Here is a 54698-nt window from a genome sequence, read left to right as displayed (position 1 = left end):
AACTTCTTTGCCAAGATTAAGCAGTATCGTGCGATTGCCACTCGCTATGATAAGTTAGCCAGTCATTTCCTTAGTGCCATTCACTTAGTTTCTTGTGTCGTTTGGCTTAATTGATGACACGCCCTAGGTAATTGCTTAACGGTCAATGCATTTGACTGGTTCAAATTGGCAGATTGGCAACCCGTTAAGAGTAATGCTCCTGACAGCAATGTACTGATCAATAATAAGTGATTTTTCATCATAGATGACAGATGTAGTGTAAGCGTTTGATGTACTGTTTTCATTTTTTATCCTTAATAGACATATGCGTAAATGCGATCAGATAATGCGACGTCGTCTCTATTTTTCATTATCATCTTTAGCATCGCCAATACGGCTCTCATCGATTGATTCTGCACCATAACGATTGTCGTATTCGTCACTACTATAATCAGTCTCTAAGCTGCCATCCTCATAATCGTAGCGCGCATAGCGTGCCGTTTGTAGCCTGTCTTTTTTCTGGCGCTGCGCTGCTATCCATGCATTACCATCGATAGGCGCTACCGCATTTGAGCCAAACGATTCTGCCAGCAATGGCGTTAGGGCATGTCTTTTAAAGCTAGATTTATCATAACGTACTTGGTTGAGCATGGTCGTCGTAGAGCCAAGTAAATCACCACCGATATTGACGCGCTGCTGCTTGGCAAGCAGGCGATCTGATCCATCTAAATAATAGTAATTAATCTGATTAAAAGAGATAGGGCCAATGGCTTCGATAAGCTGCACTAACGAACCCACATCCGCGCTTTGATAGCCTTTGTTGTACAGCTGAACTTTGGCAAGCGCGGCTTTTAGGATGGCTCCATCAGGATATTTGTCTGGGTTGGCATCTACATACTCTTGCAACGATTTCGTCACATATTTCAGAGTCTTACCAATCATTTCACCACTTTGCTGACTGCCAAAATAAACTTTTACTGCTTGAGTCGCACCAACTTCTTTAGCAAACGCATCACCACTGATGTCTACGGCGCTAAAATGCTCAGGTGCCAATTCTGCCATACTGCTCTGTATGGCATTGAGCACCGCATCATAGAGCACTGCTGGCGGCAACTGCGCCGTGATACTTTCAGGCAAACCAAAACTGACCGTATGTGAGGCCATCTGCGAGGGTAATGGGGTGTTCTCGGGATTGGCGAGCGCAACGATTGGCATGATTGCCGATGGGTCGAGCGTGACACTGCTGTTGTTAAAATCAAATGCCACTGGTATCTGTATAGATGAGCTGATCGTTGGCGTGGTATAGTCGTAGCTATAGACGCTTTGTAATTGTCGCTGTTTTGGGTTGTACTGACTGACGCTATTGAACGTCAAGTGCTGGTATTGATAGGCGTTGGATGCAGCGATTTGCTCAGGAGTGCGGCTGAACATCGTCAGTATGTTACCAATCAAGCCAGTAGAAGACCTTGATAGCTCCTCGCTATTGGTCGGCTCTGTCTTGGCTTGCTGTTTTGCCATTTGCATGGCTTCATATTTTGCCGCCATTGTCTTCGGGTTCAACCCCGACATGCCGGAGAGCACGCCTCCAGTCTCGCCGCCGTACTCATCATATTCATCAGTAGAATAGTCATCACTGGCATAATCGTCGCTATCACGGTCTTCTGCATCGTAGTCGTGCTCTTCATCAGCACTTGCTGGCTCATTTTCACCTGCTTCAGCCAGTATGGCCGCAATCGCTTTTTCCTCTTGCTCAGCTTTTTTTTCTTCGTCAATGTAGTCGCTAGGATAATCCGACTCTAAAGCGTCTTCTGTCCCATCATAATTGTGGTCATCACTGTCTGGCTCATCATCGCTACTATCGTACATTCCCTCAGGCTGATATGCATAGGTCTCTATAATCGTTCTAAGTAAGCTACTTGAGCCTGCATCAATACTATCGGCATCGATAAATGGTACTGCTTGATAATTGGCTTGCGCGACGGCCACGTGCTGTGTTGCCAAATGCTGGCGAACCGCTGCCAATAAATGCGCCTTGGCTTGGTGTTCAATATTAGGATATTTTTCTTGATCAAACAGTTGCGCGTAACGCTCAGCTTGGGCATCTTGACTAGCAGTAAAAGCGCGGCCTTGACGTTGGCTCTGAGCAGGGTTTGCAGTGCTAAAATCCATAAGGGTACTGGAGGCTGCCACATCCGCTGAGGCAGTCGGATTTGATTGACAACCTGTAAGCAAAAGCGATGCACTACCAACCAGCAAAGCAATAGAGGTTAATTTGCCTGTTTGGGATACATGACCATTATTATTTTTATTGTTGATGATAGACGAATAATTACTCGCTATCTCAGAGTGGCACTGTCGATTACGGTTATTAACATGGTTTGATGACATAGGAATCTCTTTGTATAAATAGCCAGTTGTTAACGGATATACATTAGTACTGTACTTTATATCACAAGACGTTACAATTTAGTAATATTAAGACCTATTTTTAAAGAAAATCTTCACTGGTTAGTGAGCTTCTCTGCACAATTCATATGCCACTAATTATGTATATCTCGATAGAAAACTGCTCACATTGCACATCATATAAAAACTCAAATCATAAAGATGATAAACAACTTTCTACTATTTGATATTTTCGTTACTATTTAAGCGTATTTATTTGATACCCTCTTTTTTTCTACTCGCCCAAAAAGGACTTTGTGATGTCACCATCATTATCTCACCAGCATCGAATGACTCAGCAAAAAAACCCAAAGACTAATAATAAGTTAAAATCTAGTGCTTTACTGATTACGAGTGCGCTACTACTGTCTGTCTCAGCCCATGCGCTAGAGCCAACCGTTTCAGCCAACAGCCCCGCGGTCAATAACACATCGATTAATACCAACGAGATAAACCTAGCCATCATGACGGACAATCCAACTGTCCTATCTGAAACCAAACGCATCACACGGGCAAAAACCAGTACTCTCAAAACCACGTCAAACAATACCAATAGCGACCAAGCTATCTACTCTGAAGATGCCATACATCATCCAGTATGGGCAAAAAATGGCATGGTCGCCACCCAAGAAGCGCTTGCTTCTGACATCGGTTTGCAGATTTTGAAAGACGGTGGTAACGCGGTAGATGCTGGGGTTGCGGTTGGCTTTGCCTTAGCAGTGACCTTACCACGTGCTGGTAATATCGGTGGTGGCGGTTTTATGATGATTTATGATGCCAAGCAAGACGAAACGGTTGCACTCGATTATCGTGAAAAAGCACCAAGTAGCGCCTCTCGCGATATGTATCTCGACGATGAGGGCAACGCAGTCAGTGACTTATCTCGTTATCATGGCTTAGCCGTTGGGGTGCCGGGGACAGTCGCAGGACTACTAAAAGCATTAGAAGAGCATGGCACCATGAGCCGCGAGCAAGTCATGGCACCAGCGATCGCATTGGCAGAAGACGGTATAGAGGTTACCGCTGGCTTGTCCGAATCGCTCACTGCTTTGAGTGATCGCTTGCAAAAATGGCCAAGCACCAAAAAGGTATTTTTCAAGCCTGATGGCAGCGCTTATCAACCGGGTGAGCGGTTAAAGCAGCCTGAGCTTGCCCGCTCGCTAAAGCGAATCGCGGTACAAGGCGCAGACGGATTTTATAAAGGGAAAACCGCGCGTGACATCGTAAAAGCCGTCAATGAAGCAGGCGGTAGCATGAGCTTGCAGGATTTAGCCGATTACGAAGCCATCGCCCGCGTGCCTGTCAAAGGTGATTACCGTGGTTATGAGATTGTCTCTATGCCACCGCCCTCCTCTGGTGGTATTCACATTATCGAAATATTAAATATCTTAGAAGGCTATCCACTGGGGGACTATGGTCAAAACAGCGCACAAACCATTCACTTGATGGCGGAAGCAATGCAACTGGCTTATGCAGATCGTGCTGAGTACCTAGGGGATTCTGACTTTATCGACGTACCTGCTAGCGGCCTAACGTCACAAGCCTATGCGGATAACCTGCGCACCTTGATTGATCCAAATAAAGCCACGCCAGCCGCGACCATCAAAGCAAACAACCCGCTCCCTTATGAGAGCGATCAAACCACGCATTTCTCTATTGTGGATAAAGACGGCAATGCCATCGCCAACACCTATACGTTGAACTTCTCTTATGGCACTGGTCTCGTGGCTGACGGCACAGGTATTTTGTTAAATAACGAAATGGATGATTTCTCTGCCAAGCCGGGTGTACCCAATGGTTACGGATTGATTGGTGGTGACGCCAATGCTGTTGAAGCCAATAAGCGTCCGCTCTCCTCGATGAGTCCAACGCTGGTATTTAAAGACAACAAACCGTATATCGTTACGGGCAGCCCAGGGGGCAGTCGCATTATTACCACGGTCACCCAGATTATCTCTAACGTCATCGACCATGATATGAATATCGCTGAGGCAACTCACGCACCGCGTATTCATGACCAATGGCTCCCTGATGAGATTCGGATTGAAAAAGCGCTCAATGTAGATACAGTCAAAAAGCTTGAATCTATGGGGCACACGGTCAGTCCAAAGTCCGCCATGGGCTCCACGCAGTCGATTATGCTCACACCAAACGGCCTGTATGGATCTTCTGATCCCCGTATTGTGGATGCAGCGGTGGTTGGATACTGATTCAATAATACCCACATCTAATTATCCTAAAGAGTCGCTATCAAACATAGCGACTCTTCTTATGTATGCAGTGTGATAAAACCCTCTTGATATATATCAGTATAATTTGATTCTTTCGAAGAACTCATTATCCAACAACATTTTGGGTCTGGCATTAACCTCTTTCAGACCTACCTTATGTTGCATCATCAATTCAATCAAGTTCAGTTGATCAATTAAAATAAGGCTATGTGAGTCAGTCGAATTAGCATAATCTTGCGCAGGTTTGGTAAAGCTTGTGGTAGTAATAAAAATCCCATGATGATTGGTTTTTTGTGGTGGATAAGCCCCTATAAAATTCCTTAAGTCACCATTCGATATATTGTTGCCATTACTATAAAGCTTCGCCTGTATATAGTAATTGTGCACCTCGCCATCTGGAAAATCCTGAATGATAAGTCCATCAATACCATTATCGTTCGACCGTCCTGTGTGACGAGAGGTTAGATTACTCTCAGGACTTTCTATTTCCAAGGATCTCTCAATTAGCTTTAAGCAAAACCACTCAAACTGCAACGGTGATAAGCTTTCAAGTTGAGCCATAATCATATCAGGCGTTACTTTGACAAAATCATTTCCAACCGTAGCATCTGCATAATTATTCATAAATATAGAAGTTCGACGTTTGGTTTCATCGATTAAGTGACTAATAAGTGCATCACCATTTTTACCATAGGCGGCAATATTCACTTTTTGCAAGTCAGCAAAAGCCTTGTTATCAAAGCGCTTAAAATTAGCAATATAGTCACTATTTGGAATACCTTCCCCTATATATTGGTTGAAGTTATTGCCCGCTAGCCAAAAATAAACTTTACCAAAAGGGTCTAAACGTATGATATTTTTGGGCGTTACTTTTTCATCAAAAGTAATAAAATTAGCAAAATTCTGATTGAGGTTAGGAACCAAACTGAACTTATCTTCCTTGACCAAGCCCATCGCAGATAAACATAACAAAATCAAGTCAACAATTTCGTCATAGCAGGGTGAACCATCATGACATTCATGACGTATATCGTAGTTGCTCATATAGTTAATATCTTTATGGTCATTTACGATGTGTGCTAGTTTTTCAAATTCTCTATAAAATACGGTACGACCGATGGTATTTCGCGTGCTTAAGTTTTTTATGGTTTGTATTCCAGCATTTAACATGTCGCCAAATGCAGGAAGCTTAGTAATATTACTCATAGTATTATCGTCTTTTTTTGATTGTGTGAATAATATAGTGACATTGGCATATTATTACATTAGCTTAAAAACAAATGTTTATGCTATCAACTATTGAGATAAAACGCAGCAGTATTTCACATTAATAAATAAGAAAACAGATTCACTCACTCAGATTAAACCCTTGCAATTAGTGGCTGTCGGTAGCAAATAATGCTATTATTAACGACCCTATTTAAAACGTATCAACATGGCTACCGAGGTCTTAACCACCTCTCGATAACACTACAAATGATTGATAATCATCCTGTATTTTATCGCTAGCTTATTTCTTTTGATCGTACTAGTAAGAGTCTTCTATGGCATTTGTACACCTTGGTATCCACAGCGAATATTCCATCACCGATTCTATCGTGCGCATCAAGCCGCTCGTGAAAGCGGCGGCAGCTGACAATCAGCGGGCGCTGGCTTTGACTGATTTGTCCAATTTATATGCCACGGTGAAGTTTTATCGTGCTTGCCTAGGCGCGGGTATCAAGCCCATTATAGGCAGCGAAGTCATCATGGATAATGAAGACACGCGCCTCACCCTACTTGCGATGAATAACGAAGGCTATCAAAACATTACCCGTATCGTGTCTCTTGGGTTTACCGAAGGTCGCGCTGACCCTGTCAATCATGGCGTCCCTGTTATCAAGCGTAGCCATATTTTAGAACATGCGGCAGGTGTGATTGTTCTACTGACCGAAAAGTCCGACGTTGGTCAAGCACTGGTAGGCTCTATGCCAGAAAAAGCCGATGAGCTGCTCACCGAGTGGCAAGCGCAATTTGGCGATCGTTTATACTTTGCCATCAAGCGTACCAATCGCTCAGGCGAGGACGCTTTTATTAGAGCAGCCATTCACTCAGGTGCCAAGCACCATATTCCTATCATTGCGCACAATGATGTGCGTTTTTTGGCGCAAGAGGATTTTGATGCGCATGAAGCCCGCGTGTGTATCGCAGGCTCTTATGTCTTAGCTGATCCCAGTCGTCCGCAAACCTACTCAGATGAGCAATACCTCAAAACCCAAGAGCAAATGGCGCAGCTGTTTGCTGATATTCCGCAGGTGGTCGATAACACCTTACGCTTGGCAACCCGCTGTAATGTCACTTTGACACTGGGCATTAATGTACTGCCTGACTTCCCTGTCCCTGAAGGCGAGACGATTGAATCGTTTTTTCGGGCCGAGTCGCAGCGCGGTCTTGAGCAACGCTTAGATAAGCTTTTTCCTGTCGAAGCACGTACAGATAACTGGAGCGACTTTCGTCAGAGATACGATGAGCGCCTCGCCTACGAGCTGGATATTATTTTATCCATGGGCTTCCCCGGTTACTTCCTCATCGTTATGGACTTTATCCGCTGGGCAAAAGCCAACGGCGTGCCTGTTGGACCTGGACGTGGTTCTGGTGCAGGATCCTTGGTCGCCTACGCGCTCAATATTACCGACCTTGATCCGATTCATTACGACCTACTATTCGAGCGCTTCTTGAACCCTGAGCGTGTATCGATGCCCGATTTCGATATCGACTTTTGTATCGAAGGTCGTGATCGCGTGATTGACTATGTGGCGCAAACCTATGGTCGTGATGCGGTCTCACAGATTATTACTTTTGGTACGATGGCCGCAAAAGCGGTGGTGCGTGATGTGGCGCGTGTACAAAGCAAATCATACTTTTTGGCCAATAAAATATCTAAGCTGATTCCCAAAACACCTGGTATCACCCTCAGCCAAGCGCTTGAGCAAGAACCACAGCTCAAAGACTTAATCTCTAATCCTGACAATATGGACTATGAAGATGCCATTGAGATCTGGGAGATGGCGATTAAGCTTGAAGGCGTTTGCCGAAATGTCGGTAAGCATGCCGGTGGCGTACTGATTGCACCGCATAAAATCACGGACTTTAGTGCGATTTATTGTGATGACGATGGGCACCGTGTCAGCCAGTTTGATAAAGACGATGTAGAAGCTGTCGGTCTGGTAAAGTTTGACTTTTTGGGTCTACGTAACTTAACAGTCATCAACGCAGCGGTTGAGAATATCAACTTACGCCGTGCCAAAGAAAACGTGCCCGCATTGGTTTTAGAAGACTTACCACTCGATGATGTTAAAGCCTATAAGTTGCTGCAAGATGCCAAAACAACCGCCGTCTTTCAGCTAGAAAGTATGGGCATGAAAAAGTATTTGGCCAAACTGCAGCCAACCAATATCGAAGATGTCATCGCTATGTGTGCGCTCTATCGTCCCGGCCCGCTTGATGCAGGCATGGTAGAGATGTATATCGACCGTAAGCACGGTCGTGAGGAAGTCATTTATGATCATCCCAATCTTGAACCCATCTTAGAAAACACCAATGGCGTTATCGTCTATCAAGAACAGGTCATGCAAATCTCACAGGTCATGGCAGGTTATAGTCTGGGCGGTGCTGATATGCTGCGCCGCGCGATGGGTAAAAAGAAACCTGAAGAAATGGCTAAGCAGCGCGATATCTTTGTGACTGGCGCAACCTCACAGGGTATCGATGAGGTCACGTCAGGCGGCGTGTTTGATTTGATGGAAAAATTCGCAGGTTATGGCTTTAACCGCTCGCATTCTGCCGCTTACGGGGTACTTGCCTATCAGACGGCTTATCTAAAACAGTACTACCCTGCTGAATTCATGGCGGCGGTATTAACATCTGATATGAACAACACCGACAATGTGGTGTTCTTTATCAATGATTGCCGCGAAAACTTTGATTTGACTGTGGTCAATCCGTCAGTCAATCGCAGCGAGTGGCATTTCGTCGCGGATACGCCGACCAATATCATTTATGGTCTTGGGGCGATCAAAGGTGTTGGTGAAGGGGCTGTCGAGTCCATCGTTAATGCTCGTCGAACGGATGGACCTTTTAAAGACTTATATGACTTTTGCCGCCGTGTGGATATCAAAAAGGTCAATAAGCGTACACTAGAAGCATTGGTTAGCGCAGGCTGTTTTGATGACTTTGCTGCGACGCTACGACCCGACTTACCAGCCGATGAAGCTTACGAGATTCGCGGTGCACTGATGAGCCAACTGCCAAGCGCCGTCCAAGCGGCTGAGCAAGATCGGCAGAACAACGAGCTTGGCATGATGGATTTGTTTGGCGAAATGGACGGTGTTGTTGCAGCGCCGCCACTCGTGATGACGCCTGAGTTGATCTGGGGTGACAAGCATCGCCTAAAAGCGGAAAAGAACACATTAGGATTGTACTTAACGGGTCATCCAATTAATGAATACTTGGATGAGTTAAAACGCTACACCTCAGGTACTCGTCTCAATAAGTTGGCAGATACTGGTTATAACGGTAGCTGCTATTTTGCAGGACTCATTATAGATATCGCTAACTTTGGCAATCGTAATGTGATTACTCTAGATGATGGCACGTCGAGATTGGAAGTCAGCTGCTATGCTGAGCGTTTCAACCGCGTCAAAGAGCAATTGAAAATCGATGAAGTTGTCATTATCAAAGGCAGTATTCGTGAGCGTGATGGGCGCTTGTTTGCGCGTCTTGATAGCGCCATGAGCATGGTCGATGCGCGCCTGCGTTGGCTCAAAAAAATCAGTATCAAAGTCCATGGTAGCGATATCAACCTACTCACACGCTTGCAACCACTACTTAAATCCGCACAGGCTGATATCATACCTGAGCCGCGTCTGGCTTATAATCAAGAGCAAGATGAGCAAGACGGTGCTGGCGGTAGCGCCTACGACCCTGCCATGGGCGGCAGTTTGTATGATGAAAATGGCAATGATTTATTGGCTCTAGAGAACGATATGAACCATGACGCATTGAATCAAAATAGCATGCCCCAAAGTTATGCAAACAATGCGCTCAGTAATACGGATACTTCTATCAATGACAACTGCTTGCCACTTGGCTTGAGCGTGTATGACGTTTATGGTATCGCAAATGTGGGGCTATCCGAACATTGGCGAGTCTACCCGAACGACGATAATTTGCAACAGTTGAAGACGTTAGTTAGTGAAGATAACTTACACTTTCATTACAGCTAAAATACACAATCCTACCAAAAATCTACTATAGTAACTTAGGGCGTGTCATCAATTAGCAGAGATATTTCAGGATAAGCTATACTTAGATCGTATTTAGTAATTTGAGATCGGACACTATGACAAGACGACATGCCTTACGAGATGACCAATGGGAGAGAATTAAAGAGCTTCTACCTGGTCAATCGAGTGACGTTGGTGTTACTGCAAAAGATAATCGCTTATTCGTAGAAGCTGTCCTATATCGCTATAAGACAGGCATCCCTTGGCGCGACCTACCTGAACGTTTTGGCGACTTCAGAGTGGTTCATATTCGCTTTAGCCGCTGGTCAAAAAAAGGCGTATGGGAACAGGTTTTTCATCAGCTGTCCGAACCATCAGATGATGAATATGCCATGCTAGATGCCACGATTGTTAAAGCCCATCAGCACAGTGCTGGAAAAAAAGGGATCAAGCCATCGGTCGCAGTAAAGGTGGACTGACCACTAAAATACATACTCGAACCGATGCATTAGGCAATCCTACTGGCTTTTATCTAACAGGTGGCGCAGCTCATGACCTATGTGGCTCAGATGAACTGCTCGATGTCAGTATTAGCCAAACTTGGCTTGCCGATAAGGCTTATGATGCTGATGCCCGCGTCATTGAACGAATTAAAGCAGTACAGGGCAATGCAGTCATACCGTCCAAGTGTCACCGACTGCAGCCAAGAGACTTCGATAAAGAACTTTATAAAGCGAGGCATCTAATCGAGAACTTCTTTGCCAAGATCAAGCAGTACCGTGCGATTGCCACTCGTTATGATAAGTTAGCCAGTCATTTCCTCAGTGCGATTCATCTGGTTTCTTGCGTAGTCTGGCTTAATTGATGACACGCCCTAACTGCTTTAACTTTTAATAATTGGATAAAAGCCATGACTGACATGACGAATAATAATATGACTGGTCAGACTGATGAAGAGATTATCAATCACGAACAGTTCGAAGACATGCGTGACTTGCTGGAAGAAGATTTTGTCGAGCTGATACAAGTGTACCTCAATGACAGTCAAAAACGCGTTGAAGCACTGAGAATCGCTCAGCAAGAAGATGATAACGCCAATGGCTTTGAAACCGCTCATGCCCTAAAAGGCGCAAGTGCCAATTTGGGTACGACTCAGCTGGTTCGTCTTAGCAGCCAGCTACAAGAATGCTGCCGTGAGCGCCGCATTAGTGAACAAGCTGATCTTATTGAAGAGATTGCCACCGCGTTACAACGTGCTGAACAAGAAATCAATCAAAGATTGGGGCACTAATGAGTAACGACTCTTTATCATCTATTGAGCAAGTCCGTACAGTGAATGACTACCTCGACTGCTTACAAGTCATCATGGTCAATACGACTTTGCCTGCCAATATCGGCTCAGCCGCACGCGCCATGCATACAATGGGCTTGTCCCGTTTGACCGTTGTCGACCCCAAATTGCCAATTGATGAGACCAGTGTCTCTCATGCGGCAGGTGGTAGTGAGCTGCTGTCATCTGCTGTGATCGCACCTACTCTAGAGTCTGCTATTTCAGACTGTCAATTGGTATTTGCAGCCAGCAGCCGCAGTCGTCATCTGCCGCGCCCTGTTGTGACACCCACGCAAGCAGCTAAGATTATGTTTGATTTTATCGATACACAGTCGGCTTTAAGTGCAGATGATAGTAATATCGATACCTCATCAGACGCTGTTTCTGGCAAACCAAATATCGCTATCTTATTTGGGCGTGAAGATCGTGGATTGACCAATGAAGAGTTGGCTTATGCTGATTATCACATTCAAATCGACGCCAATCCTGCTTATCCTGTACTAAATGTCGCCTCAGCAGTGCAGGTCATTGCAAGCTTTATCTTTGCTTATGCTCAAACGCATGCTCAGACAGCTGATAATTTAGATTCGGATACAAGCGCAGAAGCCCAATCGACGATTAATGTGAATTTGCGTCAACAGTGGGATGAGCCTGCTATCAATCAGCAGCAGTTGCAACAGCTTACTCAGCGTACTACTGACCTTATGGTACAGCGCGGTCTGGCAAATAGCGAACATCTAAAGTCATTACCGTCACGCCTCTCCAGACTGGGATCACGTCTACAGCTTGATCAAAAAGAGTATCAGCTATTAAGCGCTTTGATTGCAAAATTATCCAAAGACTAAAACAAATCATTGCTTATCAGCTCGCCTTCATTTGACAGCTTTTTACTATATTTTGCGGTACAAAGCTGTTATAACTTAGAAAAAATGAGCAACAACATACTCTCATTATTATTTAACCATCATGACCATAAAATAAAGACATTGCTACTTTAGCAACGCTACTTTACCGACGAATAGATAGGACGCTTTATGTCATTGCCATCCAAATTGTTCAGATCGCTTGTCAGCATCAAAAAAGATCTGAAAGAAGATATCGATGCGGTATTTAACCGCGATCCTGCAGCGCGCAATAGTCTGGAAGTCATCCTAACCTACCCAGGTATCCATGCGCTCATTCTACATCGCGGTGCGCACTGTCTGTGGAATCATGAACAGAAACTGGCGGCTCGCGTCATCTCATACGGCTCGCGTATTATTACAGGTATTGAGATTCACCCTGCTGCCAAGATTGGTAAGCGTTTCTTTATCGATCATGGTGTTGGGGTCGTCATCGGTGAGACTGCTGAGATTGGCAACGACGTGACGTTGTATCACGGTGTTACTCTAGGCGGTGTGTCTTGGAATAATGGCAAGCGCCACCCAACGCTAGAAGACGGTGTAACCGTAGGTGCTGGTGCAAAAGTCTTAGGGCCATTTACGGTCGGTAAAAATGCTAAAATCGGCTCGAATGCAGTGGTAGTCAAACCAGTGCCAGCAGGCGCTACGATGGTCGGCAGTGCCGCTCGTATGATCTCAGATCATCACGATGAAAAAGGCAATCCCATTGCGACAAAAGTACAAGATACCAAGCAACAAGAAAAAGTCGCGCAAGCTGGCGAGGGCATCAAGGATCAAACAGCTGACACCACTTCTACCGCAAAACGTACCAATACCTTCCGTGCTTATGGTATCGATCCTTATTCGCAAGACCCTGTTGCAGAAGCCTTTGCTAAAATGCTTGAGCACATTCAGCAATCAGAGAATCGCCTAGATCAGTTGCAGTCAGCGATGTGTGATATCGATCCTAATTTTTGCAAAAAGGAATACGATAAGCTGTGCCTAGAGGATTTAGATGTGATTGGTCGTGCTGATGTAGATGCAGCAGATAACGAGCAGAAGTAGCTACTACAACTTCAGTAAAACAAATAAGACTAGGGGGCGTACAATACATTGTACGCCCCCTAGTCTTATCTACTGCAAAAATATCAGATGTAGTCAGTGTCAGTTAAAATAAATTAATTTACCATCTATCTATTTATTATCAATTTTTCCTCAAAACATTATTCAAACAACTAATCAACTAATCAGCAAATGCGGTCAATTCTTTAACCCCCACTTCCTCATGCGCTTTAAAGGGATAACGATCTGCCATTACTATCCAATCAGATATTGATTTAAATGTCGAATATTTGCTTAGGCTATTTTCTATAGTAGCCAATCTAACCATCAAAATATCAATATCCATCGTCACTCGTCGCACTTGCTTTGGCTCAGTCTGTCGACGTCTATTACAATCACCTTCAAGCGCTTTAAAGGTTTGCTGTAGTTGCTGCAAACTCATTGGTGTACTCAGTGCTAGATGGACACATTGATTGGTATAGTCAGGTTTTGGTAATTGGGTAGTCGCGGTAAAATCAGGATTTTGAAAAGCAGTAGATAGCTTTACCTCACCCAGCGCTGCCAAACTCTCTCGAGCAAGCGGTAGATACTTCTCGGCTTGATAGTTACTACCCAGCGCTAACACCACCTCTACCACAGACTGCGCTTGCAGAGTCTCAGGTGCGCATTGTGTTAGCGTTGCCACATTCAACTCCATCGACGTTTTATGCATCATCGGCTTGGCTATCATTAACTTCTTTGGCAACGTCTTTAGTAGCTGACTCGTTGGTTAGCGCTGGTGCATAGCGTGTTATTTGCACCCCTACCGCATCTGCTTGTGCAATAGCAGTCGGCTTAGCAATGCTCAACGCGATTTTTTGACAGTCATACTTTGCAAATAGCTTATCAGAGATCTGACCGGCCAAATGCTCAAGCAGCTTTGCTTGAATCTCTTTACACCACTCGCTCACATCATCACAGACTTCTTTATAACTCAAGGCATCTCTGACATCATCGGACACAGCAGCACGGCTAATATCCGTCTCAAGCGCGATATCGATCAGTAACGGCTGAGTAATGGCGCGCTCCCAATCAAACACACCAATCACCGCTTCAACTTTTAGACCTTTTATAAATACAACATCAGACTGCGTATGAAACATGCTTCCATCCTTGTTTGCTAATTTTTTGTGCGTATTTTTAGCTCTTTACTTAACCGATTACAAAGCCTCTTCACGGAGACGCTCAGCCTTTAACACTTTACTTGGACGATGTCGCCACAGATCAATACTAAATAAGAGTAACCCTAACCAAATCAAACCAAATACTGCCAGACGATGTAGATCAAATGGTTCATTGTAATAAAATACCGCTAAGAAGAAAATAAAGGTCGGCGTCAGATAATTCATAAAGCTTAAGATACTATATGCCACAAGCTTGGTCGATTTATTAAATAACAATAGCGGTATCAAAGTAATCGGGCCTGCGAGCATCAATAGCCAAATGTTTGCGCTGAACCAAAAGCTTAGCTGATGGCTGACGACATCTGACTGCCAAAACCACCAAATACATAAGGGGACTAGCATGGCCGTTTCAACAAACATAGCATCGACAGCAGTCAATGGGGTTTGCCGCTGAATAGTGCCATAAGTACTAAAGCTGAACGCCAAAATCAATGATATCCACGGCAGATTACCAAGCATCACCACTTGAATGACCACAGACAGTAGTGCAAAGCCAATGGCTACCCATTGTAGCGTGCGCAGGCGCTCTTTGAATAAAATCATCGATAGGCCAACACCCACCAATGGCCCAATAAAGTATCCCAAACTGGCCTCAAGGATACGATCATGATTGACCGCCCATACATAGGTCAGCCAGTTGGTTGCGATAATCAAACCAGATACTAATGACAACGCGATCCATCTTGGGTTTTGTTTGAGCGTCTCTATCCACCCCCAACGCTTAGTCGCTACCAATACAATGAGTAGGCAAAAAAACGTCCAAACAATACGGTGGCCTATGATTTCGGTCGCATCATAATCGGATAATTGCTTAAAGTATAAAGGGAAACCACCCCAGATAAAAAAGGCAATAAGTGCAGTGATAATACCGCGTCTGGTTGTGGTAATCGGGGCAACAGGTTTTTTGACGACATTTTGGGTAGTCATAGTACAGGACAACTTTTTAGAGCAAAGCGCACCCTCACCTAATTCTGACTATTATTATCAATTTAGTGGTGAAAGCGCAGGGTCACTACAGTGAAATTATAAGATAAAAAGCAATGTACTCATGCCAATAGTGACATGAGTACATTGCTAACAATATTAGATTGAGCTTTTTATGGATACTTTACAGCGCATGATCATAGGAACATGTTGATCCACACTCATTCATTTATTCAGCGTCAGTATCCACTTGAATAGACATACCGATTTGGTTAGCCAGCTCAGCAAAACCTGGGAAGCTGGTATTGACCGTCTCCGTACCCTCAATGGTAATTTGCTCAGCAGCACGCAGACTCGCAACAGAGAAACTCATCGCAATACGGTGGTCATGATGCGAGACAATGTGACCGCCACCAAAGACAGGCTGACTGTTATTTATATCGCCATTCTCAGTAGCAGCGCCTTTGCCTTCAATAATCAGCCCATCATCAGTGACAGTACAATCGATGCCAAGCGTCTGTAAGCCCTCTGCCATCACCGCAATACGATCTGATTCTTTGACGCGCAATTCTTTAGCGCCAGTCAAGACGGTACGCCCTTGCGCACAGCTAGCCGCGACAAACAGTACAGGGAACTCATCAATCGCTAGTGGTACGAGATGCTCTGGTATCTCAATACCGACCAAGTTTGAGCTGCGAATCGTAATATCAGCCACTGGCTCGCCGCCAACATGGGTCTCATTGCTTAGGCTAATATCTGCATTCATTAATTTTAGAATATCAATAACGCCAGTACGCGTAGGATTGATACCGACTTGCGTCAAGGTCAACTCACTATTTTGGCTAATAGCAGCGGCCACCATAAAAAACGCTGCAGATGAGATATCAGCAGGAACAGCAATATCGCCACCTGTTAACGTACCACCACCTGTAACACTGATACGATTGCCGTCTACAGTTACTGGATAACCAAAGGCTGATAGCATACGCTCGGTATGGTCACGGCTGATTTCAGGCTGAGTGACCGTTGTCGTACCCTCGGCCCATAGACCTGCTAGTAGCAAGCAAGATTTTACCTGTGCTGACGCCACTGGCATATCATATTCATCTCCTTGCAATGGCTTACCAGCGGTATCGCGACCCGTGATGCTAAGCGGTGCCGTACCACTATGACCCGTGCTTTGGATGACAGCACCCATCGTGCGTAGCGGTGCAGCCACACGCTCCATCGGGCGTTTGTTTAGGCTAGTATCACCCGTTAATACGCTATCAAATGATTGCGCTGCCAAGATACCAGATAGTAGGCGCATGCTCGTACCCGAGTTACCCATATACAAAGGCGTTTTGCTTGGTTTTAGGCCATTCATACCAACACCATGAATGGTCAAGTTACCATTATCAGGGCCCTCAATCGTGACACCCATATCACGAAATGCTTGCAGCGTTGCAAGGGCATCTTCCCCTTCTAAGAATCCAGTAACGTGGGTTACGCCTGTGGCAAGACTACCGAGCATAATGCTGCGATGCGAGATAGATTTGTCACCAGGAATGGCAATGGTGCCAGAGACAGTATTGCTAGGGGTAATATTATAAGAAGCTGACATGGCAGAAGTATCCGTATAAGGAGTGCTGGCTAACATATGGCCAAAATGTCGCCGTGCGGCTTGCGCGCGGCCCAAAAGTCCCATCAGGGCGGTTGAATCTTTATCAATGATGAGCTGGCGCATGGTTTGCAGATAGACACCATACTCATCAAGGGCGCTCACAATGGCGCTTTGATTGGCAAAAAATATATCATGCCACATTTTAGGGTCGCTTGCGGCGATACGCGTAAAATCGCGGAACCCACCGGCGGCATAACGAAACATATCTAAATTATCATCGTGGCTTGCTAATTGCTCAACCAAGTTGAAGGCAAGCAAATGCGGCAAATGGCTGGTATGCGCTAATATACGATCATGGTGATCTGCATCCATCGATATAACATTTGCGCCCACTGATTCCCATAATAATCGCAGCTTAGTGATAGCGATATTACTTGTGGTAGCTAGCTCACAGACAATGACACTATGATTGACAAATAAATTGGCGCGTCTGGCATGATACCCTGAATTTTCAGCCCCAGCAATTGGATGCGCTGGCACTAGCCCTATTGGCAGCGAACCAAACACCGCTTTGGCCGCGTCAATGATATTGACCTTGGTACTACAGACATCCGTCATGATGCAATCACTGGCAAGCTGTCCGTTGTCCATTGCCTGTTTGATGTCTACAAACACCGCTTGTACTGCCTGTACAGGCACTGCAATGATGATTAAATCACTACCGCTTATGACGTCCTGCAAGTTTGCACTACCAGCATCAAGCAGACCATGCTCGATAGCTTCTGTGATACTTGATGCATGCCTATCGACTGCTACCAAACGTGCGCTTAAGCCATTATCTTTAATGGCTTGCGCAAAGCTAGCACCAATCAGTCCAAGTCCAATCACACAAACTTGTTCGAATATAGGTCGATGCATATTTAAAGAGGGCTGAAGATTGTTTTTTTTCTGACGACTCACGGCTTTTCTCGTTGAACGCGCTCGGATAAATTTCGGTAAATCCCAGCGTTATATAAGTTAATGGCTAGTTAAGATCACTTCTTACTAAATAATACCTTCGATCAAAACATATCGATTGATGTGCTGAGGGCGTGTCCCTATTTTAAAAATGGTGATAAAAATGAGATAAATCGCAGGCAAACAAGGAAAATAGTGCAGACAATATCGAGATATTGACCAGCTATTTAACACCGTTTGTCAAAGATTTAGCCATTTTTAGCCCATTTAGTGATACACGTTTGAATTAGGGACATGCCCTAGTCTTCACTCAGAATAGAACGCAAAGTATCAATCAAACGTAAATTATCCTCGGCCACACCCACCGTAATGCGTAACCAGTTTGGCAGTCCATAGGCACCTAATGGCCGAACAATAACGCCTTGCTCCAGGAGTGCTTGATGGATTGAAGCCGCAGTTATATCTTCCATCTCAACCTGCACTTCAACCATAATGAAATTGGCATGCGACTTCACAAAACCCAATCCCAATGTATCAAACTGCTTTTCTAACCAACGCATTTGCTCATCATTCATCTGGCGCGTTTTTTCAATAAAATCTTGATCAGCAAGTGCCGCAGCGGCAGCAGCTAGGCCTACACGGCTGACATTGAATGGCTGACGAATACGATTTAATAACTCTGCAACAGCTACTGAGCTTAATGCATAGCCCACACGTAAACCTGCCAGCCCATAAGCTTTAGAAAACGTGCGCACGATGATGACATTCTCAAACTCATCTAATAATGCGCGGTTATTACTCTCAGGGCTATACTCGATATAAGCTTCATCCAATACAACCAAAACTGAGCTTGGCACACTAGTAACGAATTGACGCAGCTCCTTGCGGTCTAGCTGCGTGCCAGTTGGATTGTTGGGATTGGCAATAAAGACGATTTTGGTATTGGGATTACCTTGGACTGCTTGACTCATGGCTTTTAAGTCATGACCAAACCGGTGGGCAGGCACCTCAACATCCATAGCGCCTTGCATCTTCGCCAGCATAGAGTAGACCACAAACGCATACTGACTATAGACGATGGCATCATCAGCACCCACAAAACTACGAGCCAAAATATCGAGCAAATCATCAGAGCCATTGCCAAGCGTAATCTGCTCGACTTTGACATCATTAAAGTCAGCCAACGCCTGCTTCAGATAATAGCCATTGCCATCAGGATAACGTGACAATTGACCCAATTGCTCAGTGACTGCTAGCGTCACTCGCGGTGAGCACCCCATCGGGTTCTCATTGCTAGCCAGCTTCACCACATCTGAGACACCATATTCGCGCGTCAGCTCTTCAATTGGCTTACCTGTCTGATAAGGTGCCAACGCCAGAATACTGTCATAAGCTGGCGTTAATGGCGATAGGTTTGATGCTGTCAATTGATCAGGCTGCATGGCTTATCCTTAGAGGTTATCACTAAATGCGAGCGCCCATCTATTAGGTGTCAATCTTGATATATAAATAAACTAATAGATGGGCCAATATGTTTCTACAATACTGCTTTTGGATAAGAGCCTAAGATGCGCAGATCTTTTACCAATGGGCGAATATCGTTGATAGCGGCGCTGACATTTGGATCATTGATATGACCGTTCATATCAATAAAGAACACATATGCCCACTTATTAGGACGCTCAGGACGTGTCTCAATACTGGTCATCGATACGCCATGATATGACAAAGGTTTCAAGATTTCGATCAATGCACCAGCTCTGTCATGGGCTGAGACAACGATGGAGGTTTTGTCTTGACCAGAAGGCGCGATTGCTTCATGACCGATGATAAGGAAACGAGTGGTATTGCTTGGGTTGTCTTCAATGTTTGAGTAAAGCTTATGCAAGCCGTACTCTGCAACCGCAACGTCGCCAGCGATTGCTGCTGAATGCCATTCGTTTTTGAGGCGACGCGCCGCTTCACCATTGCTTGATACCGCAACGCGCTCCACATTAGGAAAATTCACATCTAGCCAATGACGACACTGCGCCAATGACTGCTGGTGCGAATAAATACGGCTCAAACCATCAAGCTTAGTATGCTCAGCGACCAAGAAATTTTGATGAATCGGCAGCTCAACTTCACCAATAATTTTTAGCGTAGAAGATAAGAATCCGTCCAAAGTATGATTGACCACCCCTTCTGAAGAGTTTTCGACAGGGACAACGCCATACATCGCCGTGCCCGCTTCAACTTCACGGAATACATCGGTAATGGTCGTCATTGGTACGGTATCAGCAGCTTTGCCAAAATGCTTCAGTGCAGCGGCATGGGTAAAGGTGCCAACTGGCCCTAAGAAAGCAATACGCTGCGGCGCTTCTAAGTCTAGGCATACCGACATGATTTCACGGAACAAACGCGCCATCTTTTCGTCAGCGATCGGACCCGTATTACGCTCCATGACCGCTTTTAACACCTGTGCTTCACGCTCAGGACGATAAAAGATAGGGTTGGTATTATCATCAGCGGCCGTGTGGTTTTTCTTTACCGCTGCTACTTGTTGCGCCAGCTTGGCACGGTTATTGATGAGTGTTTGGATTTCGCAGTCGACCGCATCAATGTTTTGGCGAATATTGTCTAAAAACTCTTTTTCAGTTGCGGTATCGCTAGCGCCTGCGGCGGTTTGATTTAGATTGTCCATGGTTTGTTCTGGTGACTGCTCGCTCATTACCGCCCATCCTTTTTAGATTTTATCACTGTTAGGTATTACTAATATTTAGATATGAATATCTGCTAAATTTTACTGTGTTTTTTAAATGCTTCGACTATCTCTACATATCGATATGTGATTGAGAGTGTCATTATGAAGTCATTGGTAAATAGCGGTCAATGACCAAAACTATTTTAACCATCATCCAAAAACAGTCTATCAGAAACATCGCGCGTCATTGGCGTTCTCTGGTATTACTGCTATATTGGTCGCCAAGTACAGCAGACCAGCGGATGACCGGCTCTACTATAGCAAAAACTCGAGTCAGTGCCCATTCGTAAATAGTGATAAGCCAGCAAATTATTATTAATATTATCACAGTTAAGTGATATGACAGTGGCGCATAGCACAACTATGAGCAAACACACGTAGAAAACTGTGTTACAGTTTCCATTCAGCTCCCTACCCTGCGATATATAAGAGGAGCACCACATCATTAATAAGAAAAAGGATATCTGATGAGCGCATTACAACAATTACGTACCATGACGACCATTGTCGCTGATACTGGCGACCTTGCTGCTATTGCCCGGCTAAAACCCATCGATGCGACCACCAATCCAAGCCTTATCACCAAAGCACTGATCCATCCTGATAACCAAGGTATGCTATCAGAAACAATGAGCCGCCATAATGGCGATGTAGATGCGGTGATTGATGCCCTAACCGTTCAAGTTGGTTGTGATATTTTGGCACTTATTGAAGGGCGCGTTTCTACCGAAGTTGATGCGCGTTTGTCTTATGATACTAAAGCGACGATCGATAAAGCCTTAGCTTTTATGGATGCTTATCAAAAAGCTGGCATCGACTCAGAGCGAGTATTGATCAAAATGGCAGCAACTTGGCAGGGAATTGAAGCGGCGCGTTATCTTGAAACCCAAGGCATTCACTGTAATTTGACCCTATTATTTGGCCAGCATCAAGCAATCGCCTGCGCAGATGCGGGCGTGACGCTCATCTCTCCTTTTGTAGGGCGTATTTTAGATTGGCAAAAACGCCAGCAAAGCCGTCAAAACGTGCCGGCTTCTGAAGACATGGGTGTACAATCTGTCAAACTTATTTACCAATACTACAAGCAGCATGGCTATCATACACAAGTCATGGGGGCGAGTTTCCGCTCAACTGAGCAGATATTGGCACTTGCAGGTTGCGATTTGTTGACCATTGCACCCAACCTAATCGATGAGCTGGCAGCCATGGATATTGATGTGCCTCGTCAGTTATCGCCGAGCATGTCCATGGATATGCAAGCGATGAGCCAAGTGAGCTTGACACATGAAGAGTTCAGCGCGGCTTACCAGCAAGATAAGGTCACACAAGACCTATTACCAAAAGGTATTGATGGTTTTATTGGGGCACGTGATGAGCTGGCAAAGACGTTAGCGGCCATTCGCGGGCAATAAACGAGACACGATAAGCACTCGTCTGGCACAAAAGATATTTGCCTGCCCACAGTAAGTTGGCTATCATGAGCGACTTCAGATAACAAGAAGCAAGGCTTAAGTATGAAACGGCTATCAATGTTATTGGCAGGCAGTGTTTTAGTGACCAGTGCCCATGCGGTCAATTGGGTAGAGGTGACCAAGAGCGACTCTGGATCGACGTTCAGCTTAGATGTAGACTCTATCGAACACTCTGACATCAACATCATAGACGAAAAAGTCGTCGAAAACATCACTGTCTCTTTGCTAAGAACCTATCCTACGCAAAAAGATAAGAGCACAGTGAAAGAAAAACCCATCCATCATAGCGATCAGCAACTACTGATTTCTTGTAAAGATTTCAGTTACTATAAAAGGGCTTACGTCGATTATAATGCTGATAATAAAGTCATTAAGTCGTGGCAATCAGAAAAGCCTATACTGACCACCAAAGACTTTAAGATCACCACACCAAAGACCGTTGGTCGCACGCTAATCGAATACGCCTGTAAAAGCTATGAGAAAAACAAATCGTAATATCATTAGACTCACCACAAAAAAAGCGCCCTGATTATTTTCAGGGCGCTTTTTTATACTCTATAGATTTTCTTGAACGATCAGACTTACGCCTTTAGTACCGTATAGACAGGTACTGGGAACTCGCCATGTAGATCAACCAAATCTAATAGAACTAATGCACCGACCACAGTATGATCGGCTGACTGGCATAACTCATAAGCGGTCGTCAATGTGCCTCCAGTCGCCAAGATATCATCGACCAGTAGTACGCGCTCAGGCGGCAAGTTGTTTTGCATCTCAAGCGTGTCTTTCCCATACTCAAGCGCATATGCTTTGTTAGCGACAGGTGGTGGCAGCTTGCCTGGCTTACGGAGCAAGATCATCCCCTTACCCAATCTTCCTGCCAGCATACTGGCAAATACAAATCCACGTGCTTCAACAGCCCCTAAGCAATCCACCTCATCCATCAGTCCCTCTGGCAATGCAGCAAGTAGCGCATCGATGACAGCATCAATATGACTGCGCAGTAACGGGGTAATGTCATAAAAATCAATGCCGACTTTTGGAAAGTCTGGTACTGTGCGAATAATCTGCCAAAACGGATGGTCTGTATTGAGCATCGTAGTCGTCTCATTTTCGGTAGTGGCAGATGTGGCGGCGTTAATACTCATGAAAACCCTTAGCGTGTGTGTTTATATGGTTTAGATAACAAATATATATGACTTGGATAATAATTGAATACTAGGGCGTGTTGAACATTCACAAATAGGCACTGCTGATGGCTAAAACTGTTCCAGACAAGGCGCAAGTCGACGATAATGTTAATACCTTGGCGAGACTTGCAACACAGTATGGGGCCGTTGCCGCTTCATTGCTAAAAATAAACGTATAGAATAACTATACTCACTATTTTTACCTGCGAATCGCCTAAAAAACAGTCTCTGTCAGTGCCATGGTTGAATGTTCAACACGCCCTAATGTATCAGTGCTACATAATGGATAACACTGTGAATTTAGCGGCGATTATTATAGCATAATTGACTTTCTTATTGCAGATTGACACCCAATATTGTATTCGGTCGCAGCAAAATAGTACGAACTCATACCTTGATAAAAGATAAGTCATCTCAATATACAAGTGTAAACTTAACTATGAAAATAACGGTTATATGCTAAACTACGTGCGCTTTTACCGTCTAATATAATGACTGTAATACGAAATATAAGCGTTTATGACGCACTGTGACACTGGTAATGATCGATAGGACTATTTATGAAACGTTATGAATGTATTGTCTGCGGCTGGATCTATGATGAAGCGCTTGGTTGCCCTGAAGAAGGTATTGCCCCTGGTACCAAATGGGAAGACATCCCTGATGACTGGACCTGCCCTGAGTGCGGTGTCGGCAAGCTTGATTTTGAGATGCTTGAGCTGTAGTAGATGACCCTCTAATTAGGACACTTCATGACAACATCAAATGACATTAATAGTGCCAAATTGCCGGAAACGTCAGATACCAGTTTAGACAATACTCTAGACTTTTACCCTACTCCTGAATGGCAGCGGTTTGGGAATCATCAGTGGCGCGACTCCGATCTTAGCCAACACCTTCATCAAGCAATGATTGATATTGGTGATGGTATAGAGCTGTGCGTCGAAGCGGGTGGTAACCCTAATAATCCGCCCCTACTGATGATCATGGGGCTGGGTTCGCAAATGATATTTTGGCCAGACAATTTTATTAAGCGCTTTATTGATGCTGGTTTTTTTGTGATCCGTTTTGACAATCGTGATATTGGCCTGTCTTCTAAAGTACAGATCGAGGGCCTACCTCGTATCAGCCAGCTCAAAATGATGGTACGCCTACAAACGGGGTTATCGAACAAAAGCACTCAGGTTGCTTATAACTTGACTGACATGGCAGAAGACACCGCGCGTTTGATCAAGGCGCTAAAGCTTGGCAAAACGCATCTGCTTGGTGCCTCTATGGGCGGGATGATTGCACAAATTGTGGCGGCACGTTATCCAAGCTTGGTGCAGCGTATGGCGCTTATGTTTACCACGACCAATCGAGCATTTTTAAAACCGCCAAGACCTAAGCAGCTATACACCCTTATCAATCGTCCAGAGAGCCATTCTGAGCGTGATATCGTACGCCATAGTGTCTGGTTTATGAAAACTGTTGGTACACCAGGTCACGTCAATGTGCGCATGGTGCGTGAAATTGCCAAAATTCGCTATCAACGCAATTTTCACCCACTCGGTACGGTGCAGCAGCTCAATGCCATCTTGGCGTCAGGCTCTATCAGCCGCTTTAGTAAACAAGTCAAAGCACCAACGATTGTATTACATGGTAGCGCTGACGGATTACTACCGGCGTCACAAGGTCGAGTGGTGGCAAAAACCATTCCTAATGCCAAGTTTCATTTAATCGAAGGTATGGCGCATGATATTCCAGAATATTATCAGCCTTATATGGTCGATTTGATTAGTAATCATTTGTTAGAAAAATAGCTATTTGCCTATAGTAACACTAGCCATAAAAAAGAGTGCAAATCCTATCGATAACGGATAGGATTTACACTCTTTTTCGTTGTATACCAATTATAGATATAACGCTAATCGCAGCTGACACCTGTACCTTCTTTATCGATACACATTTTATTGCCATTTTTTAAATTGCCGATCCATGCCTTACCGCCTGTAAATACAAATGAGGGTTGACCCTTATAATTATCATCAGCCAATACCCCATCATTAGTGAAGCGAAAAGGAATCACTAGCTCACCGCCCAGATTGACAAAGCCCCACTCTTCTCCGATACGAACGCCCGCGAATTCTTCAGAGAATGGACGGACTTCATCAAACGAATAGGTAATCATCGTAACGTCGTTGTCGTCAACGAAGCCCCATTTTCCATCTTGCTGACGTGATTGTAACGTCGTAAAACGTGTGGGTGCAGGTTGTCTTGATTGTGATGATGTATTGTTGGGAGAAGCTGAGGATTTTTTAGCCGACTGACTATCATCCTGAGCATTTGGATCACGCGTTGCATTACCATTTTTATCCAACCAACTTATCGCACTGTTTTTACGGACGCGCGCTCTCCCATTACGATAATCATCGATCTCGTCAATCGATGCTGAAAACGAGACAACCGTGCTGTTGGAGGTATTGATAACACCGTAATTACCATCTTTTTTTACGACGATACGTCCTTCAGATACTGGACGCGCCCACCCTTGATTTCCTGTGAGCATATCGTACATTGCTGGCACGACCTCGCGGCCCTGCATATTGAGATAACCGACTCGACTGTTGCGCAATACGGGTAATAGCCCGCCCGATATCTTATCGGCATTGACTTTCTGATAGCGTGATAAATCAACGACCCTTTTACCTTTGCTGTCAATCAGAGCGACTGGGGCACCAAAATCTTTGATTGCTAAAAAATAGCCGCTAGTAGACGTACAAGAGACGTTTTTATAGTAGCTTTTGGGGAGCTTGCAACTGGCCGCTTGTGCGCTAGGCATTAAAAGAAATGCACTAGAGACGATACCTATCGCAAAGCTAAATTGCGATATTTTTCGAGGCAAACAAGAGGTCACATTTGGTTGTATTTTTGACATAAAATGTCGAAGCATAAGCAAACCCAAGCAAATAATATAGATTGTTTGATATAGCAAATAATGATTGTCGATTCTAGAAGTACTAGACTAACAAATTGTGCTATCAGCGCCAATGTCATTCCTGTAAGGATGTGACTCGATTATATAAGCGCTGTTGTACAAGCATTATTGTGGGAGTAAGGCCACAATATGGTTCTACTGCCCGCGAGACTTTTTCGTACTATGTAGTTTAATAGATTATCTATAGTAACGACCTATCTAATAACCAGAATAAATTTTGGTTTTACCATTTCATTTTGCACTTAAAACCACGACAATATGGCTTTATGTCAACATAAGTTCTGACATGATGCAATGATAATAAGAATATTGTTATTCAAAATGCTGTTATTCAAATACTATTATAAGGACAAATTATGGCTATTGCTTCAACGCGATCTGCACCTATTGGCTTAGTCATTGGTTGTATCATTTTTGGATTGGGCAGCTTAATTGTTGCTCATGTCGATATTGGTGGTTGGGCCATGTCGTTTTGGCGATTGGCTGTTTCTGGTATTGTATTTGCGGTATTGGCTAAGATAATGGGCCAACGTATGCCCAAATCAAGACGCGCTATTTTTTATGCGCTACTATCGGGGGCATTTCTAGGATTAGATTTGGCGCTGTGGCATGAGAGTATTTATGCGGTTGGGCCTGGTATTTCGACGCTGCTTAATAGTTTGCAAATATTTTTCTTGGCCGCTATTGGTTTTATGTATTTTAATGAGCGTCAGTCTATCGTGCAGCTTATTAGTTTGTTTTTAGCCATGATAGGCGTGGCAATGATAGGTAGCCCTGAATTTGCACACAACACCGCTGCGACTTGGGGATTTGTCACTGGTATTGTATCAGGAGCAATGTTAGCGGCATCAATGACATTTATCCGCAAAACGCATGATACCGAACCAACACCGATATTTATGCTAATGCAGCTAATCAGTATCGGTGGCGTCTTAGCCATGATTATACCGATGTTTGTATTTGACACAGGTAATATCCTACCCAACACATGGTCGGAGATTGGTTGGGTGCTTATCTACGGCACAGTGATGCAGTGTTTGGCATGGGGCCTGATTGCCTACTCTATTCCCAAGTTGTCTCTGGCACTGACTGGTTTATTACTACTAACTGAGCCTATTGCAGCCCTTGTCATTGATTATAGCTGGCTGGACAAACCTATCAACAGCTTACAATGGGGCGGCGCCTTGTTAACCATGTTTGCTATTTATTTAGGGTCACTAAAACCAAAACCACGCGCCCTACGCCGCTATCGATTTTTTTCAAGATTTTATAAGCGCGATTATAAATAGTTCCGATACTGTTGTTCGCTACTACTGTTGCTCAACACTGCCATACAAAAAAGCGCCCATGCTACAGATAGCATGGGCGCTTTTTATTAGAGAAGATATACGTTTACTATTTTTATTCGATAGACTCAAACTTCAATCTCATCAGCCTTACTTATTTAGTTTCAGAGCTGTGGTTAAACAAAGCATTTAACACGATAGCGGCTAAAGTAGCCGTACCGATACCGCCTAAATCAAAGCCGCCTAAGTGCAAGCTAAAGTTACCAGTACCCATAATGACCGTCACTGCCGCGATGATTAGGTTGCTGTTTTTACTAAAATCAATATGGCTATCGATCCATATTTTTATCCCAGCGATCGTGATCAGACCGAAAACGACGATAGAAGCGCCGCCCAATAAAGCCGCTGGTATCGTTTGGATAATGGCACCAAATTTTGGTGATAACCCTAATATAATAGCGACCACACCTGCGACAACAAATATCGTTGTGCTATATACTTTGGTAACAGCCATCACCCCGATGTTTTCAGCATAGGTAGTCACACCTGTACCGCCAAATCCTGCTGAGAAAGTCGTTGCCAAGCCATCGGCAAAAAATGCTCGGCCCATATAAGGGGTCACGCGAGACTTGGTCATGCCTTCCACTGCCTTAAAGTGACCTAAGTTTTCAGCGACCAAAATAAAGGCAACAGGCGCAATGAGAATAATAGCGCTCATCTCAAAGCGCGGGGTATGAATGCTAGGCAGACCAAACCATGAAGCCGCAGCGACTGCGCTAAAATCAATTGCCGCACCAAAACCTAGGATATTGGTCATCACAAAATAAGCGATGTATGACAATACCAAACCCACGAGTAGCAGTAAACGACGTAACATGCCACGGGTAAACACAGCCACCCCACTGATGAGTAATACAGTCAACGTGGCCATCCAAGCATCAAACTGATTGGCAGATACGCCCTGAATAGTGACTGGTGCTAAGTTAAGACCGATAATCATAACAATGGCACCGGTGACGATAGGCGGCATCAAGCGCTCAATCCAGCCAGTACCGGTTTTCATCACCAATAGGCCAATCAACGCATAAATGATACCGCAGGCCATGATACCGCCTAGCGCGACATTCAAATTATCATTGAACCCTGCCCCTGCATACGCAGTCACCGCAATCACTGGACCGATAAAAGCAAAGCTTGATCCCAAGTAGCTTGGCATGCGTCCACCAGTGATCATAAAAAACATCACCGTACAGATACCAGACATCAAAATGGCTAAGTTAGGGTCAAACCCCATCAATAATGGCGCAAGGACGGTCGCACCAAACATGGCAAATGTATGTTGTATACCAAGTAATACACTCTTTGATGGTGGCAGATAATCATTGATACCCACTGGATCACGATCCAAATCGCCTTTGTAAGGTCGCCATGTCGGAAACCAGCGACCATTTTCAAAATCTGGATTGTGCGGATAACTGATGGCTGCTGAATCAATACCTGCAGCCTCTAATGAGTTTTGAGCTGACTGATCTTGAGCGCTGTTGTCTGAAGCTGATGATGGGTCTTTTTGAGATGGCATGCGCGCGTGTCCTATGTGAGCTGAGGTAATAGGCTAAAATAACTGATAAAGTAAAAACTGAGCTGAATTGAGAGGCTGATAGACAGGGTTGTATGGATAGCAGATCATATAGGTAGAAAAACGCTATAATCCTCTACCCATAATATGTCATCCCAATTCATTCATTTATGTTGTAATATGATAAACCAAAAGTATTATTTGGTATGATAGCCAAGTCTTGCTAGTTGTATGAGATTAATATGTACTATCAAAAATACTTTTGGTCTTCTACGAGCTAGCATACTTAATAGCGGTACTGACTTACAGGATGTTACATAGTCGTTGACTCCGAGCATGATAGCGGAGTTTCAAAATAAATAAAAGTGATTATTCAGTCACTACTTGTACTCTTTTACAGCACACTTTCCATAGACAGCCACTCACAAGTACCTTTAACGGTGCCTGCGAGCGATGACTGCCTATTATATTTTCAATAAAAGCGCTTAAGGCAATCATCACAATTGCTCAAGCCTTTGAATTTTCGGTAACTCATTATGATTAGTATTTTTGATTTATTTAAAATCGGCATTGGTCCATCAAGCTCACATACAGTGGGACCAATGGTAGCCGCCAATTTATTTTTAGCCTCATTGACCAAGCAAATGGAACTGACGGCTATCGCAAAGATTGAAATCGAGCTTTATGGTTCTTTGGCGGCAACAGGAAAAGGGCACGCAACAGATACTGCCATATTGTTAGGGTTACTTGGCCATACACCTAGCACTATTGATACACGTATGACCAGCAGCTATCTTTCTCCTATTTTTTCTGGCAAGACATTAAATGTGTCAGGTATTCACACGATTGCATTTGATACAGAGCAGGATATTTATTGGTACGACGATACTGTCCTGCCCTATCACCCTAACGCGTTGACGCTTCGTGCTATGTCGACTGACGGTACTCGTTATCAGCAGACCTACTATTCGATTGGTGGTGGTTTTGTTATCAATGAAGAAGATGCCACCGATCCGGATGAAGATCATGCCAGCCCAACGATCGATAGCGTGCCTTATCCTTTTAATAATGCAGCAGAACTACTAGAACAATGTCGTCAGTATGATTTGAGCATCAGCGAATTGGTACTGGCCAATGAATGCCACTTCCATGACAAAGAAGAAGTATTTGCCTACCTAGATAGTATTTGGGAGGTTATGCAAGATTGCGTTAAGCAAGGCTGTGAAAATGGTGGTATTTTGCCAGGTGGCTTGGATGTCAAACGCCGTGCACAAGATTTACACATGCAACTGTCTGCGGAAAAAGACCAACCTATCACCAAAACTGATAAATTAGCCGCCATGGATTGGGTAGACTTATACGCGCTCGCCGTCAATGAAGAGAACGCCAATGGCGGCAAAGTTGTGACCGCACCCACCAATGGCGCAGCGGGTATCATTCCTGCAGTATTGCACTACTATCGTGATTTTTTACCTAACTACAGCCAAGATGGTGTCCGCAAGTTTTTATTGAACGCCACCGCTATCGGTAGCCTAATCAAGCAAAACGCCTCCATCTCTGGTGCTGAAGTCGGCTGCCAAGGCGAGGTTGGATCGGCATGTGCGATGGCAGGTTCTGCATTAGCAGAGATCATGAATGGGACACCAGCTAAATGCTTAAATGCGGCAGAAATCGGTATTGAGCATAATTTAGGTCTGACCTGCGACCCTATTGGTGGTCTAGTGCAGGTGCCTTGCATCGAGCGCAATGCCATGGGTGCGGTCAAAGCTATCAATGCAGCACGTCTGGCCTGTAGAGGAAATGGTCAGCATTTCGTCTCTTTGGATAAGGCTATAGAAACCATGAAACAGACAGGTGCTGATATGTCTGATAAATATAAAGAGACTGCTCGTGGTGGCCTAGCTGTCTACGCTGATAATAGAATTCCTACTGCGACGCGCGGCGTTAGTGTTAACTACAGTCAATGTTAATGTAACTGATAAATTTTACCTTTAATTGCTCTATTTCACCATCGCAGCAGATATCGTAATAATAAAAAGGCCGCTAATAAATTAGCGGCCTTTTTATTAAGTGTAGACTTTCAAGCTATCTTATTCAGCAGTTTTTGAAACCACTTCGTTTAGAATCCAAACTGGTTTGACCATATTAGACCCTTCAGCAGTGACTGCTTCTTGACGTACATCTAAGACATAACGATAGTTTGGCTCATAAGTAAAGCCTTGGATATTACCATTTAGAGTGGTGTAGTTTTTCTGGTAAGTTTGGCGATACTGTAGGCACTGTGATTCAACCATCGTACCGTCTGTTGCAGTCAGATCACAAACTGCTTTACGCGGTGCGATTTCCACTTCAAAACTTGGGATATTAACCACTTTAACGTTCATAGGCTGGCCTTCTACAACCATTGTACGCTCGTTGTCCACGTCCATAGTAGAACAACCAGTAAGCGCAAACGTTGTCATCAATGCTGCAAGTGCTAATTTTTTCATTGTTCAATCCTCAGATGATTAGTAATAATTCTTCGTTTTCTATCTAAACTTATTATTTTGAAAACCTTAATGCATTTTCTTATGCAACAAAGCTTTTTTCTATCATGATGATATTTAAGTCACGCTAATTAAAATCTCTTGCCAGCTTTACTAGCGGTGTAGTGAATATCATCTGTTTACCCGAGCAAGTATAGGCCGCAACTCACCTTACTCTCTATGACTGCTTTGTAAAGTAACGTCAGCTTTTGCAACTGATGTTAATAAAGCGTATTGAATAACAGAGTCATTTGATACCAGCTTAGTATTAGACACTAAAAAGCCAGAGCAATATGTACTCTGGCTTTTTATAAATAGATTTAAAAAATCTGTCAAAATTAGAGCTTTTAAAACCTTTTCTAACTGCGATAGTCAGCGTTTATCTTGACATAGTCGTATGATAAATCGCAGGTATACACCGTATCACTAGCATCACCACGAGCAAGATCAATGTGAATGGTAATCTCAGCGCGGCTCATGACTTTCTTACCTGCTTCTTCTGTATAGCTGGGCGCAACACCGCCATTTTGACAAATCATCACCTCATCCAAATACACATCGACTTGCTCGGTATCTAGGTCGTCAATACCAGCATAACCGACTGCCGCCAAGATGCGTCCCCAGTTTGCATCACTCGCAAAGAATGCCGTTTTCACCAACGGCGAATGCGCCACTGCATAAGCCACATCGCAACATTCTTGCGTGGTCTGACCGCCAGTCACTTTGACGGTCATGAATTTAGTAGCGCCTTCACCGTCACGGACAATTAGCTGTGCCAAACGTACAAACACTTCGCGCAGTGCATCAAAAACAGCCTGATAATGCGGATGTTCTGGGCTATCAATCACATCTGAGCTGGCAGCGCCTGTCGCAATCAATACACAGCAATCATTGGTTGATGTATCACCATCAACGGTAATACGGTTAAAAGATTGCTCATTGATAGCGCTTAGCATCTCTTGCAATAAGTCGGCGGCGATATTGGCATCCGTTGCGACATAACCTAGCATGGTCGCCATATTTGGACGTATCATGCCTGAGCCTTTTGACATACCAGTGATATGATAGCTAGTACCTGCAACGTCGATTTTTTGGCTAGCAAGCTTAGGGATAGTATCTGTCGTTCGGATACCATTAGCAGCAGCCAGCCAGCTGTCAGAAGCCAAGTTTGCTATTGCATCGTCTAAACCTGCAATGACCGCGTCACTATTTAATGGCTCGCCAATCACGCCAGTAGAGAATGGCAGTACTGTATTAGCCTCTACGCCAGCCTTGTCAGCCAAGGCAGTACAGATGTCAGTAGCGCGGCGTTTACCATCAGCGCCTGTCCCAGCGTTCGCATTACCTGTATTGGTTACCAAATAGCGCGGACTGGCCGCGGCAAAGTGCTCACGTAATATACGTACAGGCGCGGCGCAAAATGTACTTTTAGTCGTGACAACTGCGGTCGTGGCCTGTTCAGCGATTTCGATCACGACCAAATCGTCACGATTTTTGTAGCGTACGCCTGCGGCAGTTGCGCTCAGCTTAATGCCATCAATGGGATAAATAGTATCAGGTACTGCTACGTTTCCAACAGCCATAGTAAAATCCTTATTTTTCAATTTTTATCGTTTTTTTTAAATGTGTAATAAACACTATAGTTGATCCAATTTAAAGGCGGTACAAGGCAACCGAGTGCAAATGTATATTTCATACTTCAAGCGAGGTTAACGCTGTAACGCTTTTATAGTGAATTGACTATATCTGAATATTACGGTTTTTTTAGATCAAATGCCGACCAGATTGGCGCATGATCTGAGGGTTTTTCCATAGCACGCAGCTCATAGCTGATTCCAGCATCGATGCATTCATTGACAAGATCAGAGGTGCATAGGATATGATCGATACGTAGACCGCGCTTAGGTTCATCATTAAAGCCGCGACTGCGATAATCAAACCAGCTGTATAATTCGGTACTCTCTGGATAGTGCAGACGGTACGTATCGGTCAACTCACGCGACATCAATGCTGAGTACCATTCGCGTTCCTCTGGCAAAAACGAGGTTTTTCTATTTTTTAACCAGCGCTTTGCATTGACCTCACCGATACCGATATCAATGTCTTCTGGCGCAATATTCATATCACCCATGACAATGATCGAACGACCTTCTGCCTTTAGTGTATCAATATAAGCCATTAAATCTGCATAATAAGCACGCTTCATCGGAAATTTGGTCGGATGGTCTTGGCTCTCTCCTTGCGGAAAATAACCGTTGAGCACATCCACTTCACGCCCTTCAAACTCATAGCGTGCATGTATAAAACGCTTTTGTGCTTCAGCATCTTCGCTAGGAAAACCTTTTTGTACAAATATAGGTGCCACTTTTGACAGTAATGCCACGCCATAATGTCCTTTTTGCCCAAAATACTCTACGTGATATCCTAGACCTTCTATGTCATCAAGTGGAAATTGATCGTCATGGACTTTGGTCTCTTGTAGACCCATGACATCAGGATCGATTACCTCGCGCACTGCCTCAAGCTGATGCTGGCGAGCACGGATACCATTGATATTAAAACTGACAAAACGGGTCATAAACTGTCCTATACTGATTGATTAAAATACGGTGCTGATATAGATGTATGCGATGCAAATGTCTATGATAACAGACCTAGGCCGCCCTAGCTGTTGCATGGCTTTATATCTTGAGCTAGAGTAGCGCTTATTATAAATATAATAGAGACTATTTCTTGTTGGGTTTCTTATTTGCCCGCATATATAAATTACGTTCGCCAAACAACCTTTATCAAAAATACTGAGCACCCTTATGACGACAACTGAGCATAAAAATAAAAATACAGCCGTGAATAATAATATGGAACCACTATTTGCTAAAGATTATAACGTCTACATCAACCATACGGATGCAGGCGGCATAGTTTATCACGCCAACCATCTGGTGTTTTTCGAAAACTGCCGCCGTGATTGGTTTACCAAACTAGGCTTAAACGGTTACTTTTTGCAAACTGATGATGGCGATATACAGCATTTTGTCGTGAGTCAGGCGGATTTACAGTACAAAAGAGCTATTCTCTTAGATGAGGTCATCTCTGTACGCATCGATAAAGTAGAGCTAAAGCCTGCCAGCATCATATTTTATCAAAGCATTCATCGCAGCACATCAGATAATAGTGCCTCAGACAAAGCTAGTAGCCAACTATTGAGTAGCACCAAAATCGTCATTGCCTGTGTGCAAAACCTCGTTAAGCCAGAGCCAATGGCCAATAATGAAAAAACTGATATTCAACCTGACAACGCAGTGAATACCACACCCATGCGCCCTATCCGTGTACCAAGAGAGCTACGAGATGCCATTAAGCAGGCGATTAGTGAGCAAATGAACGAGCGACTGTAGAACGCTATGCGCATTGATCCTGATAGACCCTTGCTTGAATTTAATAATCTCTGGGTGCATGGCAGACCGGTAGTCGGTAGCGATAATCCTAAGCACAGTAGTGGTGAACAGACAAAAACCTTTGCACCGCATAAGCTCTATCAAAGATGGTCACATAAGCGACAAAAAAATGCGCTATCTGGTGGCCTATCGCCTCATAGCCGCATATTGATAAACGGTGCGAGTGGCAAGCTACTATCAGGGCAAGTCACCGTTTTAACTGGTGCTTCTGGTAGTGGCAAGTCGGTACTATTGCGGGTGCTGGCAGGATTATTGCCGATGACTACTGGCGACATTTATCTGCGCAGTGATGCCACGCCAAATCAGAACCATAAAAGCATCGACACCGCTTCACCTACGGATTGGCGTAAGCACGTTGCTCTACTTGCTCAGCATCCACAGTTATTAGAAGGGAGCGTGCTTGAAAACCTAAAAATGCCTTATGACTTGCAGGCACATCGGACTCAAAGTTTTGATATAAACTGGCATATATCCCAGCTTGAGACGCTCAATAGACATTCAGACTTTTTGCAACAAGAGTCTCATCATTTATCTGGTGGTGAGCGTCAATTGGTGAATACGTTGCGTCTATTACAATTAAACGCACAAGTACTATTGCTAGATGAACCAACCGCTGCGCTAGATATCGATACCTCAGCGCAGCTGGTCACTCTTCTTACGAGGTGGTTACAAGCAGATACTCAGCGCACGTTGTTATGGGTGACTCATGATACCAAAGATATCATGCCGCTGGCTCATAGGCATTGGCGTATGCAAGCAGGTGTACTAACTGAGGTATTATAGAACACTGTTGTTAAAGTTTTCCCCAAAACCTTGAGTAGATTGCGTTCATTATACTCCCATCTTTTTTACCCTTTTATCATGAGCACCCATGAATGGTATGGATGATATGCAAGTATTTCTAACTTACAGTGATATTGCACTCGCCAGTTGTATGATTATCATCGTACTACTCATCTCATGGCAACTGCGCTTAAAACTGACAAAAACGCTGTTGATAGCTGCTGTTCGCACCATTGTGCAGCTTAGCTTTATTGGTCTGATACTGGCATGGATTTTTGCCCGTGAGCAGTGGTATGAAGTTCTGCTGATTTTGACCATCATGACTCTGATTGCAGGGAGTGCCGCCAAAAATCGTGTCAAACGCAGCTATAAAGGGTTGCTAACCGACACGCTACTAGCCGTCGGCACCTCAGCGACACTGGTCACTGCAATAGCGATGATCGTTATTCTAAGAGTACAGCCTTGGTATACCCCGCAATTCATTATTCCTATATTGGGGCTGATATTGGGCAATTCTTTGACAGCCATCTCATTAACGAGCAATCAACTGATTGAAGCTTTTCATGAGCAGCAAGGGCGTATCGAGATGATGCTGAGCCTTTCTGCTAGACCATTTGAAGCTGTGCATGAGCAGATACGTGCTGCGATTACCAATGGGATGACCCCAACGCTCAACTCTATGTTGGTCGTTGGAATTGTCAGCTTGCCCGGCATGATGACTGGCCAAATATTGGCGGGCGCCGACCCCACTCAAGCGGTACGCTATCAGATAGTGACGATGTTTTTGATATGTGTAAGTAGTACGCTTGGCTGTACGATTAGTGCTTTGCTGATTTATCGACGCTTTTTTAATAAAAATCAGCAGTTTATTTTACCTCGTTAGTTTTTTCTCTGATCTTATCCCTCATGTTGACGATCAAGCATTATCATTCTAAAAAACCAGACCGTTGTTTATCTACATAAGCTCGTTCACTCATCTAAACAGTCAATTACTTTATCCATCATTAATAAACAATCTGCCCTGTCTTTATATTCATTACCAGCTCAAAAATACGCCTTACTTTATCTCATTTCTTAAACATCATAGATGTCTCAAATTTTTCAGCTTTATCTATGTACTGCTCAGTCTTGCTTTCTATTATTGTCTTCAACATTATTCATGCTACTGTATTGCTTAAATGTATCGTTTTTTTGATACCGTAGTTGCAAAAACCAGATAACATCTAATTGAAATACAGGTTATTTCTGTCATTAGATTATCTAATTGTTTGATTCATTTAGCTCACCCATCAGTAGTTAATTAGCATTGAACAACGGCAACAAAAGCAAGCAGACACGGACGTTATTGCATCCAATAGCAGGTTAATCACATTGATGCTGATTTATGATATTGACATGCATATGACTGCTTTCTTAAAAAACATTCACCTATATCAAATTGCAAGGACGCTGACCATGATGCCGAACAAACCTTGGCTTTCTCAATATCCCGCAGGTGTACCAAAAACTATTGATCCTGATAGATACAGTAGCATTATGGAGCTGTACGAAGAATGTTTTGACCGGTTTCGCGGTCATCCGATGAGCATCTGCATGGGTGTGACCCATACTTATAATGACGTTGACAAAGCATCACTAGCGGTAGCAGCATGGTTACAAGAGCAAGGCTTGCCCAAAGGCAGTGTCGTGGCGCTCATGATGCCAAACGTACCTCAATACTTACCAACCATGATCGGAATTTTGCGTGCAGGTTACATTTGTACCCCTGTCAACCCACTTTACACTGGTCGAGAGCTACGGCATCAGCTTAATGACTCTGGTGCACAAGCAATATTTGTGGTCGATAACTTTGCTCAGGCGCTGGAGCAGGTCATTGAAGAGACCTCTATCAAACGTATTATCCTATCGAAAATGGGCGATATGATGGGTTTAAAAGGGATTTTAGTAAATACTATTATCCGTCAGGTCAAGCGCTTAGTTCCTAAGTACAATCTCAACGACCCTAAATATCATGTCACTAAATTTCCTGACGTATTGAAGAAAGGTAAAAACCTACCTTTCCAACAGCCAAAGATGTCTTTAGACCAAAAAGCATTCTTACAATATACCGGTGGTACCACAGGGCTCTCTAAAGGTGCTATTTTATCACAGCGCAATGTTGTGGCAGCGGCAATGCAATCAGAAGCATGGACACGACCTATCACCTCAGAGATCAATGAGGTATATATCAATATGGTCATGGCGCTACCGCTTTATCATATTTTTGCTTTTATGCTTAGTCTACTGGGTATGCGCTCAGGTTATACCTTCATACTGGTACCCAATCCGCGTGATATTCCTGGATTTGTCAAAACCTTATCAAAACAACCGTTCCATATCTTCCCCGCCGTCAACACTCTCTTTAAAGGGCTATTAGATAATCCAAATTTCAAAGACTTAAACTTTAACTCGCTTCGTATTTCACAGGCTGGCGGCATGGCTGCAACCGAGCAAACTGCCAAACGTTGGCTAGAGGTGACTGGCTGCGCAATGATTGAAGGTTGGGGTATGACGGAGGGTGTTGCCGTCGGCACAGCGAACGTGATTACAAACCGTGAGTTTAATGGCACCATTGGCGTGCCTGCCCCTGGCGTAGATGTCATCATTATCGACGAAGAAGGCAATCAGGTAAAACTGAACGAAGGCGGCGAATTATGTATCAAAGGACCCAATGTAACTTCTGGATATCTAAACCGAGATAGTAGTGGTGATTTTACTAGTGACGGTTACTTCCGTACTGGAGACATCGTTAGTATGGATGATAAGGGCTATATCAAACTATTAGATCGTAAAAAGGACATGATCTTGGTATCAGGATTTAATGTTTTTCCCAATGAGATCGAATCTGTCATGCTCGACTGTGATGGTATCCTTGACTGTGCAGTAATCGGTATTCCTGATAGCCATCAGGGTGAGGCTGTCAAAATATACGTGGTTCCTGAAGACAACAATGTGACTAAAGAAATTATCAAAGATTTTGCACTAGACAACCTAACTGGCTATAAATGTCCGCGTCATATTGAATTTGTCAGCGAATTACCGAAAAGTAATGTCGGTAAAGTACTACGTCAAAAACTACGTGAAAAACATCAAGCAGATCATCCTCAACGATAAGCAAATTCTCTCAATAAAAAAGCGCCTTATCTTAATTATAAGGCGCTTTTTTCATTCTACATATTCGTCTCTGTATATTCCTTTTTAATTGTCATTTTTATAACTTTTACCAATGATTATATAAATGATAAATACCATTCATTAGCGTGAACCTCTTGTCTCTTTTACCTTTCAACACATATTGTTCAATATATCAAACGTAAATATAAACTATTGAGTTCTTTGATAGCCGTAACGAATTTAGTTGTAGTTATGTTAATGTAATGCCGAAATGTGTCACTAAGTTTTCTATCGATTTAGATTAATTGAATATTTAATTTAGGTCATTTTACGACTGTTAATTTGAATAAGGATTTTAATTTTAAAAACAGTAATCAGCCGTTTGAGCTACTTAGATGCTTATTTTTTAGTAGCTCATTCTTAGCAGTTGAATCAAATTTTATAAAGGACTCTGTACTTTAGCAGTATGTGAAAACAAAGGATAGCACTCGACAATTCATCGCTCAAAAGGCACTGATGTATATCGTCGACATGGATGTGACTACTTTTTTATAGAACCTTAACTTATCTTAATTTAAGGACGCTAGGCATGACAGCAGATAAACCTTGGCTTGCTCAATACCCCGAAAACGTACCCAAGACCATCAACCCTGATCAATATGAAAGCCTCATAGAACTATATGAGGAGTGCTTCAATCGTTTTCGTATGCATCCGATGACTATCTGTATGGGTGTGACTCATACCTATGATGATGTTGATAAGGCGTCACTGGCAGTAGCAGCATGGTTACAAGCTCAAGGCTTACCGAAAGGCAGCGTCGTGGCACTTATGATGCCAAATGTCCCACAATATTTGCCAACCATGATTGGTATCTTACGCGCAGGCTATGTCTGCACCCCTATTAACCCACTGTATACAGGTCGTGAGCTACGTCATCAATTAAATGATTCAGGTGCTCAGGTGATTTTTGTGGTGGATAATTTTGCTCAAGCGCTTGAGCAGGTCATCGAAGAGACCAATGTCAAACGCATTGTCCTATCAAAAATGGGCGATATGATGGGTCTAAAAGGTATTTTGGTGAATACCGTTATCCGTCAGGTCAAACGCTTGGTGCCCAAGTACAACCTGAATGACCCAAAGTACAATGTGACCAAGTTTCCTGAAGTACTCAAAAAAGGGCGCAACTTACCGCTTCAAGACCCCAAAACCACACTGCAACAAAAAGCGATTCTACAGTACACAGGTGGTACAACTGGTCTTTCTAAAGGGGCTGTTTTAACCCAACGTAATGTCGTCGCGGCGGCGATGCAGTCAGAAGCATGGTATCGTCCTGTGACCTCAGGCATCAACGAGGTATACATCAATATGGTGATGGCGTTGCCGCTGTATCATATTTTCGCCTTTATGCTCAGTCTACTTGGTATGCGCTCAGGTTATACCTTTATATTAGTACCCAATCCACGCGATATGCCAGGGTTTGTTAAAACCCTATCAAAACAGCCGTTCCATATTTTCCCTGCGGTCAATACCCTATTTAAAGGATTGCTTGATCAGCCAAACTTTAAAGATTTGGACTTTAGCGCCTTACGTATCACTCAGGCGGGCGGTATGGCAGCAACTGAACAAACCGCAGCACGTTGGTTAGAAGTGACTGGATGCCCTATGGTTGAAGGCTGGGGTATGACTGAAGGCGTCGCTGGCGGTACTGCTAATGTGGTCACTGACCGCAAATTCAATGGCTCTATTGGCATACCCGTTCCTAGTGTCGATATCATCGTCGTCGACGAAAATGGTGAACGTGTCGCCATGCATCAGGCAGGTGAAATGTGTATCAAAGGTCCGAACGTCATGTCAGGCTATTTTAATAGAGACAATACGACCGATTTCACTCGCGATGGGTATTTCCGTACTGGTGATATCGTAAGCATGGATGAGAAAGGCTACTTTACTTTACTAGACCGTAAAAAAGACATGATCTTGGTCTCAGGTTTTAATGTGTTCCCGAATGAGATCGAAGCCGTTATGCTTGACCACGAGGGTATCGTTGATTGCGCCGTGATTGGCATCCCTGATGAAAACCAAGGTGAAGCCGTCAAAATCTATATTGTCCCTGCAGATAATAATGTCACCAAAGAAGATATTAAAGAGTTTGCATTGGATAATCTAACCGGTTATAAATGTCCGCGTCACATTGAGTTTGTCAGCGAACTACCAAAAAGCAACGTGGGTAAAGTATTGCGTCAAAAGCTACGTGAGCAGCACCTATCAGACAACCCGCAAACGTTGTAATCTGTACATTATGATTTTGCCATAGAGACAAAAAAGCCCACTATTATTAAAGTGGGCTTTTTGTTTTTGTTGAATAAACCTATCGTATCAGCTCAATCGGCTCATCACTTGCAGCGGCAAACGCTTCATTGCCTGACCTACAATCGACCATGGCAAGCTTGGTACACACGCTTCTTCCACACCTGCCTCAATCGCCGCAACAATCGCTTTGGTACCGGTATCAGTATCTACCTCAAACGGCAATGGCTTGGCATTCGTATTAATCTCGGTACGGATGTAACCGGGATAAATGGTAGACACCTTGATAGGTAGCTTAGTCAATAGCATATCAGCACGAATACCTTCTGCAAGATGTGCCAAACCTGCTTTACTCGCACCATAAGCCGTCAAGTGCTTAGGTAGACCGCGCATCGCTGACATGCTCGACATTGCCACCAGATGACCGCTATTTTGAGCCCGGAAGATATTCATCGCCGCTTCACATTGTGCTAATGCCGAGATAAAATTAATCTCAACAGTACGGCGGTTGGTATCAAAGCGCCCTTTACCAATGCGGCGGCTATCGCCAATACCGGCATTGACTATTACGCGGTCAATCGTGCCAAAATCAGCAGCAAATGCATCAAATACTTTGAAAACAGCGTCGTAATTACTGACATCTAACGCTCGGTACTCAACGCGTATATTAGGATATGCTGCTACCAGCTCTGACTGCAGGCTTTCTAAACGATCCGTACGGCGCGCACAGATAGCAAGGTTGTAACCAAGCTTAGCAAACAATCTTGCCATGCCCTCGCCCAGACCTGAACTGGCACCCGTAATCAATACAGTCTTATTTTTCCCTACTTGCTGCTCATTTAGCTCTTTTAGATATCGCGATGGCTGAATCGCACTAAACACCTGATTTTTACTTTGTTTAGCGCTTTTGGTTACCAAATTGATCAATTTATTTTTCATAGACAATCCTTTTTATATCAATATTAGATAAAATCGATAGCCTATAATATCGCAAATCGATAGATTGAGCTTGTCAGTTGTAAAAATAAACGAAAAATACTCAACAAATATAATGACTGACGTTAACGATATACGTAGCGGTCACATATTTAAAATAGCTACTTTATCATGGCTTTAATATATCACCATGACATGCGTTCAGCCTAACGCCACGTCACAAAACGCTTACCTTCAGAGAATAGATGACTGTATTCGTTCAAAGACAACAAACGCGTGCTTTGATTTTTTAGGGTGATCGATGTCACGCCTGTATTGACTAAGCTTTTATTTAACTGATAAGCAGTTTGACTGCCTTGCTTCAAGAGCTGCGCGGTAATGGCAGCAATGACGCCACCTGAGGTAAAGACCAACACCGTACTGTCCTGATCTAAACTCATATTGGCTATTTTTGTACGTACTTGCTCAAGTGCTTGCTGCGCACGGTCGTTAAACTGCGTCCAGCTTTCAATATAGTCTTGATCATTGTCGCCCGCATGCCAGCGCTGCATCGCTTGGTCGAATAGTTCAGCCAAACGCGTGGACGGTGATTCTGCTTTGGCAATTTCAGCGGATATATCGGCTCGATTGCCAAAATCTCCAGCTGATTTCACAAACACGTCTTTATGATTAAACTCATCAAATTGCGGCAGAATATAACTATTGGGCTCGTTAAAATCGATGGCTGACATAGTTGGTCCACCATCACCGTGATTAGCATGAATGAGAGGTTGATAACCCTCCCAAAAATGGCGCGCAGAATCTTGTTGCCTAATCAAATTACCCGTAAATATCGCATCGATTCGGCGCTGAGTATTTGCGTAATGCTGACCCAACATTTTGGCTTGAGTTTCACCTAGCTCTGAAAGCTGATCGTAGTTTTCTTGACCAAAAGAGGCCTGACCATGACGGGCTAAAAGTATGGTTGTCATAAAATACTGCCTTTTATTATATTGTCCAAAATACTATTTTCTTATATTTCAGATGAATCAGAGGATTTTGCAAAATAGCCCTTTGGTAAAATGCCTTTCACTACTTTTTGTACAGGGTCTGGCAATTTCTCAATCATCGCGGCATCGATTCCTCTGTCTTCCAAATGCGGCTGAACGTGTGCATTGAACAGCGCCTCGCCTTCATATTGCGCAATCAGTTTGAGACATTTGGCGTGCATGACATGTATAGCGAGCCAAGCGTTCTTAAATGCTGGATTGGTGGTTTGCTTATGATAGTAGCGATAGTAGATTTGCTGAATGATACCTGATAGACGGAACAGACCGAATACTTCATAAAAGGTCCAGTTATCTATCTTAAGTCCAGATTTTTCTAGATAATAAGCAACCACTTCATCACGCGTCATCATACCTTCTAAATGAGTTGGCTGACGACGAAACTGCTGCATGACAATGTTATCGTCTTCCTCAATCCAGTAAGCCAAGGCACTACCTAAATCCATTAATGGATCGCCAAGCGTTGCCATCTCCCAGTCAAGCACGCCAATCACTTTAGTCGGCTCATCTGCATCGAGTATGACGTTGTCAAAGCGCCAGTCATTATGAATGATGCACGTTTTGCTATCAGCAGGCGTGTGCTTTTTGAGCCACTGTCTGACCAAGGCAAAGCTTGGGACGTTAGGGGTCTTTGCTTTGACATAGCGCTTGTCCCAGCCACTAATTTGGCGCGCGCAATAGCCATCACCGCGACCCAAATCAACCAAATCAGGATGCTCGGTATAGTCTATCTGATGCAGCTCTACCAACGCATCCAAAACATTGGTACAAAGTAAACGGGTTTGTTCAGCCTCTAGATCGACCCCTTTTGGTAAGTTTGCACGAGGAATGATCCCCTCCATACGCTCCATGACATAAAAATCAGCACCGATGACGGCTTCATCTGTACATAGAGCCATCATCTCAGGTACGTAAGGATAGGCATCTTTTAGTGCATTTTGGACGGTATATTCGCGCACCATGTCATGTGCAGATTTTGCCTTAGTACCTTTTGGCGGACGGCGTAAGATAAGATCTTGACCTTTATCGTCGCCTTCATATTGCAAGCGGTACGTCCAGTTTGATGCGCCGCCTGAAAACTGAGTGACTGTAGGCTCACCTACGACATCGACACCTTGGCTACGCAGCCATGCGCTCACCGCTTTGGTATCAAGCTCTTCACCCTCACGTACGGCACCGCCTTTATCGAGTACTTTATTATCAGTTACCATGAGACATTCCTTATCCTGTAATGATTTATTTTTATAACATCTAGTAGTATTAAAATAGTTAATAACAATGAAATAGTATTAGTGATGAAAAATTCACTACTAAATCATTAATAGTGAATTTTCAATTTATTTTGTTTTTAACAACAGTGGTATGAGCAAGTTAAGACTTACTCACGCCCATTGATTAACCTTAGGCTTTGTTAGACTGAGAACGGCTAAAACCTTGACGTTTTAGCTCTAGCTTGGCAATCATCGTTTTATGTACTTCATCAGGACCATCTGCTAACCGTAGTACACGTGCCTGCGCATAGAAATTCGGTAACAAGGTATCTTGGCAAACACCCATGCCACCGTGAATCTGAATCGCCATATCGACCACTTCCTGCAATACAGTTGGCGCAACGACTTTGATCGCGGAGATTTCAGTCAATGCCGCTTTGGTTCCTTGAGCGTCCATTTTTTGCGCCGCATAAAGGGTTAGCAAGCGCGCTTGATCAATCTTGATACGTGCCTCAGAGATACGCTCAAAGTTTCCGCCCAATTGTAGTAGCGGCTTACCAAACGCAGTACGTGACATGCCTCGCTTAACCGCCAATTCTAAAGACTTCTCAGCCGCACCAATACAACGCATGCAGTGATGAATACGACCTGGTCCTAAGCGACCTTGTGCAATCTCAAAGCCTTTACCTGGCCCACCAATAAAGTGACTGACGGGCACACGTACATTATCAAAGCTGATCTCACCATGACCGTGCGGTGCATCATAATCGCCAAACACTTTGAGCATGCGTTTAATATTCACACCCGCTGTATTAACTGGTACCAGTACCATCGAGTGCTGATGATGACGGTCTGCGCTTTCATCCGCGGTATAGGCCATCACAATTAAAATATCAACCGCAGGATCACCCAGACCTGATGACCACCATTTGCTACCGTTAATGACAATTTCATCACCATCGACCACAGCAGTTGCTTGCATATTAGTGGCATCGCTTGAGGCCACATCAGGCTCAGTCATACAAAACACTGAGCGGGTCTCACCTTCTAATAGCGGCGTGAGCCATTTGTCTTGCTGTTCTTGCGTACCATAGCGCCATAATAGCTCCATATTGCCGCTGTCAGGCGCATTGCAGTTAAACACATGCGGCGCGAGCAAACTGCGACCCGTCAGCTCTGCAATCGGTGCATAGTCAGTGACTGAAAGCCCTGCACCTAACGTATCGTCAGGTAAGAATAAATTCCATAAACCCTCCTCGCGTGCTTGTTTGCGTAGGTTATCATAAGCGTCTGGCCACTCCCAGTTTTCCCAATTACCATCAGGATTTTTCTTATGACATTCTTCCCAGAATTGGGCTTCGATGGGCTCAATATTCGTTTCAATGAACGCTTTGACTTTGGCATGCATGGCTTGACCATGTTCTGTTGCGGTAAACATTAAATTGTCGTTAGACATAAATGACTTCCTTTTCTTTATTGATTGTCTAAATCGGGTTTTGACAAAAAGCTCTGCTAGATCTTTAATGCGAGCCTTAGTGTACGGACGTATACTGTTTTCTGTATCCTACATTTATAACACAGCGATTATGATTAAACAGCAAAAAGGCGCGACCCGTTAGGACACGCCTTTTACAAAATACAAACAGTGTATTGCTGAATATATGACCGCTAAAATACTAGCTATCAGACATCATAATGATATCTAACACTATTTTAGAATATTCAAACGGCTGTTTAGCTCAAAACGTGCAAGCGCGTCTGGCAGTTTGTCCACTGCCATACTGAGCGTTGCTTCTGCTGCTTGCGCAAGGCCTAGCTTCTCTGCCAGCGTCGGCTTCTGACGTGAATGTAATGCGTACACTTCGCTGTTTTCCATACGTTCTAGAATGTAGCTGTCAGAGGTTTGCAAGCTGTCAATCAGGTTAAGCTTTAAGGCATCTTCGCCATACCAGTGCTCACCTGTGGCTACTTTGGCAACATCCAACGTTGGACGATAAGTATTGACAAAGTGCTTGAATAGCTCGTGCGTCTGCTCTAACTCTTCTTGGTATTTGGCACGATCTTCGGCATCATTTTCACCAAATACAGTCACCGTACGCTTATAGTCGCCCGCGGTAAACATCTCATAATCGACGTCATGATTTTTGAGCCATTTATGAAAGTTTGGCAATTGTGACACCACGCCGATTGAGCCAATAATCGCAAATGGCGATGCCACGACATTGTCTGCCACGCACGCCATCATGTAGCCACCACTCGCCGCCACTTTGTCGACGCAGACCGTTAGCTTTAGGCCAGCGTCCTTTAGACGAACCAATTGCGCGGCTGCCAAACCATAACCATGTACCAAACCGCCGCCTGACTCGAGGCGTACGATCACTTCATCGCCTTTGTTGGCTGTACTGATTAAAGTGCTGATTTCTTCGCGCAGATGCTTAACGGCAGTGGCTTTGATATCACCTTCAAAATCCAGAACAAAAACTTGCGAGGCATTGTCAGTATTTTTTTTCTGCTTTTTGCTTTTTGCTTTTAGAGCCTGCTTGGCTTTTTTTGCCATTGTTTTTTTGAATGCTTTAAGCGCAGCTTTGCCTTGGGTGGCTTCCATTAAATCTTCACGGCGCTGCTTTTGCGCTTCATTTAAATGTCTTACTTTTAGCTCAACAGGGTTTTTTTGTGGATGAAATAGCATGATTACAAATCCTCAAGTCAGTAGGTATATCAACATAGATGTTTTTATTCAGGTACGGTTGATATGCGCACGCTCGCTGGTATTTTCAAGCAAAATGACAATATTTAACCTAATATAGATATCGCTCAATAAATACAGCCGATACCAATGCATGGCTACGCTTTGATTGAACTCAGCCGGTTGTATAACAAAGGTAGATTAGGCATAATATGCGTTTATATCAAATTTTCTGCAGCCAACGTGATGACCCTTTGTCTTGATCGCGTTGTTTGTGTGTTTTTTTGGCAAATCGCTTGAAACGCACAGCAATGGCTGCATTATTGTACTTCGAATTGGGCTGATAACTGGATAACAATATTATGACGCAAAGCACTATGACGCAAAGCGAATACCGAGACGAATATTGCGGAGCTGTAACTGAGAGCTTGCTTGAGCAAACCATTAGTATCGTAGGCTGGGTACATCGTCGTCGCGATCACGGTGGCGTGATTTTCTTAGACATGCGTGACCGCGCTGGTATCTTGCAGGTAGTAGTCGATCCTGATACACCAGAAGCTTTTGCAACCGCTGATGCGGTACGTCCTGAATACGTACTAAAGATCACTGGCCGCGTACGTCGCCGTTATGAAGGTACTGAAAATAACAATATGACCAGTGGCCAAATTGAGCTATTGGGTAAAGAGATTGAAGTACTGGCCAAATCTGAAACCCCGCCATTCCCGTTGAATGACGAAAAAACGACCGTATCAGAAGACCTACGTCTAAAGTATCGCTACCTCGATATGCGCCGTCCGCAAATGCAAGAGCGTATGGTGTTCCGTGCCAAGGCGACTTCAGCGATTCGTCGTTATTTAGACGATCATGGCTTTTTGGATGTTGAGACGCCTATCTTGACTCGTGCAACACCTGAAGGTGCGCGTGATTATCTTGTGCCATCACGTACGCGTCCTGGTAACTTCTTTGCCCTACCGCAGTCGCCACAGCTGTTCAAGCAATTATTGATGGTGTCAGGTTTTGACCGTTATTATCAAATCGCTAAATGCTTCCGTGATGAAGATTTACGTGCCGATCGTCAGCCTGAATTTACACAGGTCGATATCGAGACGTCTTTCTTGAACGAAGAAGAGATCATGAACATCAACGAAGGTCTTATCAAGCATTTGTTCAAGACCATGATGGATGTTGAGTTCGAGCAATTCCCTCGCATGACTTACTTCGAGGCAATGCGTGATTATGCATCAGACAAGCCTGACTTACGTATTCCATTGAAACTGGTTGACGTTGCAGATTTGATGAAAGACGTTGATTTCAAAGTATTTGCCGGCCCTGCTAACGATCCTAAAGGTCGCGTCGCTGCCTTACGTATCCCTGGTGGCGCTTCATTGAGCCGTAAGCAAATCGATGCTTACACCAAGTTTGTTGGTATTTATGGCGCACGCGGCTTGGCTTATATCAAAGTCAATGACGCAAGCAGCATCAACAATGGTGTGGATCAAGAATCTGGCCTACAGTCTCCGATCATCAAAAACATGACTGATGATGTACTTGTGAGCTTGATTGAGCGTACTGCTGCAGAAGATGGCGATATTATCTTCTTTGGTGCAGATAAAGCCAGTGTCGTGAACGACGCAATTGGTGCATTACGCCAAAAAATCGGTCTAGACCTTGAAATGATGACTTGTGAATGGGCACCACTTTGGGTAACTGACTTCCCAATGTTTGAAGAAACTGACAACGGTCAATGGACATCAATGCATCATCCATTTACCAAGCCTAAAGGCTCAGTTGAGGAGCTGAAAAACAATCCAGAAGCGGCTTTATCTATCGCTTATGATATGGTATTGAACGGCACTGAGATTGGCGGTGGTAGCTTACGTATCAATACTTATGATATGCAGCAAGCCGTACTTGAGGCATTGGGTATCGGCGAGCAAGAAGCAGAAGACAAGTTTGGTTTCTTACTTGATGCCCTAAAATTTGGTGCACCGCCGCATGGTGGCCTAGCATTTGGTTTGGATCGCCTAATCATGCTCATGGTAGGCGCAGACTCTATCCGTGATGTGATTGCATTCCCAAAAACCAAAACTGCTGAGTGCCCACTAACTCAAGCACCTGCTGAAGTGGATAGCAAGCAGCTACGTGATCTTGGTATCCGTGTGCGTGAAAAAGCACAGGCTGATACCAACAAACCTGCTCAATAAAACATTTGATCATGTACTATTGCTGTCTACAGTGCTTGTTACGTGATTCATCGCCATGTGAGTGGCTATGAATCCGTATCATATTTTCAAATTCGTGCCATTGTCTGTCCTACAGACGCTGGCACGTTTTGTCGCTTGGGTGATCGTCAAGATACCAAGTCTCAGCATCATGCGTACCATTCATATTAATATGGCGCTGATTACTGACAAATTGTCTGAGCCACAAAAACGAGCGCTGACCAAAGACATCATCTATCATCAATGTCTGACCAGTATCGAATCTATAAAAAGCTGGGCAATGCCACCTGAATGGAGCATTGCTCAAATTTGTGATGTCCATAATAAAGACATTCTACTAGAAGGTCTTGCCAATCCCAATGGCATGCTTGCTATCGTCCCTCATCTCGGTACATGGGAGATGATGAACGCGTGGCTCAATCAGTTTGGTTCGCCAACTATTATGTACAAGCCTGTAGACGGCAGATTCGCTAATGAGTTTATTCTTCAAGGGCGTGCGCGTCTCAATGCAACGTTGGTGCCTACCGATGGTAGCGGTGTTAAAGCTGTATTTAAAACCCTCAAGCAAGGCGGCTTTAGTATTGTATTACCAGACCACGTCCCAGATCCGTCAGGCGGCGTAGTCGTTCCCTTCTTTGGTATCAATACCTTAACCAGTACCCTTGCCTCCAAACTGGCCAGCAAAACCAAATGCGCCTTGGTGGGCTTGTCTTGTATTCGCCGTGACGATGGGCGCGGTTTTGATATTTATTGCTATAAGCTCGACGATCCAGCGTTATATGACCGCAATACCGAAATAGCGACCCAAGCACTCAATCAAGCCATGGAGCATATAATTAAAGACAATTATAGTCACTACATGTGGGGCTATCGACGTTTTAAGCGCATACCAAATCTAGGCAACCCTTACCGAAAAGACAAAGCCACTTTAGCAGCCTTTATTCAGTCGCATCACACTACTGCTAGTCGTTCTGGTAACGATGTAAGTGGTTCTGTTACTGGTGACACTAACATCGATAATCGCAAGTAATAACTGTACTATCGTTTACTGATTTAGACATATCATCAATCACAGTTATACTAATATTGGCTAAGTTCTGTACCCTCTCATTTTTATTAGTCCTTCATTTACCTCACTATTATCGCAATAAGAGTGCATTATGACATCTGACGTAACTAAAACCTTACCTATAGAACCAACACAAAACCATACTGCTGAACAGCGTTATATTATTTGTATGAAATGGGGTGATAAATACGGTTCTGAATATGTCAATCGTCTCTACAACATGGTTAGTCGACATCTAACCTTAGATTTTCAGATGGTTTGCTTGACCGATGACAGCACAGGTATTGACCCTGCGATTGCGTGTTATCCGATACCCGATATGGATTTACCAGCAGGTCCTGAACGTGGTTGGAAAAAACTGACTACCTTTAAGCCTGAGCTGTATGATTTAAAAGGTGTGGCGCTATTTTTAGATATCGATATCGTCATTGTCGATAATATCGATGCGTTTTTCACTTACCAAGCAGAACATGAAGACAGCGTCGTCATCATCCGCGACTGGAAAAAACCTTGGCGCATGATTGGCAATAGCTCTGTTTATCGCTTCAATATTGGTATGGGCACTTATCCTGATTTACTGGCAAACTTTGAGCGCAACTTCGACAGCATTCGTCAGCAAGTTCGCCATGAGCAGGCTTACTTATCTAACTATCTGCGTGAGCATCATCACCTAGAGTACTGGGATAAAGACTGGTGTGTCAGTTTTAAATATCAATGTATTGCCCCTATCCCATTCAACTTGTTACGTGCCCCAACGCTGCCTGAGGGTGCTAAAATTGTTATCTTTCATGGTGAAATTAATCCACCAGATGCCATTAAAGGCGGCGGCGGTAAGTGGTATCGTTATGTAAAACCAAGCCCTTGGTTAAAGGAGCATTGGCAGTGAAGGCTCCTAGATCTAAATTAGCCAGTTTATTTTCCTTAAACCAGCATCGCAAACGTTTGGGCGCAGCTGATGTTGCAAATAGGCTTGATCAATTAAACTGGAATGAGATGCGTGATCAAATCATCGATGGCGATAAACTTGAATATACTTATGGCTCTGATAAGAACCTTCAGATGCATCTTGATAGTCTTAAGTGTGAGTTCGTTGGTCGTTCAGAACTTGAATATTATCATGCAACACTGATTGTGCTTATACGTCGTGGCTTTAGAGTTGACGAAGAATTTAAAAGATTTGAAAAGCTATGGTATGAACAAAAAGAGTTTTTGATAAATAAGCTCAATACCCGTTGGCTAATCTCTGCTTGCGATACGTTTATTGACCATAGTGACGATGACTACCTAAGGTCTCTGTTGATGAATGCGGTCATTTTGGTCAATACCATTAAAATGCAAGAAAGTGAGCGTTATCTAACTGCCACTGAAAATGCTAAGGTTGATGCTTCACGCTACAGTTCCTTACAAAATGAAAGGCTTGCCTTATTTGATGGTGTAGCAGGGTTTGCTGTGGGTACAGATGATACATTGCGTAATATGCGCTGGCGGTTAGATAAATTAGCACAGTCTCACCCTTTGGGGGGGGTAGTCATCGAAATATTTGAACGAGTCCAAAAACTCAATGCTGATACTGTATATTCCCGATTTCGTGCTTTGCATATTCGCGATAAAACAGCTTGGTGGCAAGACTAAATATATTTTATAAGAACTCAAATCATGACTAAATCAGCAATCTCTGCATTTGTAATCAACTTAGCCGATTCAAAACCCCGTTTGGATTTTCAGACAAAGCAACTTTGTCAGCTTGGTATTAATTTTGAACGTATAGAAGCCACTTCAACTGCTGACTTATCTGAATCAGAATATGAAAAATGGGCAAACGACTGGCAACGTAAACTCAGGCGTACTGAAGTAGCTTGCTTTTTAAGCCACTTTGGCATTTGGCAACGTATTGCAAAGTCTAATCAATCTTATTTAGTATTGGAGGATGATGCAGTGCTATCACAAGATCTGCCTAATGTATTAGCTGCTATCACTGCATTAGAACACCTACCCTTCGAACACTTAAGCTTCGAAACAAGAGGACGAAAGAAACTGTATGACAAAGAATGCATCAACTTAACAGAATCAGTCAGACTGCATCCTCTCTACATTGATAAATCAGGGGCGGCGGCTTATCTGCTAACTCCTAAAGGCGCTCAGGTTTTATTAGATACTGTCGAGAAATCTGGTGCAGGTCTAGCAGATGCATTGCTGTGTCATACTAAGAGACTAAATAGCTCGCAAACAATGCCAGCGCTTGCGATACAAATGGATATGGCTAAACATTATGGTATGCCAGAGTTACAGATAAGCCCAGTCGCTGCGAGCAATATTTCAACCTCAACCAATAGTAAGCCTAGTCCTAATAGCTTATCAGATAGATTAGCGTTTAAATCAAGGCGTCTAGCCGCTCAATTAGATATGGGCCTGATTCAAGCCAAAAAGTCTAGCCATTCAGATTATTTAGAAGTCTTGCCCAAAAGAAAAGATTTTATATATTTGAATGTATTATTAAAATCTTAGGTGGTGTTCTAAAAAAGCATGCTGTCGATAAAAGTCAATAAGAAATCTATGCTAAGTTCTCTGATTCTATAGAGCTTTCAAGGCTTTAAAAATTGTTCAAATTTTAATCAGCATGCTTTTTGACACACCACCAAATCTTAAACTTTTAGCTTTACTAGTGATGAAATCTCTCAGAATACTTATTTAAACTACGTTCAAATATTGCATAGCAACTGAATTAGGTAAGAGATTTACATCGAATTCGCTGTTAAAATGACTAGGATTTTGCATCAAACTATCTATCTGATCTGCTAAACCTTGGATATCTCCAACAGCAACCAAGTTATGTTTTGGTAACAATTCTCTAGGACCTGAATCACAATCGGTGCTTATCACTGGAACTCCAAGCGCTAATGATTCTGCAATGACCAACCCAAATCCTTCATATATTGAAGATAACACCATACCCTTTGCTTGAGCAATAAAAGGATATGGATTTGGAGTAAAACCTACAAATATAACCTGATTTTGCAATCCTAGTGCTGTACTCAACTCTTCACATTGTGATTGCAACTCTCCCTGTCCCACTAAAAGTAATGGTAAGTGCCTTTTTGATTTAGCATAGGCATTAATCAAGTCTATATGGTTTTTCTGTGCTTTAAACTTACCTACATGAACAATATAGCCTTCTTTTAATATAGGGTATTTTTTTTCAAAATCTTGCAGCTCCTCATTTTTTTGAGACTGAAGTATAATACCTTGTTGATCAATAGGGTTACGAATGGCTGTTAACGTCTGAGTATTAGGGATAATATTGAGAAAATCATTCTTAGCTCCTTCACTGACAGCAACTACGTTTTTAGATTGATATACACTGTTTAATGATTTATCTGTCAGGTAGGTGTGAATGGTTTTTTCTTTAGATAAAGTATTATGTATAACAAACACCTTGTTAGGCAGACTACTATGAGTTAGCACCTGATCTACTTGCCAGAGATTAGATAATATTAAAGACGGATTATTGGTTATATTGTTTCTGACATATAAATCAAAAACTTTCGAAAAGATACGATTTCGAATTTTTTTTGGTAGCCATCTGTAAGATTGGTAAGATAAAAAATGTATTGGTATATCAGGTAACAGGTAATCTACTTGACTTTTAAAACAAATGATATGTGGTTCGTAGCCAACTCTTCTAAACCCTTCAGCTAAGGTTATAACAAACCGCTCTGCACCTCCACCTTGAAGGCTAAAAATAGCAAGAATGATTACGCCTGATTCTTTATTCATCATGTTCCTATGAGCTGCTTAAAACATTACTATTAATTTGTTTTATTGCTTTTTCAACGTTATTATTTCGATACATTTTGAACTTAGCATCTCTTATTTTATCACTTAAGGGTTTTCTTAGTATCGCCATATTCCTAGAAAAAGCCTCTCTATATATATTAGGATACTTAGGTTTTTCAAAGCGAATCTGAGCAGGCGTTTTTAAAGGCTGCAAACAATTCCTAAAATAGCGCTTTAAAAAATTATCATATTCTTTAATATAGTCAGTTCAAAACAAAAATGTTATAGCTAGGACAAACATCATAAAATAATTTGGATAAGTCATTTTCCATCCACCCTTGGCGTAGAAACTTTACTTGTGCCCATTTTTTCTCAATAGGGTTC

The 54698-nt window shown here is 43.5% G+C and carries 44 protein-coding genes and 1 pseudogene; 23 read left to right on the top strand and 22 right to left on the bottom strand.

The features are described from left to right. The coding region (locus JMX83_RS11025) for a transposase (protein WP_162628550.1) at window positions 1-114 on the top strand (114 nt) is incomplete at its 5' end. Here the strand turns inward: JMX83_RS11025 and JMX83_RS11020 are convergent. Beyond that, window positions 81-284, bottom strand: a complete 204-nt coding sequence (locus tag JMX83_RS11020; RefSeq protein WP_201601676.1) for a hypothetical protein — start codon at window positions 282-284, stop codon at window positions 81-83. The genes JMX83_RS11025 and JMX83_RS11020 overlap by 34 nt on opposite strands. A 55-nt stretch (window positions 285-339) precedes the next feature. Continuing rightward, a complete protein-coding gene (locus JMX83_RS11015; RefSeq protein ID WP_201601674.1) occupies window positions 340-2367 on the bottom strand; it encodes a hypothetical protein in 2028 nt (675 codons plus the stop codon). A 347-nt stretch (window positions 2368-2714) separates the two neighbouring features. Between JMX83_RS11015 and ggt the strand changes: the two genes are divergently transcribed. Continuing rightward, window positions 2715-4634, top strand: a complete 1920-nt coding sequence (gene ggt / locus JMX83_RS11010; protein WP_406947633.1) for a gamma-glutamyltransferase — start codon at window positions 2715-2717, stop codon at window positions 4632-4634. A 96-nt stretch (window positions 4635-4730) separates the two neighbouring features. On the opposite strand, the gene JMX83_RS11005 is transcribed toward ggt, so the two are convergent. After that, window positions 4731-5861, bottom strand: a complete 1131-nt coding sequence (locus tag JMX83_RS11005) for a restriction endonuclease (RefSeq protein ID WP_201601668.1) — start codon at window positions 5859-5861, stop codon at window positions 4731-4733. A 338-nt stretch (window positions 5862-6199) separates the two neighbouring features. On the opposite strand from JMX83_RS11005, the gene dnaE reads away from it, so the two are divergent. From dnaE to cysE, 5 genes and pseudogenes are all read left to right on the top strand, one after another. Then, entirely contained in the window at window positions 6200-9919 is a 3720-nt protein-coding gene (dnaE, locus tag JMX83_RS11000; protein WP_201601665.1) for a DNA polymerase III subunit alpha, read from the top strand. Between the two features lie 116 nt (window positions 9920-10035). Further along, window positions 10036-10784, top strand: a pseudogene (locus JMX83_RS10995) (IS5 family transposase). Window positions 10785-10829: 45 nt separating this feature from the next. Beyond that, complete coding sequence (locus JMX83_RS10990) at window positions 10830-11210, top strand: Hpt domain-containing protein (RefSeq protein WP_201601662.1); 381 nt, start codon at window positions 10830-10832, stop codon at window positions 11208-11210. Continuing rightward, window positions 11210-12094, top strand: coding sequence for an RNA methyltransferase (locus JMX83_RS10985; RefSeq protein ID WP_201601660.1), 885 nt, complete (start codon window positions 11210-11212; stop codon window positions 12092-12094). The genes JMX83_RS10990 and JMX83_RS10985 overlap by 1 nt, the downstream gene beginning before the upstream one ends. A 189-nt stretch (window positions 12095-12283) precedes the next feature. Further along, window positions 12284-13195 (top strand): serine O-acetyltransferase, encoded by a 912-nt coding sequence (gene cysE / locus JMX83_RS10980; protein WP_201601657.1) that lies wholly within the window; start codon window positions 12284-12286, stop codon window positions 13193-13195. Window positions 13196-13373: 178 nt separating this feature from the next. On the opposite strand, the gene JMX83_RS10975 is transcribed toward cysE, so the two are convergent. The 6 genes from JMX83_RS10975 to pheA form a co-directional block, all read right to left on the bottom strand. Next, window positions 13374-13877: a 2-amino-4-hydroxy-6-hydroxymethyldihydropteridine diphosphokinase gene (locus JMX83_RS10975; protein ID WP_227675825.1), complete on the bottom strand. Its 504-nt coding sequence runs from the start codon at window positions 13875-13877 to the stop codon at window positions 13374-13376. A 19-nt stretch (window positions 13878-13896) separates the two neighbouring features. Further along, entirely contained in the window at window positions 13897-14334 is a 438-nt protein-coding gene (folB, locus tag JMX83_RS10970) for a dihydroneopterin aldolase (RefSeq protein ID WP_201601654.1), read from the bottom strand. 57 nt (window positions 14335-14391) lie between these two features. After that, window positions 14392-15342 carry an EamA family transporter RarD gene (rarD, locus tag JMX83_RS10965; protein WP_201601651.1) on the bottom strand — a complete coding sequence of 317 codons (951 nt, stop codon included), beginning with the start codon at window positions 15340-15342 and terminating at the stop codon, window positions 14392-14394. A 226-nt stretch (window positions 15343-15568) separates the two neighbouring features. Continuing rightward, a complete protein-coding gene (locus tag JMX83_RS10960; RefSeq protein ID WP_201601685.1) occupies window positions 15569-17860 on the bottom strand; it encodes a bifunctional prephenate dehydrogenase/3-phosphoshikimate 1-carboxyvinyltransferase in 2292 nt (763 codons plus the stop codon). 338 nt (window positions 17861-18198) lie between these two features. Next, entirely contained in the window at window positions 18199-19341 is a 1143-nt protein-coding gene (hisC, locus tag JMX83_RS10955; protein ID WP_201601649.1) for a histidinol-phosphate transaminase, read from the bottom strand. 95 nt (window positions 19342-19436) lie between these two features. Continuing rightward, entirely contained in the window at window positions 19437-20609 is a 1173-nt protein-coding gene (gene pheA, locus JMX83_RS10950) for a prephenate dehydratase (RefSeq protein WP_058024282.1), read from the bottom strand. 500 nt (window positions 20610-21109) lie between these two features. Here pheA and JMX83_RS10945 point away from each other — a divergent pair, with 500 nt between their 5' ends. Both JMX83_RS10945 and JMX83_RS10940 read left to right on the top strand, forming a co-directional pair. After that, window positions 21110-22054, top strand: coding sequence for a transaldolase (locus JMX83_RS10945; RefSeq protein WP_201601647.1), 945 nt, complete (start codon window positions 21110-21112; stop codon window positions 22052-22054). A gap of 102 nt (window positions 22055-22156) precedes the next feature. Beyond that, window positions 22157-22609 (top strand): surface-adhesin E family protein, encoded by a 453-nt coding sequence (locus tag JMX83_RS10940; RefSeq protein ID WP_201601645.1) that lies wholly within the window; start codon window positions 22157-22159, stop codon window positions 22607-22609. Window positions 22610-22695: 86 nt separating this feature from the next. On the opposite strand, the gene JMX83_RS10935 is transcribed toward JMX83_RS10940, so the two are convergent. Beyond that, window positions 22696-23262, bottom strand: a complete 567-nt coding sequence (locus JMX83_RS10935) for an adenine phosphoribosyltransferase (RefSeq protein WP_406947632.1) — start codon at window positions 23260-23262, stop codon at window positions 22696-22698. Between the two features lie 602 nt (window positions 23263-23864). Here JMX83_RS10935 and JMX83_RS10930 point away from each other — a divergent pair. Next, window positions 23865-24029 (top strand): rubredoxin, encoded by a 165-nt coding sequence (locus tag JMX83_RS10930; protein WP_057759803.1) that lies wholly within the window; start codon window positions 23865-23867, stop codon window positions 24027-24029. Window positions 24030-24056: 27 nt separating this feature from the next. Then, window positions 24057-25106: an alpha/beta fold hydrolase gene (locus JMX83_RS10925; RefSeq protein WP_201601643.1), complete on the top strand. Its 1050-nt coding sequence runs from the start codon at window positions 24057-24059 to the stop codon at window positions 25104-25106. A 104-nt stretch (window positions 25107-25210) separates the two neighbouring features. Here JMX83_RS10925 and JMX83_RS10920 read toward each other — a convergent pair whose 3' ends face one another. After that, a complete protein-coding gene (locus JMX83_RS10920) occupies window positions 25211-26221 on the bottom strand; it encodes a WG repeat-containing protein (protein ID WP_227675824.1) in 1011 nt (336 codons plus the stop codon). Between the two features lie 416 nt (window positions 26222-26637). On the opposite strand from JMX83_RS10920, the gene JMX83_RS10915 reads away from it, so the two are divergent. Continuing rightward, entirely contained in the window at window positions 26638-27570 is a 933-nt protein-coding gene (locus tag JMX83_RS10915; protein WP_201601639.1) for a DMT family transporter, read from the top strand. 151 nt (window positions 27571-27721) lie between these two features. Here the strand turns inward: JMX83_RS10915 and JMX83_RS10910 are convergent, their stop codons facing one another. Next, the gene (locus JMX83_RS10910; RefSeq protein WP_201601636.1) at window positions 27722-29146 is read right to left on the bottom strand and encodes a solute carrier family 23 protein; all 1425 of its coding nucleotides are present in this window, start codon (window positions 29144-29146) and stop codon (window positions 27722-27724) included. Window positions 29147-29679: 533 nt separating this feature from the next. Between JMX83_RS10910 and JMX83_RS10905 the strand changes: the two genes are divergently transcribed. Then, the gene (locus JMX83_RS10905; RefSeq protein WP_265089535.1) at window positions 29680-31113 is read left to right on the top strand and encodes an L-serine ammonia-lyase; all 1434 of its coding nucleotides are present in this window, start codon (window positions 29680-29682) and stop codon (window positions 31111-31113) included. A gap of 120 nt (window positions 31114-31233) precedes the next feature. Here the strand turns inward: JMX83_RS10905 and JMX83_RS10900 are convergent, their stop codons facing one another. The 3 genes from JMX83_RS10900 to xthA form a co-directional block, all read right to left on the bottom strand. Further along, window positions 31234-31632 (bottom strand): DUF4377 domain-containing protein, encoded by a 399-nt coding sequence (locus JMX83_RS10900; RefSeq protein ID WP_201601633.1) that lies wholly within the window; start codon window positions 31630-31632, stop codon window positions 31234-31236. Between the two features lie 395 nt (window positions 31633-32027). Then, window positions 32028-33251 (bottom strand): bifunctional glutamate N-acetyltransferase/amino-acid acetyltransferase ArgJ, encoded by a 1224-nt coding sequence (gene argJ, locus JMX83_RS10895; protein ID WP_201601631.1) that lies wholly within the window; start codon window positions 33249-33251, stop codon window positions 32028-32030. Between the two features lie 170 nt (window positions 33252-33421). Then, entirely contained in the window at window positions 33422-34246 is an 825-nt protein-coding gene (xthA, locus tag JMX83_RS10890; protein ID WP_201601629.1) for an exodeoxyribonuclease III, read from the bottom strand. Between the two features lie 232 nt (window positions 34247-34478). Here xthA and JMX83_RS10885 point away from each other — a divergent pair, with 232 nt between their 5' ends. From JMX83_RS10885 to JMX83_RS10865, 5 genes are all read left to right on the top strand, one after another. Further along, complete coding sequence (locus tag JMX83_RS10885; RefSeq protein ID WP_201601627.1) at window positions 34479-35066, top strand: hotdog domain-containing protein; 588 nt, start codon at window positions 34479-34481, stop codon at window positions 35064-35066. 6 nt (window positions 35067-35072) lie between these two features. Then, window positions 35073-35909: an ABC transporter ATP-binding protein gene (locus tag JMX83_RS10880; RefSeq protein WP_201601625.1), complete on the top strand. Its 837-nt coding sequence runs from the start codon at window positions 35073-35075 to the stop codon at window positions 35907-35909. A gap of 88 nt (window positions 35910-35997) precedes the next feature. After that, window positions 35998-36792, top strand: coding sequence for an ABC transporter permease (locus JMX83_RS10875; protein ID WP_201601623.1), 795 nt, complete (start codon window positions 35998-36000; stop codon window positions 36790-36792). A gap of 572 nt (window positions 36793-37364) precedes the next feature. Next, entirely contained in the window at window positions 37365-39062 is a 1698-nt protein-coding gene (locus tag JMX83_RS10870) for an AMP-binding protein (RefSeq protein WP_201601621.1), read from the top strand. 589 nt (window positions 39063-39651) lie between these two features. Then, on the top strand, window positions 39652-41352 hold the full coding sequence (locus tag JMX83_RS10865) for an AMP-binding protein (protein WP_201601619.1): 1701 nt from the start codon (window positions 39652-39654) through the stop codon (window positions 41350-41352). Between the two features lie 87 nt (window positions 41353-41439). Here the strand turns inward: JMX83_RS10865 and JMX83_RS10860 are convergent, their stop codons facing one another. From JMX83_RS10860 to sohB, 5 genes are all read right to left on the bottom strand, one after another. Further along, window positions 41440-42309: an SDR family oxidoreductase gene (locus JMX83_RS10860; RefSeq protein ID WP_201601617.1), complete on the bottom strand. Its 870-nt coding sequence runs from the start codon at window positions 42307-42309 to the stop codon at window positions 41440-41442. Between the two features lie 203 nt (window positions 42310-42512). Next, entirely contained in the window at window positions 42513-43277 is a 765-nt protein-coding gene (locus JMX83_RS10855; RefSeq protein ID WP_201601615.1) for a histidine phosphatase family protein, read from the bottom strand. Between the two features lie 41 nt (window positions 43278-43318). Further along, entirely contained in the window at window positions 43319-44563 is a 1245-nt protein-coding gene (locus JMX83_RS10850) for a phosphotransferase family protein (protein ID WP_201601613.1), read from the bottom strand. Between the two features lie 190 nt (window positions 44564-44753). After that, on the bottom strand, window positions 44754-46001 hold the full coding sequence (locus JMX83_RS10845; protein WP_201601680.1) for an acyl-CoA dehydrogenase family protein: 1248 nt from the start codon (window positions 45999-46001) through the stop codon (window positions 44754-44756). A gap of 270 nt (window positions 46002-46271) precedes the next feature. Beyond that, window positions 46272-47252 carry a protease SohB gene (gene sohB / locus JMX83_RS10840; protein ID WP_201601611.1) on the bottom strand — a complete coding sequence of 327 codons (981 nt, stop codon included), beginning with the start codon at window positions 47250-47252 and terminating at the stop codon, window positions 46272-46274. A gap of 374 nt (window positions 47253-47626) precedes the next feature. Here sohB and aspS point away from each other — a divergent pair, with 374 nt between their 5' ends. From aspS to JMX83_RS10815, 5 genes are all read left to right on the top strand, one after another. Next, window positions 47627-49453: an aspartate--tRNA ligase gene (gene aspS / locus JMX83_RS10835; protein WP_201601678.1), complete on the top strand. Its 1827-nt coding sequence runs from the start codon at window positions 47627-47629 to the stop codon at window positions 49451-49453. Window positions 49454-49520: 67 nt separating this feature from the next. Next, complete coding sequence (locus JMX83_RS10830) at window positions 49521-50501, top strand: lysophospholipid acyltransferase family protein (protein ID WP_201601609.1); 981 nt, start codon at window positions 49521-49523, stop codon at window positions 50499-50501. A gap of 130 nt (window positions 50502-50631) precedes the next feature. After that, a complete protein-coding gene (locus tag JMX83_RS10825; protein ID WP_201601606.1) occupies window positions 50632-51426 on the top strand; it encodes a glycosyltransferase in 795 nt (264 codons plus the stop codon). Beyond that, the gene (locus tag JMX83_RS10820; protein ID WP_201601603.1) at window positions 51423-52172 is read left to right on the top strand and encodes a hypothetical protein; all 750 of its coding nucleotides are present in this window, start codon (window positions 51423-51425) and stop codon (window positions 52170-52172) included. The genes JMX83_RS10825 and JMX83_RS10820 overlap by 4 nt, the downstream gene beginning before the upstream one ends. Window positions 52173-52196: 24 nt before the next feature. Continuing rightward, a complete protein-coding gene (locus tag JMX83_RS10815; protein ID WP_201601600.1) occupies window positions 52197-53045 on the top strand; it encodes a glycosyltransferase family 25 protein in 849 nt (282 codons plus the stop codon). Between the two features lie 183 nt (window positions 53046-53228). Here the strand turns inward: JMX83_RS10815 and JMX83_RS10810 are convergent, their stop codons facing one another. Continuing rightward, window positions 53229-54314, bottom strand: a complete 1086-nt coding sequence (locus JMX83_RS10810; RefSeq protein ID WP_201601597.1) for a glycosyltransferase — start codon at window positions 54312-54314, stop codon at window positions 53229-53231. A gap of 7 nt (window positions 54315-54321) precedes the next feature. Further along, window positions 54322-54528, bottom strand: a complete 207-nt coding sequence (locus tag JMX83_RS10805; protein WP_201601593.1) for a hypothetical protein — start codon at window positions 54526-54528, stop codon at window positions 54322-54324. Window positions 54529-54698: the final 170 nt, after the last annotated feature.

It is taken from the genome of Psychrobacter piscatorii (genome assembly GCF_904846415.1).
In the GTDB taxonomy this organism is placed as follows: Bacteria; Pseudomonadota; Gammaproteobacteria; order Pseudomonadales; family Moraxellaceae; genus Psychrobacter; species Psychrobacter piscatorii.
This window is presented reverse-complemented; position numbering and strand designations above follow the sequence as displayed.

What these genes read in the sequence shown, in the direction of transcription:
- JMX83_RS11020 (WP_201601676.1), bottom strand. Translation starts at nt 284, where the DNA reads ATGAAAACAGTACATCAAACGCTTACACTACATCTGTCATCTATGATG.
- JMX83_RS11015 (WP_201601674.1), bottom strand. Translation starts at nt 2,367, where the DNA reads ATGTCATCAAACCATGTTAATAACCGTAATCGACAGTGCCACTCTGAG.
- ggt (WP_406947633.1), top strand. Translation starts at nt 2,715, where the DNA reads ATGACTCAGCAAAAAAACCCAAAGACTAATAATAAGTTAAAATCTAGT.
- JMX83_RS11005 (WP_201601668.1), bottom strand. Translation starts at nt 5,861, where the DNA reads ATGAGTAATATTACTAAGCTTCCTGCATTTGGCGACATGTTAAATGCT.
- dnaE (WP_201601665.1), top strand. Translation starts at nt 6,200, where the DNA reads ATGGCATTTGTACACCTTGGTATCCACAGCGAATATTCCATCACCGAT.
- JMX83_RS10990 (WP_201601662.1), top strand. Translation starts at nt 10,830, where the DNA reads ATGACTGACATGACGAATAATAATATGACTGGTCAGACTGATGAAGAG.
- JMX83_RS10985 (WP_201601660.1), top strand. Translation starts at nt 11,210, where the DNA reads ATGAGTAACGACTCTTTATCATCTATTGAGCAAGTCCGTACAGTGAAT.
- cysE (WP_201601657.1), top strand. Translation starts at nt 12,284, where the DNA reads ATGTCATTGCCATCCAAATTGTTCAGATCGCTTGTCAGCATCAAAAAA.
- folB (WP_201601654.1), bottom strand. Translation starts at nt 14,334, where the DNA reads ATGTTTCATACGCAGTCTGATGTTGTATTTATAAAAGGTCTAAAAGTT.
- rarD (WP_201601651.1), bottom strand. Translation starts at nt 15,342, where the DNA reads ATGACTACCCAAAATGTCGTCAAAAAACCTGTTGCCCCGATTACCACA.
- JMX83_RS10960 (WP_201601685.1), bottom strand. Translation starts at nt 17,860, where the DNA reads ATGCATCGACCTATATTCGAACAAGTTTGTGTGATTGGACTTGGACTG.
- hisC (WP_201601649.1), bottom strand. Translation starts at nt 19,341, where the DNA reads ATGCAGCCTGATCAATTGACAGCATCAAACCTATCGCCATTAACGCCA.
- pheA (WP_058024282.1), bottom strand. Translation starts at nt 20,609, where the DNA reads ATGAGCGAGCAGTCACCAGAACAAACCATGGACAATCTAAATCAAACC.
- JMX83_RS10945 (WP_201601647.1), top strand. Translation starts at nt 21,110, where the DNA reads ATGAGCGCATTACAACAATTACGTACCATGACGACCATTGTCGCTGAT.
- JMX83_RS10940 (WP_201601645.1), top strand. Translation starts at nt 22,157, where the DNA reads ATGAAACGGCTATCAATGTTATTGGCAGGCAGTGTTTTAGTGACCAGT.
- JMX83_RS10935 (WP_406947632.1), bottom strand. Translation starts at nt 23,262, where the DNA reads ATGAGTATTAACGCCGCCACATCTGCCACTACCGAAAATGAGACGACT.
- JMX83_RS10930 (WP_057759803.1), top strand. Translation starts at nt 23,865, where the DNA reads ATGAAACGTTATGAATGTATTGTCTGCGGCTGGATCTATGATGAAGCG.
- JMX83_RS10925 (WP_201601643.1), top strand. Translation starts at nt 24,057, where the DNA reads ATGACAACATCAAATGACATTAATAGTGCCAAATTGCCGGAAACGTCA.
- JMX83_RS10920 (WP_227675824.1), bottom strand. Translation starts at nt 26,221, where the DNA reads ATGTCAAAAATACAACCAAATGTGACCTCTTGTTTGCCTCGAAAAATA.
- JMX83_RS10915 (WP_201601639.1), top strand. Translation starts at nt 26,638, where the DNA reads ATGGCTATTGCTTCAACGCGATCTGCACCTATTGGCTTAGTCATTGGT.
- JMX83_RS10910 (WP_201601636.1), bottom strand. Translation starts at nt 29,146, where the DNA reads ATGCCATCTCAAAAAGACCCATCATCAGCTTCAGACAACAGCGCTCAA.
- JMX83_RS10905 (WP_265089535.1), top strand. Translation starts at nt 29,680, where the DNA reads ATGATTAGTATTTTTGATTTATTTAAAATCGGCATTGGTCCATCAAGC.
- JMX83_RS10900 (WP_201601633.1), bottom strand. Translation starts at nt 31,632, where the DNA reads ATGAAAAAATTAGCACTTGCAGCATTGATGACAACGTTTGCGCTTACT.
- argJ (WP_201601631.1), bottom strand. Translation starts at nt 33,251, where the DNA reads ATGGCTGTTGGAAACGTAGCAGTACCTGATACTATTTATCCCATTGAT.
- xthA (WP_201601629.1), bottom strand. Translation starts at nt 34,246, where the DNA reads ATGACCCGTTTTGTCAGTTTTAATATCAATGGTATCCGTGCTCGCCAG.
- JMX83_RS10885 (WP_201601627.1), top strand. Translation starts at nt 34,479, where the DNA reads ATGACGACAACTGAGCATAAAAATAAAAATACAGCCGTGAATAATAAT.
- JMX83_RS10880 (WP_201601625.1), top strand. Translation starts at nt 35,073, where the DNA reads ATGCGCATTGATCCTGATAGACCCTTGCTTGAATTTAATAATCTCTGG.
- JMX83_RS10875 (WP_201601623.1), top strand. Translation starts at nt 35,998, where the DNA reads ATGAATGGTATGGATGATATGCAAGTATTTCTAACTTACAGTGATATT.
- JMX83_RS10870 (WP_201601621.1), top strand. Translation starts at nt 37,365, where the DNA reads ATGATGCCGAACAAACCTTGGCTTTCTCAATATCCCGCAGGTGTACCA.
- JMX83_RS10865 (WP_201601619.1), top strand. Translation starts at nt 39,652, where the DNA reads ATGACAGCAGATAAACCTTGGCTTGCTCAATACCCCGAAAACGTACCC.
- JMX83_RS10860 (WP_201601617.1), bottom strand. Translation starts at nt 42,309, where the DNA reads ATGAAAAATAAATTGATCAATTTGGTAACCAAAAGCGCTAAACAAAGT.
- JMX83_RS10855 (WP_201601615.1), bottom strand. Translation starts at nt 43,277, where the DNA reads ATGACAACCATACTTTTAGCCCGTCATGGTCAGGCCTCTTTTGGTCAA.
- JMX83_RS10850 (WP_201601613.1), bottom strand. Translation starts at nt 44,563, where the DNA reads ATGGTAACTGATAATAAAGTACTCGATAAAGGCGGTGCCGTACGTGAG.
- JMX83_RS10845 (WP_201601680.1), bottom strand. Translation starts at nt 46,001, where the DNA reads ATGTTTACCGCAACAGAACATGGTCAAGCCATGCATGCCAAAGTCAAA.
- sohB (WP_201601611.1), bottom strand. Translation starts at nt 47,252, where the DNA reads ATGCTATTTCATCCACAAAAAAACCCTGTTGAGCTAAAAGTAAGACAT.
- aspS (WP_201601678.1), top strand. Translation starts at nt 47,627, where the DNA reads ATGACGCAAAGCGAATACCGAGACGAATATTGCGGAGCTGTAACTGAG.
- JMX83_RS10830 (WP_201601609.1), top strand. Translation starts at nt 49,521, where the DNA reads ATGAATCCGTATCATATTTTCAAATTCGTGCCATTGTCTGTCCTACAG.
- JMX83_RS10825 (WP_201601606.1), top strand. Translation starts at nt 50,632, where the DNA reads ATGACATCTGACGTAACTAAAACCTTACCTATAGAACCAACACAAAAC.
- JMX83_RS10815 (WP_201601600.1), top strand. Translation starts at nt 52,197, where the DNA reads ATGACTAAATCAGCAATCTCTGCATTTGTAATCAACTTAGCCGATTCA.
- JMX83_RS10810 (WP_201601597.1), bottom strand. Translation starts at nt 54,314, where the DNA reads ATGAATAAAGAATCAGGCGTAATCATTCTTGCTATTTTTAGCCTTCAA.